Origin of the sequence: Rhodoferax sp. (assembly GCF_030653815.1) — a bacterium.
Lineage (GTDB): Bacteria > Pseudomonadota > Gammaproteobacteria > Burkholderiales > Burkholderiaceae_C > Rhodoferax.
Genome location: NZ_JAURYQ010000006.1, coordinates 1 through 54,492 on the forward strand (window position 1 = coordinate 1; position 54,492 = coordinate 54,492).

61 protein-coding genes, 1 tRNA gene and 1 riboswitch are annotated in these 54,492 nt (G+C 61.1%); of the genes, 21 read left to right on the forward strand and 41 right to left on the reverse strand.

Translation table 11 applies throughout. The features are described 5' to 3' along the window. From Q7U49_RS01065 to Q7U49_RS01075, 3 genes are all read right to left on the reverse strand, one after another. A partial coding sequence (locus Q7U49_RS01065; RefSeq protein WP_304761895.1) for an SDR family oxidoreductase occupies positions 1–360 on the reverse strand: 360 nt, incomplete at its 3' end. Between the two features lies 1 nt (position 361). Beyond that, positions 362–1,375 (reverse strand): fatty acid desaturase, encoded by a 1,014-nt coding sequence (locus Q7U49_RS01070; protein ID WP_304761897.1) that lies wholly within the window; start codon positions 1,373–1,375, stop codon positions 362–364. Between the two features lie 83 nt (positions 1,376–1,458). Further along, the gene (locus Q7U49_RS01075) at positions 1,459–2,496 is read right to left on the reverse strand and encodes an ABC transporter substrate-binding protein (RefSeq protein ID WP_304761899.1); all 1,038 of its coding nucleotides are present in this window, start codon (positions 2,494–2,496) and stop codon (positions 1,459–1,461) included. Between the two features lie 53 nt (positions 2,497–2,549). After that, positions 2,550–2,660, reverse strand: a riboswitch (guanidine-I (ykkC/yxkD leader). 340 nt (positions 2,661–3,000) lie between these two features. Between Q7U49_RS01075 and Q7U49_RS01080 the strand changes: the two genes are divergently transcribed. From Q7U49_RS01080 to Q7U49_RS01100, 5 genes are all read left to right on the forward strand, one after another. Continuing rightward, positions 3,001–4,500, forward strand: coding sequence for a methylmalonyl-CoA carboxytransferase subunit 5S (locus Q7U49_RS01080; RefSeq protein ID WP_304761900.1), 1,500 nt, complete (start codon positions 3,001–3,003; stop codon positions 4,498–4,500). Positions 4,501–4,521: 21 nt separating this feature from the next. Beyond that, positions 4,522–6,060, forward strand: coding sequence for an acyl-CoA carboxylase subunit beta (locus tag Q7U49_RS01085; RefSeq protein ID WP_304762167.1), 1,539 nt, complete (start codon positions 4,522–4,524; stop codon positions 6,058–6,060). Positions 6,061–6,070: 10 nt separating this feature from the next. After that, positions 6,071–6,340, forward strand: coding sequence for a hypothetical protein (locus tag Q7U49_RS01090; protein ID WP_304761902.1), 270 nt, complete (start codon positions 6,071–6,073; stop codon positions 6,338–6,340). An 11-nt stretch (positions 6,341–6,351) separates the two neighbouring features. After that, positions 6,352–6,756: a biotin/lipoyl-containing protein gene (locus Q7U49_RS01095; protein WP_304761904.1), complete on the forward strand. Its 405-nt coding sequence runs from the start codon at positions 6,352–6,354 to the stop codon at positions 6,754–6,756. 95 nt (positions 6,757–6,851) lie between these two features. Further along, positions 6,852–7,877 carry a GGDEF domain-containing protein gene (locus Q7U49_RS01100; RefSeq protein WP_304761906.1) on the forward strand — a complete coding sequence of 342 codons (1,026 nt, stop codon included), beginning with the start codon at positions 6,852–6,854 and terminating at the stop codon, positions 7,875–7,877. Positions 7,878–7,985: 108 nt separating this feature from the next. On the opposite strand, the gene Q7U49_RS01105 is transcribed toward Q7U49_RS01100, so the two are convergent. The 5 genes from Q7U49_RS01105 to Q7U49_RS01125 are packed head-to-tail and all read right to left on the reverse strand — an operon-like array spanning position 7,986 to position 11,805. After that, entirely contained in the window at positions 7,986–9,293 is a 1,308-nt protein-coding gene (locus Q7U49_RS01105) for a dihydroorotase (protein ID WP_304761907.1), read from the reverse strand. 19 nt (positions 9,294–9,312) lie between these two features. Then, positions 9,313–10,275 carry an aspartate carbamoyltransferase catalytic subunit gene (locus Q7U49_RS01110; protein ID WP_304761908.1) on the reverse strand — a complete coding sequence of 321 codons (963 nt, stop codon included), beginning with the start codon at positions 10,273–10,275 and terminating at the stop codon, positions 9,313–9,315. 2 nt (positions 10,276–10,277) lie between these two features. After that, positions 10,278–10,775, reverse strand: a complete 498-nt coding sequence (pyrR, locus tag Q7U49_RS01115) for a bifunctional pyr operon transcriptional regulator/uracil phosphoribosyltransferase PyrR (RefSeq protein WP_304761910.1) — start codon at positions 10,773–10,775, stop codon at positions 10,278–10,280. Further along, positions 10,772–11,209, reverse strand: coding sequence for a Holliday junction resolvase RuvX (gene ruvX / locus Q7U49_RS01120; RefSeq protein WP_304761911.1), 438 nt, complete (start codon positions 11,207–11,209; stop codon positions 10,772–10,774). The genes pyrR and ruvX overlap by 4 nt, the downstream gene beginning before the upstream one ends. Then, positions 11,206–11,805 (reverse strand): YqgE/AlgH family protein, encoded by a 600-nt coding sequence (locus Q7U49_RS01125; RefSeq protein ID WP_304761912.1) that lies wholly within the window; start codon positions 11,803–11,805, stop codon positions 11,206–11,208. Before Q7U49_RS01125 ends, ruvX begins: the two co-directional genes overlap by 4 nt. Before the next feature lie 21 nt (positions 11,806–11,826). On the opposite strand from Q7U49_RS01125, the gene Q7U49_RS01130 reads away from it, so the two are divergent. Next, a complete protein-coding gene (locus tag Q7U49_RS01130; protein WP_304762168.1) occupies positions 11,827–13,308 on the forward strand; it encodes a deoxyribodipyrimidine photo-lyase in 1,482 nt (493 codons plus the stop codon). Here Q7U49_RS01130 and Q7U49_RS01135 read toward each other — a convergent pair. Then, positions 13,305–13,457 carry a rubredoxin gene (locus Q7U49_RS01135; RefSeq protein WP_296494667.1) on the reverse strand — a complete coding sequence of 51 codons (153 nt, stop codon included), beginning with the start codon at positions 13,455–13,457 and terminating at the stop codon, positions 13,305–13,307. The two genes, Q7U49_RS01130 and Q7U49_RS01135, sit on opposite strands and share 4 nt — an antisense overlap. Before the next feature lie 123 nt (positions 13,458–13,580). On the opposite strand from Q7U49_RS01135, the gene hemL reads away from it, so the two are divergent. Then, a complete protein-coding gene (hemL, locus tag Q7U49_RS01140; protein ID WP_304761913.1) occupies positions 13,581–14,891 on the forward strand; it encodes a glutamate-1-semialdehyde 2,1-aminomutase in 1,311 nt (436 codons plus the stop codon). A gap of 65 nt (positions 14,892–14,956) precedes the next feature. Here hemL and Q7U49_RS01145 read toward each other — a convergent pair whose 3' ends face one another. Next, positions 14,957–15,271 carry an addiction module antidote protein gene (locus tag Q7U49_RS01145; RefSeq protein WP_304761914.1) on the reverse strand — a complete coding sequence of 105 codons (315 nt, stop codon included), beginning with the start codon at positions 15,269–15,271 and terminating at the stop codon, positions 14,957–14,959. A 425-nt stretch (positions 15,272–15,696) separates the two neighbouring features. On the opposite strand from Q7U49_RS01145, the gene rsgA reads away from it, so the two are divergent. From rsgA to Q7U49_RS01160, 3 genes are all read left to right on the forward strand, one after another. After that, positions 15,697–16,785: a ribosome small subunit-dependent GTPase A gene (rsgA, locus tag Q7U49_RS01150; RefSeq protein ID WP_304761915.1), complete on the forward strand. Its 1,089-nt coding sequence runs from the start codon at positions 15,697–15,699 to the stop codon at positions 16,783–16,785. 475 nt (positions 16,786–17,260) lie between these two features. Next, positions 17,261–17,797, forward strand: coding sequence for a hypothetical protein (locus tag Q7U49_RS01155; protein ID WP_304761916.1), 537 nt, complete (start codon positions 17,261–17,263; stop codon positions 17,795–17,797). A gap of 169 nt (positions 17,798–17,966) precedes the next feature. After that, positions 17,967–18,155, forward strand: coding sequence for a hypothetical protein (locus Q7U49_RS01160; protein WP_304761917.1), 189 nt, complete (start codon positions 17,967–17,969; stop codon positions 18,153–18,155). 214 nt (positions 18,156–18,369) lie between these two features. Here Q7U49_RS01160 and purH read toward each other — a convergent pair whose 3' ends face one another. From purH to dusB, 3 genes are all read right to left on the reverse strand, one after another. Beyond that, complete coding sequence (gene purH / locus Q7U49_RS01165) at positions 18,370–19,953, reverse strand: bifunctional phosphoribosylaminoimidazolecarboxamide formyltransferase/IMP cyclohydrolase (protein ID WP_304761918.1); 1,584 nt, start codon at positions 19,951–19,953, stop codon at positions 18,370–18,372. Positions 19,954–20,014: 61 nt separating this feature from the next. Next, positions 20,015–20,251, reverse strand: a complete 237-nt coding sequence (locus Q7U49_RS01170) for a helix-turn-helix domain-containing protein (protein WP_296492347.1) — start codon at positions 20,249–20,251, stop codon at positions 20,015–20,017. After that, complete coding sequence (gene dusB / locus Q7U49_RS01175; protein WP_304761919.1) at positions 20,248–21,306, reverse strand: tRNA dihydrouridine synthase DusB; 1,059 nt, start codon at positions 21,304–21,306, stop codon at positions 20,248–20,250. The genes Q7U49_RS01170 and dusB overlap by 4 nt, the downstream gene beginning before the upstream one ends. A gap of 148 nt (positions 21,307–21,454) precedes the next feature. On the opposite strand from dusB, the gene Q7U49_RS01180 reads away from it, so the two are divergent. Beyond that, positions 21,455–21,925: a YqaA family protein gene (locus Q7U49_RS01180; RefSeq protein WP_304761920.1), complete on the forward strand. Its 471-nt coding sequence runs from the start codon at positions 21,455–21,457 to the stop codon at positions 21,923–21,925. Between the two features lie 9 nt (positions 21,926–21,934). On the opposite strand, the gene ychF is transcribed toward Q7U49_RS01180, so the two are convergent. Both ychF and Q7U49_RS01190 read right to left on the reverse strand, forming a co-directional pair. Then, the gene (gene ychF / locus Q7U49_RS01185; protein WP_304761921.1) at positions 21,935–23,023 is read right to left on the reverse strand and encodes a redox-regulated ATPase YchF; all 1,089 of its coding nucleotides are present in this window, start codon (positions 23,021–23,023) and stop codon (positions 21,935–21,937) included. 31 nt (positions 23,024–23,054) lie between these two features. Continuing rightward, a complete protein-coding gene (locus Q7U49_RS01190) occupies positions 23,055–23,528 on the reverse strand; it encodes a rhodanese-like domain-containing protein (RefSeq protein WP_304761922.1) in 474 nt (157 codons plus the stop codon). Here Q7U49_RS01190 and Q7U49_RS01195 point away from each other — a divergent pair. The 5 genes from Q7U49_RS01195 (at position 23,527) to Q7U49_RS01215 (ending at position 28,126) form a co-directional block, all read left to right on the forward strand. Then, positions 23,527–24,639, forward strand: coding sequence for an FAD-dependent monooxygenase (locus Q7U49_RS01195; protein ID WP_304761923.1), 1,113 nt, complete (start codon positions 23,527–23,529; stop codon positions 24,637–24,639). The two genes, Q7U49_RS01190 and Q7U49_RS01195, sit on opposite strands and share 2 nt — an antisense overlap. A 53-nt stretch (positions 24,640–24,692) precedes the next feature. Beyond that, complete coding sequence (locus Q7U49_RS01200; protein WP_304761924.1) at positions 24,693–25,394, forward strand: DsbC family protein; 702 nt, start codon at positions 24,693–24,695, stop codon at positions 25,392–25,394. Then, positions 25,394–27,187, forward strand: coding sequence for a M61 family metallopeptidase (locus tag Q7U49_RS01205; RefSeq protein WP_304761925.1), 1,794 nt, complete (start codon positions 25,394–25,396; stop codon positions 27,185–27,187). Before Q7U49_RS01200 ends, Q7U49_RS01205 begins: the two co-directional genes overlap by 1 nt. A 30-nt stretch (positions 27,188–27,217) precedes the next feature. Then, positions 27,218–27,997, forward strand: coding sequence for an enoyl-CoA hydratase (locus Q7U49_RS01210; RefSeq protein ID WP_304761926.1), 780 nt, complete (start codon positions 27,218–27,220; stop codon positions 27,995–27,997). Positions 27,998–28,049: 52 nt separating this feature from the next. After that, positions 28,050–28,126: transfer RNA gene (locus Q7U49_RS01215), tRNA-Met, on the forward strand. A 46-nt stretch (positions 28,127–28,172) separates the two neighbouring features. Here Q7U49_RS01215 and Q7U49_RS01220 read toward each other — a convergent pair. After that, positions 28,173–28,490 carry a DUF6172 family protein gene (locus Q7U49_RS01220; protein WP_304761927.1) on the reverse strand — a complete coding sequence of 106 codons (318 nt, stop codon included), beginning with the start codon at positions 28,488–28,490 and terminating at the stop codon, positions 28,173–28,175. Between the two features lie 175 nt (positions 28,491–28,665). Between Q7U49_RS01220 and Q7U49_RS01225 the strand changes: the two genes are divergently transcribed. The 3 genes from Q7U49_RS01225 to miaB all read left to right on the forward strand — a co-directional run bounded on the left by Q7U49_RS01225 (position 28,666) and on the right by miaB (position 31,905). After that, positions 28,666–29,919: a DEAD/DEAH box helicase gene (locus Q7U49_RS01225; RefSeq protein WP_304761928.1), complete on the forward strand. Its 1,254-nt coding sequence runs from the start codon at positions 28,666–28,668 to the stop codon at positions 29,917–29,919. 36 nt (positions 29,920–29,955) lie between these two features. Then, positions 29,956–30,417 (forward strand): hypothetical protein, encoded by a 462-nt coding sequence (locus Q7U49_RS01230; RefSeq protein ID WP_304761929.1) that lies wholly within the window; start codon positions 29,956–29,958, stop codon positions 30,415–30,417. Positions 30,418–30,564: 147 nt separating this feature from the next. Beyond that, positions 30,565–31,905, forward strand: coding sequence for a tRNA (N6-isopentenyl adenosine(37)-C2)-methylthiotransferase MiaB (miaB, locus tag Q7U49_RS01235; protein WP_304761930.1), 1,341 nt, complete (start codon positions 30,565–30,567; stop codon positions 31,903–31,905). A gap of 67 nt (positions 31,906–31,972) precedes the next feature. Here miaB and Q7U49_RS01240 read toward each other — a convergent pair whose 3' ends face one another. The 3 genes from Q7U49_RS01240 to Q7U49_RS01250 are packed head-to-tail and all read right to left on the reverse strand — an operon-like array spanning position 31,973 to position 34,860. Further along, positions 31,973–33,001, reverse strand: coding sequence for a DctP family TRAP transporter solute-binding subunit (locus Q7U49_RS01240; RefSeq protein ID WP_304761931.1), 1,029 nt, complete (start codon positions 32,999–33,001; stop codon positions 31,973–31,975). 36 nt (positions 33,002–33,037) lie between these two features. After that, a complete protein-coding gene (locus Q7U49_RS01245; protein ID WP_304761932.1) occupies positions 33,038–34,336 on the reverse strand; it encodes a TRAP transporter large permease in 1,299 nt (432 codons plus the stop codon). Then, positions 34,333–34,860, reverse strand: a complete 528-nt coding sequence (locus Q7U49_RS01250) for a TRAP transporter small permease (RefSeq protein ID WP_304761933.1) — start codon at positions 34,858–34,860, stop codon at positions 34,333–34,335. Before Q7U49_RS01250 ends, Q7U49_RS01245 begins: the two co-directional genes overlap by 4 nt. Before the next feature lie 88 nt (positions 34,861–34,948). On the opposite strand from Q7U49_RS01250, the gene Q7U49_RS01255 reads away from it, so the two are divergent. Then, positions 34,949–35,506 carry a YgjP-like metallopeptidase domain-containing protein gene (locus Q7U49_RS01255; protein ID WP_304761934.1) on the forward strand — a complete coding sequence of 186 codons (558 nt, stop codon included), beginning with the start codon at positions 34,949–34,951 and terminating at the stop codon, positions 35,504–35,506. On the opposite strand, the gene Q7U49_RS01260 is transcribed toward Q7U49_RS01255, so the two are convergent. Next, on the reverse strand, positions 35,487–35,696 hold the full coding sequence (locus Q7U49_RS01260) for a DUF3820 family protein (protein WP_304761935.1): 210 nt from the start codon (positions 35,694–35,696) through the stop codon (positions 35,487–35,489). The two genes, Q7U49_RS01255 and Q7U49_RS01260, sit on opposite strands and share 20 nt — an antisense overlap. A 1-nt stretch (position 35,697) precedes the next feature. After that, positions 35,698–36,060: a translation initiation factor Sui1 gene (locus Q7U49_RS01265; protein WP_304761936.1), complete on the reverse strand. Its 363-nt coding sequence runs from the start codon at positions 36,058–36,060 to the stop codon at positions 35,698–35,700. Between the two features lie 112 nt (positions 36,061–36,172). Between Q7U49_RS01265 and Q7U49_RS01270 the strand changes: the two genes are divergently transcribed. Next, the gene (locus tag Q7U49_RS01270) at positions 36,173–36,400 is read left to right on the forward strand and encodes a hypothetical protein (RefSeq protein WP_304761937.1); all 228 of its coding nucleotides are present in this window, start codon (positions 36,173–36,175) and stop codon (positions 36,398–36,400) included. Between the two features lie 2 nt (positions 36,401–36,402). Here the strand turns inward: Q7U49_RS01270 and nagZ are convergent, their stop codons facing one another. The 20 genes from nagZ to acpP all read right to left on the reverse strand — a co-directional run bounded on the left by nagZ (position 36,403) and on the right by acpP (position 54,407). Then, the gene (gene nagZ, locus Q7U49_RS01275; RefSeq protein WP_304761938.1) at positions 36,403–37,485 is read right to left on the reverse strand and encodes a beta-N-acetylhexosaminidase; all 1,083 of its coding nucleotides are present in this window, start codon (positions 37,483–37,485) and stop codon (positions 36,403–36,405) included. Positions 37,486–37,539: 54 nt separating this feature from the next. Next, on the reverse strand, positions 37,540–37,947 hold the full coding sequence (gene acpS / locus Q7U49_RS01280; RefSeq protein ID WP_304761939.1) for a holo-ACP synthase: 408 nt from the start codon (positions 37,945–37,947) through the stop codon (positions 37,540–37,542). Then, the gene (locus Q7U49_RS01285; RefSeq protein ID WP_304761940.1) at positions 37,944–38,702 is read right to left on the reverse strand and encodes a pyridoxine 5'-phosphate synthase; all 759 of its coding nucleotides are present in this window, start codon (positions 38,700–38,702) and stop codon (positions 37,944–37,946) included. The genes acpS and Q7U49_RS01285 overlap by 4 nt, the downstream gene beginning before the upstream one ends. After that, positions 38,699–39,448, reverse strand: a complete 750-nt coding sequence (recO, locus tag Q7U49_RS01290; RefSeq protein ID WP_304761941.1) for a DNA repair protein RecO — start codon at positions 39,446–39,448, stop codon at positions 38,699–38,701. Before recO ends, Q7U49_RS01285 begins: the two co-directional genes overlap by 4 nt. 27 nt (positions 39,449–39,475) lie before the next feature. Beyond that, the gene (locus Q7U49_RS01295; RefSeq protein WP_304761942.1) at positions 39,476–39,721 is read right to left on the reverse strand and encodes a hypothetical protein; all 246 of its coding nucleotides are present in this window, start codon (positions 39,719–39,721) and stop codon (positions 39,476–39,478) included. After that, positions 39,718–40,752, reverse strand: coding sequence for a hypothetical protein (locus Q7U49_RS01300; RefSeq protein ID WP_304761943.1), 1,035 nt, complete (start codon positions 40,750–40,752; stop codon positions 39,718–39,720). The genes Q7U49_RS01295 and Q7U49_RS01300 overlap by 4 nt, the downstream gene beginning before the upstream one ends. A gap of 23 nt (positions 40,753–40,775) precedes the next feature. Then, positions 40,776–42,167 (reverse strand): VWA-like domain-containing protein, encoded by a 1,392-nt coding sequence (locus Q7U49_RS01305; protein WP_304761944.1) that lies wholly within the window; start codon positions 42,165–42,167, stop codon positions 40,776–40,778. Next, on the reverse strand, positions 42,136–43,188 hold the full coding sequence (locus Q7U49_RS01310) for an AAA family ATPase (RefSeq protein WP_304761945.1): 1,053 nt from the start codon (positions 43,186–43,188) through the stop codon (positions 42,136–42,138). The genes Q7U49_RS01305 and Q7U49_RS01310 overlap by 32 nt, the downstream gene beginning before the upstream one ends. Positions 43,189–43,297: 109 nt before the next feature. Continuing rightward, positions 43,298–44,245 carry a GTPase Era gene (gene era, locus Q7U49_RS01315; RefSeq protein ID WP_304762169.1) on the reverse strand — a complete coding sequence of 316 codons (948 nt, stop codon included), beginning with the start codon at positions 44,243–44,245 and terminating at the stop codon, positions 43,298–43,300. Positions 44,246–44,325: 80 nt separating this feature from the next. After that, entirely contained in the window at positions 44,326–45,012 is a 687-nt protein-coding gene (rnc, locus tag Q7U49_RS01320; RefSeq protein ID WP_304761946.1) for a ribonuclease III, read from the reverse strand. A gap of 16 nt (positions 45,013–45,028) precedes the next feature. Further along, a complete protein-coding gene (locus Q7U49_RS01325) occupies positions 45,029–45,382 on the reverse strand; it encodes a DUF4845 domain-containing protein (RefSeq protein ID WP_304761947.1) in 354 nt (117 codons plus the stop codon). Between the two features lie 13 nt (positions 45,383–45,395). Next, complete coding sequence (lepB, locus tag Q7U49_RS01330) at positions 45,396–46,361, reverse strand: signal peptidase I (RefSeq protein WP_304761948.1); 966 nt, start codon at positions 46,359–46,361, stop codon at positions 45,396–45,398. After that, complete coding sequence (lepA, locus tag Q7U49_RS01335) at positions 46,361–48,172, reverse strand: translation elongation factor 4 (protein ID WP_304761949.1); 1,812 nt, start codon at positions 48,170–48,172, stop codon at positions 46,361–46,363. The genes lepB and lepA overlap by 1 nt, the downstream gene beginning before the upstream one ends. Before the next feature lie 245 nt (positions 48,173–48,417). After that, complete coding sequence (locus Q7U49_RS01340) at positions 48,418–49,896, reverse strand: DegQ family serine endoprotease (protein WP_304761950.1); 1,479 nt, start codon at positions 49,894–49,896, stop codon at positions 48,418–48,420. Positions 49,897–49,935: 39 nt separating this feature from the next. Continuing rightward, positions 49,936–50,967 carry a MucB/RseB C-terminal domain-containing protein gene (locus Q7U49_RS01345; protein ID WP_304761951.1) on the reverse strand — a complete coding sequence of 344 codons (1,032 nt, stop codon included), beginning with the start codon at positions 50,965–50,967 and terminating at the stop codon, positions 49,936–49,938. Next, positions 50,964–51,587: a sigma-E factor negative regulatory protein gene (locus tag Q7U49_RS01350; protein WP_304761952.1), complete on the reverse strand. Its 624-nt coding sequence runs from the start codon at positions 51,585–51,587 to the stop codon at positions 50,964–50,966. The genes Q7U49_RS01345 and Q7U49_RS01350 overlap by 4 nt, the downstream gene beginning before the upstream one ends. 51 nt (positions 51,588–51,638) lie before the next feature. Next, positions 51,639–52,283 carry an RNA polymerase sigma factor RpoE gene (gene rpoE / locus Q7U49_RS01355; protein ID WP_304761953.1) on the reverse strand — a complete coding sequence of 215 codons (645 nt, stop codon included), beginning with the start codon at positions 52,281–52,283 and terminating at the stop codon, positions 51,639–51,641. Next, positions 52,284–52,742, reverse strand: coding sequence for a hypothetical protein (locus Q7U49_RS01360; RefSeq protein ID WP_304761954.1), 459 nt, complete (start codon positions 52,740–52,742; stop codon positions 52,284–52,286). Between the two features lie 25 nt (positions 52,743–52,767). Further along, the gene (fabF, locus tag Q7U49_RS01365) at positions 52,768–54,015 is read right to left on the reverse strand and encodes a beta-ketoacyl-ACP synthase II (protein ID WP_304761955.1); all 1,248 of its coding nucleotides are present in this window, start codon (positions 54,013–54,015) and stop codon (positions 52,768–52,770) included. 152 nt (positions 54,016–54,167) lie between these two features. Then, positions 54,168–54,407, reverse strand: coding sequence for an acyl carrier protein (acpP, locus tag Q7U49_RS01370; protein WP_296160201.1), 240 nt, complete (start codon positions 54,405–54,407; stop codon positions 54,168–54,170). Between the last annotated feature and the right edge of the window lie 85 nt (positions 54,408–54,492).

A 54,492-nucleotide genomic window follows, 5' to 3' on the forward strand; every position in this document is an offset into this window, starting at 1 on the left:
CACATTGTTGTCGAGCAGGCTCGCCCAGCGCGCCATGGCGTCCGGCGCCGGGCTGTCGATCGGGGTGGGGTATTCCACCCCCGCGTTGTTGACCAGCACATCCACCCTGCCCCATTGGCTTTGCAGGCGGGTGGCCAGCGCGGCCACCTGCGCGTCGTCGCCCAGGTCACATACGGCCGTCGTCACCTCGGCGTGGCCAGCCAGCGAATCGGCGAGCGCTTGCAGTGGTGCCGCAACCCGGTCCAGCAGCAGCAGGCGCACACCCTGCGCGGCAAAGGCCTGGGCCAGTCCCTGGCCAATGCCGCCCGCGGCTCCGGTGAGCACCACCGTTTTGCCTTGCAAGGCGTAGCTGGATTTCAACTCACACCGCCGTCAGAAAAGACACACCGACCGCACCCAGAAAACCATCGGCACGCCCGGGGGTACCGGGCGCCTGCACCTGGCCGTAGTCGCTGGCCAGCACGCGCTTGACGCGGTTGATGTGAAAGCTGCGCAGCAACTCACGCACCGGCGTCACCTGGGCGTAGTCGTCTGCATACAACTCGCGGTGGAACGCCGGCAAGCGGTGCCAGGGCGCCGTGGGACGCTCATGGTGCGCGTTGTGGTAACCAAAGTTCAACCACAGCAGGTTGAGCCAGGGGTGGTTCAGGCCCACCACATTGCTGAAGGTATTGGCTTGCTCGTAGGCGCGGTCACGCAGTTTGTCGTCCGGAATCGGTTTGTCGTCCAGGATCGGATAGGCGTCGTAGGTGTGTTGAAAACAATCGGCAAAACGCAGCACCGTGACAAACACCAGATAGGCCAGAAAGTAAAGCAGCAGAGCCTTGGGTGACCACCAGCCCAGCAAGGCAAAGGCACTCAGTCGGACGACAGCCACACCCAGAATACGGCCTCTGGCGGCGTGCTTGCGCTCATCCCGAAACGGCAGCGCCAGCACAAAGGCGCGCATTAAAAATTCAACTGCCGGAAAGTAGGCCCACTCCAGCGCCAGCACCGTGTTGCGAAACCAGCTTGGCGCGCGCAACAAAAATCCACGGACATCGAACGTCATGACGTCGGCGCGCTCCACATGGTGGCGCATGTGCTTGCGCCGCATGTCGGCAAAACTGGCGTAACAGCTGCCGTTGACCCAGCTCATCAAGTTACCCCAGCGCTCGTTGGCCGCTGCGCTCTTGAAGATGGCGTTGTGGGCGAACTCATGAATGAAATAGGCTGACCAGACCAGGGTTTGCGCCACCAGCGCCAGGCCCAGCGCATTGAGTGCCCAGGAGGCAGACCCCAGCAGGGCCACGCCGGCCCCGTAGCCCAACAAAGTAAATGCCAGTGCCGCCACGTTGGGCCACACACCATCTGGGTAACGAAAAATTTGCGCCATCACACACCTCTTGAACAAAACATCAGGGGCTGCAGAACGCCATGGGGCCTGCCCAATGGCTCTGCAACACGTCAAACCAAAGCTTATTTCTTGGTCAATGCGGTGACAAATTGCGCGTCAAAGGTGGACTCCGCCGCCGGAATGGCCTTGATCTGACCCTTGGCCTTGAGCAGTTCGCCAATGATCTCGCCGCTGGCGTAGTAAGAGGTGGTTTCCTTGGCCTTCATGAAGGCTTTGGGCATCTCGGCCAAGGGAATGTTGTACACCCCCGAGAGCTGCTCCTTGACTTCCTTGGCAGACACACCCATGAACTTGCCAATGATCTTGGCGGCGTCATCCGGCTTGGCTTTCATGTAGGCCACGCCATCCAGGTAGGCCTTGATGATGCCGGTGATCTCGGTGGGTTTGGCCTTGATGACCTTTTCGTCAAACACCATCACGTCGGCGATCAGACCCGGCGCGTTTTTGGACGAAAACACCACCTTGAATTTGTTGCCGCCGCCCTGGCCCAGAATCTGCGACAGGCTGGGCTCATAGGTCACGCCAATCGGCAACTGGCCGGAGGCCATGGCAGCCGGCACAGCCTCAGGCGTCATGCTCACGGGAACAATATCCTTGTCGGTCATGCCATTGGTTTTGAGTGCGTACGACAACAAGAAGTCAGACGGCGAGAGCGGATTGAAGCCGACTTTTTTGCCCTTGAAATCTTTCACGGTCTTGATGCTGGCGTCGGCCACGATGGCATCACCGCCGTTGGAGTAGTCGATGGGCATGACCACCTTTTGCGCGTTGCCAGAAGCCACCTGCCCCACCACCTGGTCATAAGTCAAATGGCCGCCATCAACGGCACCCGAGGCAATGGCTGAGGGGATCAGTGCCGGGTCGTTGAACACCTGCAGTGAAACTTTCAGGTTGTATTTTTTGTACAGGTCGAGTGCTTCCGCCACGTAAAACGGGCCGTAGCCGATCCAGACCACGGTGCCGAGTTTCATGGTGGTGGGGCCGGCGGCAAAACTTGACGCAGCAGCCAGGGACACAGCCAAACCCAGGGCGGGTTTGAACAGGCGGCTCAACAAAGACGATGTGCCGACGGCAGGGGTGGAAAAACTTGGTGAACGCATGACAAAGCTCCTGGAGTGAAAAAAAGGCGCAGGAAGAGACGATCTGTACATCGTTCTCCCGGGCTTTTATCCCTCCGTGGAGCCTCTTGCGAGGCCGGAGCACTCTCGGACCAGACATCGTGCGAACGCAATATTCGCCAACCGGAACCCTAGTGCCCCTACGCTAAAGCGTTTGTGCATCCGTGCACAAATCACCCTTCTTGCCTTCAGTATTTAGCAAAACACGTGCCATCTTTTTTGGTTCGAATATCTGAAAGTTTGCGACATCACGCGCCACGCCGTACCTTGCTGCCTTTATTTTGGGATGAAATGGTGCAGCCCTGCGTGTATTTGGTGCACTGCCATGGCGGCCGGCAGCACGCTTGACCAAAGAACACAAAGCAGACCGGAAAGAGCAAACTTCCTTCGCTAGAATGAATAAGGGTTTACCCTAGGTATTAAAGGCAATGCGTTGAAGCCCGGGTCATTTCCGAGCAACAGAATTTTTCAAGAAATGAGTTTCAATTGACCAAGACCATCGACATCACCGAGTTGTGCCTGCGCGATGCGCACCAGAGCCTGCTGGCCACCCGCATGGCGCTGGAAGACATGGTGCCGGCTTGCGCCGACATCGACCAGGCGGGCTACTGGTCGGTGGAGTGCTGGGGCGGCGCCACCTTTGACGCCTGCATCCGTTTTCTGAACGAAGACCCGTGGGAGCGGCTGCGCACCTTTCGCGCCCTGCTGCCCAATTCGCGCCTGCAAATGTTGTTGCGCGGCCAGAACCTGCTGGGTTACCGCCATTACGAAGACGGTGTGGTGGACCGCTTTGTCGACAAGGCCGCCGAGAACGGCATGGATGTCTTTCGTGTCTTTGATGCGCTCAACGACATCCGCAACATCCGCCACTCGGTGCTGGCCGTGCGCCGCAACGGCAAACACGCCCAGGGCACCATCTGTTACACCGTCAGCCCACTGCACACCACAGAAACCTTTGTCGAGATGGCCGAGCGCCTGGTCGAACTGGGCTGCGACTCGATCTGCCTGAAAGACATGGCGGCCCTGCTCAAGCCACAGGCCGCCTACGACATCGTCAAGGGCATCAAGACCCGTTGCGGCGAGGGCGTGCGTGTGCATGTGCATACCCATGCCACCACCGGCGTCACGCTGGTGTCCTTGATGAAGGCCATCGAGGCCGGTGCCGACGGTGTCGATACCGCCATCAGTTCCCTGAGCCTGGGCCCCGGCCATAACCCGACCGAAAGCCTGGTCGCCATGCTGGACGGCACCGGCTACCAGACCCAGCTCAACAAGGACTGCCTGCACCGCATCAAGGATCATTTCGCCGCCGTGCGGCCGCGTTACCAAGCCTTCATGTCCAACATCTACGGGGTCGAGACCGACATCTTTGACAGCCAGATTCCGGGTGGCATGATTTCCAACATGGAAAGCCAGCTCAAGCAGCAAAACGCCGGCGACCGCATCAACGAGGTGTTCATCGAGGTGCCGCGGGTGCGCGAAGACGCCGGCTTTCCGCCGCTGGTCACGCCGTCGAGCCAGATTGTGGGCACCCAGGCGGTGTTCAATGTGCTGATGGGGCGCTACAAGGTGATGTCGAGCGAGTTTGCCGACCTGATGCTGGGCTTCTACGGCAAGACCCCGGGCGAGCGTGACCCTGACGTACTGGCCATGGCCGCAGCACAAGCGCACAAACCCGCCATCGAGGTCCGCCCCGCCGACCTGCTGCAACCCGAGTGGGAGAGTCTGCAAACGGCGGCCAGCACCCTGTCCGGCGCCAATGGCAGCGAAGAAGACGTGTTGACCTACGCCATGTTTCCGCAGGTGGCGGCGGCTTTTTTTGAGAAACGCGCGCAAGGGCCGCTCAAGCTCGGACGCGAGCCAAAGGCGATTGACCCAGCCGCAGCCCCGGGTTCAGCACCCACCTCCATCCAGGCGCCGGTCACCTACGACGTCAAGCTCAACGGCCGCTCACACCGGGTCTCTGTGACCCCCATCGCGCCATAAACAGGACACACCATGACGGTCATGCAGCAAAAAATTGACGAACTTCATCGTCGCCAGCAAGCCGCTTACCTCGGTGGCGGCGCCGACAAACAGGACAAACAGCGCCAGGGCGGCCGCCTCACGGCCCGCGAACGCGTCGCAGCCTTGGTCGACGAAGGCAGCTTTGACGAGGTGGGACTGTTTGTCACCCACCATGCTTCATCCTTTGGCATGCAGGGCAAAAACCTGCCGGCCGATGGCGTGGTCACCGGGGCCGCGTCGGTGCACGGGCGCCTGGTGCACCTGGCCAGCCAGGACTTCACGGTAGCCGGCGGCTCGGCGGGTGAAATGCATTCAATCAAGGTCGCCGACATCATGAAAGAGTCGCTGCGGACCGGCTCGCCCTTTGTGTTCATCAATGACTCGGGTGGCGCGCGGGTGCAGGAAGGCATTGGTTCGCTGTCGGGTTATGGCAGGGTGTTTCATGCCAATGTGCTGCTGTCGGGTGCGGTGCCACAAATCTCATTGATTTGCGGTCCCTGTGCCGGTGGTGCCGCCTACAGCCCGGCGCTGACCGACTTCATCATCCAGACGCGCCAGGCGCAGATGTTCATCACCGGGCCGCAAGTCATCAAGCAGGTCACCGGCGAAGACGTCACGGCTGAAGAACTTGGCGGTGCCGAGGCCCACATGGTGCACTCGGGCGTGATCCATTTCATTGCCGACGATGACTTGCACGCCATTGCGCTGTGCCACAAACTGCTCAGCTTCCTGCCGGCCAACAACCTGGAAGATCCACCGCAGACCGAGGGCGACCGCTCAGTGGAAGCCAACCCGGCGCTGGAAAACATCCTGCCCGACGAATCCAAAAAGGGCTACGACATGCGCGCCGTGATCGAGTCGATTGTCGACTTTGGCGATTTCTTTGAAGTTCAGGCCGGCCACGCCATGAACATCGTGGTGGGTTTTGCGCGCATTTGTGGCGGCTCGGTCGGCATCATTGCCAACCAACCCTCGGTGCTGGCTGGCGCACTCGACATCAATGCGTCCAGCAAGGCGGCGCGTTTCATCCGTTTCTGCAACGCTTTCAACATCCCGCTCGTCACGCTGGTCGATGTGCCCGGCTTCATGCCCGGCGTGCAGCAGGAATACGGCGGCATCATTCGCCATGGTGCCAAGCTGCTGTTTGCCTACGCGGCAGCCACCGTGCCCAAGATCACCGTGATCCTGCGCAAAAGTTATGACGGCGCCTACCTCGCCATGTGTGGCAAGGACCTCGACGCCGACCGGGTCTTTGCCTGGCCCACGGCCGAGATTGCGGTGATGGGGGCCGAGGGTGCCGCAGAAATCGTTTTCCGCAAGGAAATCGCCGAAGCAGCCGACCCGGCCCAGCGCCGCGCGGAACTGATCCAGAACTACCGCGACACCTTCTCCAACCCCTATGTGGCGGCCGAACAGCGGCTGGTGGACTCGGTGATCGAGCCCAAGGACACGCGGCGCCACATCGCCCAGGCGCTGGAATACCTGAAGATCAAGCGGGTGCCACGGCCGCACAAAAAACACGGGCTTTCGCCCCTCTAGAAAGCCCGCCATGCAAGCGCAAGACAAGGAAACACTGGCCATGATCGCGCAACTGCGCGAGGAATTGACCGCACTCAAAGACCGCGTCAACGTGCTGGAGCGCCAGGCGGCCAAAGCAGCGACGGCCGCGCCAAGCGAAGAAGACATGCTGGCCATTTCCGCTGCCGTGGCGGCCTTTTTAGGAGTCCGTGCCCGTATCCGCCAGGTGCGCCTGGTGCATTCCAGCGCCTGGGCCCAAGTTGGCCGCATGGGCACCCACGCATCGCACCATACCCATTGAACGGAACTACTGTGAAACTACGCATCACCCTGGACGACAAGACCTTCGAAGTGGAGGTCGAAGTGGCCGAAGCCGACCATGCCAGCCTGCCCCCGGCTTACCCGGTGGGCTCGGCGCGGCTGACCGGCAGTGCCGCTGCCGGTGCCGGTGCCCCCGCAGGCGCTTCATCGAGCGCTGGCCATCCGCCGGCCGTGGCGGATGAGGGCAAAGCCTGCCGCAGCCCGGTGTCCGGCGTGGTGGTCAAGGTGGTGGCAGCAGCCGGTGCCAGCATCAACGCCGGCGACTCCATCCTGATTCTGGAAGCCATGAAGATGGAAACCAACATCACCGCCCCGGTCTCGGGCGTGATCGCCGAGATCAAGGTGGCCCAGGGTGACCGGGTGCAGACCGGAGACGTGCTGGTTGAGTTTATTTGAGCTGGTCCGGGGGGCAGACGGAATGTTAGTGCAACATCCTTGCTTTTGAAGAATGCATGGGTTGGTGATGACTTGACAAACAGGAAAAGTGGCGTGTGATTGACTACTTTTGGCAGGCTGAATGTGCGTTGCCATACAGACCATTTTTTTTGAGTAAGTCAGAATCAGGCGAGCGCAAGGCAGTCTCGGCGACGTGTTGGACTGCGAAAAAGAACCTCTCCATGAAAACAAAACATACGTCCAGATTGCCTGAACGCAACCAAGCAGCCAAGTCTTTGTCCCAAGCGCTGAAAGAAAGCGAAATTGTCAAGGAGATGGTCAAAGAGTCAGCAGCTGAACTGGCGTTGGTCAACGTGACTCTCAATGAGGAGTTTTCGAACCGGAATCGATTGCACGAGGTAGCGACGGCACTTGAAAAAAGTGAAGCGATTGAAATCAAAGTGCAAGTGGCGTCGGAAAAACTGTCCCAGGTGAATCTTTTTCTGGAAAGTGAAGTCAAGGAGAGACACCTCCTGGAACAGAAACTGAATGCGGTCATTGAGCAGCAGGAGAACGCTCTGCTTGCCTCTCTTCATGACGCTCTGACCGGATTGCCAAATCGCGTGCTTTTTAATGACCGGCTGGAGCACGGGATTGCCCAAGCCAAACGGAATGGCTGGACCTTGGCCGTGATGTTCATGGACCTTGACAAGTTCAAAATCATCAATGACACCCATGGTCACGACGTTGGCGACGCAGTCCTCCAGTCGATCGCCAGACGACTTATTGAAAACACACGCAGCGACGACACGGTCAGCCGCCATGGCGGCGATGAATTTTTGTACCTGCTCATGGAAATGAGACAAAACCAGGACGCCGCCATTGTGGCGAAAAAAATCATCAAGGCGGCTCAGTTGCCGTGTGACGTCAGCGTCGGACAACTCACGGTCAGCGCCAGTATTGGCATCTCGATTTTCCCGAAAGATGGCACCACCGCAGAGGCCTTGATCAAGTGCGCCGATGCAGCCATGTACCGGGCCAAGCAAAACAAGTCTGGCTATGCCTTCGCGAGTGACGCTCCTGCGCAGCGGCCTGAACGCACGGGACGGATGGGCTCGACTCAGTCATCGCCAAATTGCTGACAGAAAGACCGTATCGGGGGGTGCCAAGCGTTGGCACAACACAGCGCAGCCTCGGAGAACCCGCCGCCCAAGCTCCGTCCTTACCGCAGGCAAGTTCTTTCCCCCGGATCAGCTCGCCTGGTACGCCACGCGCCCGCCCACCAGCGTGCAGCGCACACGACCGGGCAACTCGTAGCCCGAGAACGGCGTGTGTTTGCCCTGGCTGACCAGGGTGTCGGCCTGCACCGTCCAGGCGGCCTGCGGGTCGAACACACAGACATCGGCCAGACCGCCCACCTGCAGGCGTCCGGTGCGCCCCAGCCGGGGGCCGAGCGCCGTGCCCAGCACCTTGGCCGGGCCATCCGTGACGACCTGCAGCGCCCGCAGCAGGGGCACACCGCTGTCCTGGTGCCACTTGAAGGCCAGACTCAGCAGCAGTTCCAGCCCGGTGGCGCCGGGCTCGCTTTCGGCGAATGGCAAGTTCTTGGCATCTTCGTCCACCGGTGTGTGGTCTGACACCAGCGCGTCGATGCTGCCATCGAGCAAACCGGCGCGCAGCGCGTCGCGGTCGCGCTGCTGGCGCAAGGGCGGATTCAGGCGCGCGCGACTGTCGAAGTAGCCGATGTCGGCGTCGGTCAGATGAAGGGAGTTGATGCTGACGTCGCAGCTCACTTTCAGGCCGTCCAACTTGGCCTGGCGCACCAGCGCCACACCGGCGGCGCTGCTGATGCGGCACAGGTGCACACGCGCCCCGGTGGCGCGCATCAGTTCGAAAATCGTGTACAGGGCAATGGTTTCGGCCATCACCGGCACGCCGCTCAAACCCATGCGCGTGGCCAGCGGGCCGCTGGCCGCCACACCCTGACCCAGAAAATAGTCTTGCGGGCGCAACCACACCGCGTAGCCGAAGGTGCTGGCGTACTGAAAAGCGCGCTGCAGCACCTGGATATTGCCCAGCATCACCTCGGCCTGGCTGAAGGCCACGCAGCCGGCGTCGGTCAACATCACCATTTCGGTCAGGGTTTCACCCTTGAGGTTGCGCGTCAGCGCGCCCAGCGGGTAGACCCGCGCCTGCTCCAGCTTTTCAGCCCGAAAGCGCAACATCTCGACCAGCCCGGGCTCGTCGAGCACCGGGTCGGTGTCGGGCTGACAGACCAGGCTGGTCACACCCCCAGCCATGGCTGCCGCCATCTCGGATTCGAGCATGCGGGCGTGCTCGTTGCCCGGCTCGCGCAGGCGCACGGCCAGGTCCACCAGGCCCGGCAAGACCAGACAGCCCTTGGCCTGGATCGTCACCTCCGGCTGAAAATCTGCGGGAATGTTCTGGATGCCAAGAACGGACCCGTTGGCCAGCGCGACGTCCGCTGGCGCGTCCAGACCACTGGCGGGGTCGATGACCCGGCCACCCTGAATCAGCACACGTGTTTGCTTGTTCATCTGTTTGTCTCAAAAAAGTTCAGGCTTCGTTGCCGGCCACGATGCTCATCACCGCCATGCGCACCGCAATGCCAAAGGTCACCTGCGGCAGGATCACGCTCTGGCGGCCATCCACCACTGCCGAGTCGATCTCTACGCCGCGGTTGATCGGGCCCGGGTGCATCACGATGGCGTCCGGCTTGGCCAGTTGCAGCTTGGTCGGGGTCAGGCCAAAGCTCTTGAAAAACTCCTGGCTCGACGGCAGCAGCGCACCGCTCATGCGCTCGTTTTGCAGGCGTAGCATGATCACCACGTCGGCGTCCTTGATGCCTTCTTCGAGGGTGTGGCAGACGCGCACACCCATCTGCGCCATGTCCGAGGGCACCAGGGTCTTGGGGCCGACCACGCGCACCTCGGCACAGCCCAGTGTGGTGAGGGCGTGGATGTCGGAGCGCGCCACGCGCGAGTGCAGCACGTCGCCCACGATGGCCACCGTCAGGTTGGCAAAGTCGCCCTTGTAGTGGCGAATGGTGTACATGTCGAGCAGGCCCTGGGTGGGGTGGGCGTGGCGGCCGTCGCCGGCGTTGACCACATGCACATGCGGCGCCACATGCTGGGCGATCAGGTAGGGCGCGCCCGACTCGCTGTGGCGCACGACAAAAATGTCGGCGGCCATGGCGCTCAGGTTGGCAATGGTGTCGAGCAGCGACTCCCCCTTGGCGGCCGACGACTTGGCAATATCAAGGTTGATCACGTCGGCGCTCAGGCGCTTGGCGGCAATTTCGAAGGTGGTGCGGGTGCGCGTAGAGTTTTCAAAAAACAAGTTGAAGACACTTTTACCGCGCAGCAATGGCAACTTTTTAACCTCGCGGTTGCCCACCGAGACAAAGTTGGCGGCGGTGTCAAGCACCTGGGTCAGGATGCTTTTGGGCAAGCCCTCGGTGGACAGCAGATGGATCAGCTCACCGTTTTTATTGAGCTGCGGGTTGTGCTTGTACAGCATGGCTAGATTTCTTTCAGGTTAAAGCTGAAACGACCGTCCTCTTGACGCACCAGCGCCAGCGACTGGCTGGCGGGTAGGTGGATGCGCGCGCTGCACAGGTCGGCCTGGATCGGCAGTTCGCGGCCGCCGCGGTCCACCAGCACCGCCAGTTTGACGCTGGCCGGACGGCCAAAGTCAAACAGTTCGTTGAGCACCGCGCGCACCGTGCGCCCGGTGAACAGCACATCGTCGAGCAGCAGCACATGGGCGCCATTGACGTCAAACGGGATTTGCGTCTGCGCGCTGCTGGTCATGCCGCGGCGCGCATAGTCGTCACGGTGCATGGCCGACGAGATCACGCCAAACGGCTGCGCCAGGCCCAGGTCCTGGCGCAGGCGCTCGGCCAGCCAGACGCCGCCCGAGGCAATGCCCAGCAATTGCGTGTCGGGCTGCAGCAGGGGATCCAGCTTGTGCGCCAGATCGGCATACAGCGCCTCGGCATCGAGTGCCAGTGTGCTCATGGAAGACTCCTTAAAAACTGTTCCAGAATGATGCAGGCGGCGGCCGCATCGGCATCAACCGCGCCCATGGAATGGGCCTCGGTGGTGGTGTAGCGCTCGTCCACCTCAAAGACCGGCAAGTTGAAGCGGCCATGCAATTGGCGGGCAAATTTGCGCGCGCGCACGGTGTTGTCGTGGGCTGCGCCATCGGGGTGAAACGGCACACCGACCACCAGCGCATCAGGCTGCCAGATCTTGAGCTGCTGCGCCACTTTCTCGAAGCGCGCCTTGCCCTCGGCGGCAATCGTGCCCTGCGGCTGGGCCGTTCGCAGGATGCGGTTGCCGACCGCAAAACCGGTGCGCTTGAGGCCGAAATCGAGTGCCATGAAGGTCTGCAGATGGGGCGGCACCACCGGCTGTGGGTCGACGCTTGAACTGTCGGCCGGGGTGTTCATGCGTGCCCGGCGTCAGGCGCCAGCATCCAGGGCTCCAGGCCCAGCAACCTGAGCGCCTGGGCATAACGTTCGGACACCGGGGTCTCGAAAATCAGCCGGGCGTCGGCTTCCACCGTGAGCCAGCTGTTGTCACCCAGTTCGGACTCCAGTTGGCCCTCACCCCAGGATGAATATCCCAAGGAAATCAGCAGCTTGCGCGGCCCGCTGCCGGTCGAGATGGCCTCCAGCACATCGCGCGAGGTGGTCATCTCCAAACCGCCAGGAATGACCATGGTGCTGGCATAAACCGGGTGTTCAGGCTGATCGTCACCGGCAAAGGTGGCCTCGTGCAGCACAAAGCCGCGCTCGGTTTGCACCGGGCCACCAAAGAAAACGGGGGCGGACTGCAGGTCGGGGCGGCTCAAAGGCAGCGCCACCTTTTCAAACAGACCCTTGAGGTCGATGTCGCAGGGTTTGTTGATGACCAGCCCCAAGGCACCACGGGGGCTGTGCTCGCACAGATAAACGACACTTTGGCCGAAGAGCGGATCCTGCAGACCGGGCATGGCGATCAAAAAATGATTCGCCAGGTTGATGGGGGCAGGCTCAGAAGACATGGAACAATTCTAGCGATGAACATGACCCAAAACTTTGAAACCGGCCTGATGTGGTTCCGGCGCGATTTGCGCTTGGTGGACAACGCCGCGCTGCATCTGGCGCTGCGTCAATGTGCGCGTGTGCACTGCGTTTTTGTCTTCGACCGGGACATTCTGGCGCCGCTGCCGCGCGCGGACCGACGCGTGGAATTTATCCGCGAATCCCTGGTGGAACTGGACGCGGGCCTGCGCCAGCTTAAGCGCAAGGCCGGTGTTGGCCTGATCGTGGTCCATGCTGTCGCCCGTGACGAGATCCCGCGGCTGGCTGCAGCCCTCCGGGTCCAAGCGGTATTTGCCGCGCGCGACTACGAGCCACAAGCGCAGGCGCGGGACGAGGCTGTGCGCCAGGCGTTGACACAAGTGGGCTGCGCCTTTTTCACCTGCAAGGACCAGGTCATTTTTGAAGGCCGCGATATCCTCACCCAGTCCGGCACGCCTTACGGCGTCTTCACGCCCTACAAGAACAACTGGCTCAAACGCGTGGCGCCCGAAGACCTGGCGCAGCACGACAGCGCGCCGCTGGCCCCGCGCCTGCTTGAGCGCCCGCCCGAATTCCAGCGCCCGGTGCCCAGCCTGAGCGACCTGGGTTTTGAGCCGACCAACCTGGACAGCCTGAAGATCCCCACCGGCGAAAGTGGTGGCCAGACCTTGTTCGAAGCCTTTTTTGAGCGCATGGACGACTACCACGCCACGCGTGACTTGCCGGCGGTCAAGGGGCCGAGTTACCTGGGCGTGCACCTGCGTTTTGGCACCGTGTCGATCCGTCAACTGGTACGCATTGCGCTGCAGCGCCAGGCCGCAGGCAGCGCGGGCGCGACGGTGTGGCTGAGCGAACTGGTGTGGCGCGACTTTTACTTTGCCATTCTGGCCAATTTCCCGCACGTGGCGCGGCAGGCCTTCAAGCCCGAATACGACGCGATTGCCTGGGAAAGCGGCCGGCAGGCCAACGAACTGTTTGCAGCTTGGTGCGAGGGTCGCACCGGTTACCCGCTGGTCGACGCCGCCATGGCGCAGATCAACCAGACCGGCTACATGCACAACCGCCTGCGCATGGTGGCGGGCAGCTTTCTGGTGAAAGATCTGGGGCTTGACTGGCGCTGGGGCGAGCACTACTTTGCCGAAAAGCTCAACGACTTCGACCTGTCGGCCAACAATGGCGGCTGGCAATGGGTGGCCTCCAGCGGTTGTGATGCCCAACCCTACTTCCGTATCTTCAACCCGGTGAGCCAGAGCGAAAGGTTCGACCCGCAAGGCAAGTTCATCCGCCGCTACCTGCCGCAACTGGCCAAGCTGTCAGACAAAGCCATCCATGCGCCCTGGGCAGCCAAACCATTGGAGCTGCAAATGGCCGGCGTGGTGCTGGGCCAGACCTACCCGCACCCCGTCGTAGCCCACGACGAGGCCCGCGCCAAGACCTTGCAGCGTTATGCGGTGGTCAAGAAGTCAAGCGCACAGCCACTTTAAATTTGAACCATCTCGAAATCTTCCTTGCGGGCACCGCACTCGGGGCAGGTCCAGTTGAGGGGCACGTCGCGCCAGGCGGTGCCCGGTGCAATACCGTGCTCCGGATCGCCCGCTTGCTCGTCATAAATCCAGCCACAAATCAGGCACATCCAGGTTGTTGATTGCGTCACAGTGTCCAAAGCCTTCCAATAGAATGTCTCATCACTCGCATCCAGGCTTGATTCCAACAAACAAGCCCGGTACCCATCGCCTTATTCTGCCCTATACCAGCCATGACCCATTCCCCTGATCGCAATGCCACTTTGTTTGCCCGCGCCGCCCAGGTGATCCCGGGCGGCGTCAACTCCCCGGTGCGCGCTTTTCGCGCGGTCGGCGGAACGCCGCGTTTCATCAGCCGCGCGCAAGGCGCCTACATGTGGGACGCCAACGGCCAGCGTTACACCGACTACATCGGTTCCTGGGGACCGATGATTCTGGGCCACGGCCACCCGGCGGTGGTGGAAGCCGTGCAAAAAGCCCTGCTGGAAGGTTTCTCCTTCGGCGCACCGACCGAGCGTGAGGTGGAACTGGCCGAAGCCATTCTGAAACTGATGCCAAGCATGGACATGGTGCGCCTGGTGAGTTCCGGCACCGAAGCGAGCATGAGCACCATCCGCCTGGCGCGCGGTGCCACCGGACGCAGCAAGTTCATCAAATTTGAGGGTTGTTACCACGGCCATGCTGACGCGTTGCTGGTGAAAGCCGGCTCGGGCCTGGCCACCTTTGGCAACCCGACCAGCGCCGGCGTGCCGCCCGAGGTGGTGCAGCACACGCTGGTGCTGGAGTACAACAACATCGAGCAGCTCGAAGCCGCGTTTGCCGAGCAGGGCAAGGAAATCGCCTGCCTGATGATGGAGCCGATCTGCGGCAACATGAACTTTGTGCGCGCCACCGTCCCGTTTATGAAACGCTGCCGCGAACTCTGCACCCAGTACGGCGCGCTGTTGGTGCTGGACGAGGTGATGACAGGCTTCAGGGTGGCGCTGGGTGGCGCCCAAAGCGTTTACGCCAAGGACATCCCCGGCTTCGAGCCCGACATGACGGTGATGGGCAAGGTGATCGGTGGCGGCATGCCGCTGGCCGCCTTTGGTGCCAAGCGCGCGGTGATGGAACACCTGGCACCGCTGGGCACGGTGTATCAGGCCGGCACCTTGAGCGGCAACCCGGTGGCCACGGCCTGCGGCCTGGCGACACTGGCCGAGATCAGCAAGCCCGGTTTTTATGACGAACTGGGCCGCAAGACCCGCGCCCTGATCAGCGGCCTGAGCGAAGCCGCCAAGGCTGAAGGCGTGGCGTTTTGTGGCGACTCAGAGGGCGGCATGATGGGCTTTTATCTGCTCGACACCTTGCCCTGCACCTACAGCCAGGTCATGAAAACCGATGGCGCCAAATTCAACCAGTTGTTCCACGGCCTGCTGGACCGTGGCGTCTACATTGCGCCAGCGCTGTACGAAGCCGGTTTTGTCAGCGCCGCGCACACCGACGCCGACATTGCCGAAACCGTGGCGGCGGCACGTGAAATCTTTAAACTACTTCCAAAGTAATAGATTTCAGGCAGGAAGCGTGGTTTGCTTTATCTTGCCCGCCAGAGGGTGAAGGGCCAACCTCCTCAAACCCCCTGTGCATGGCTTGCTTGCGCCACCAGACGCACGCCCAGCGCAATGCACACGCGAGAGATCGTGTCAAAGCGTGGCTGCGAATTGGGCCGCAACGCTTTGTACAAAGCTTCTCGGGTCAGCCCCGAAATTTTGGCCACCTCGGTCATGCCACGAGCCCGGGCAATCATGCCCAGCGCATGTGTCAACTCGGATGGGTCGTCATCTTGCAGCGCCAGCGTCAAGTAATTGGCGATGTCTTCGTCGGTCTTGAGGTGCTCAGCCATATCGAACACTGGCAAGTCGGCAAGCTTGATTTTTTGGGTCATGGTGGTCACTCCTGAATAGTTTTTGACAGCGCAATCCACGCTGTGCCTTGTCCAACCTTTTGGCGAGACGAATGCGCGTCATGCTGTCCTTGCGGCTGTCTAGCCAATCAGTGAATTCTGTCAGTTGTTTGACGATAAACATGAATAAATTGTAATCATTTGTTCACAAATTGGCAAGCGGGATGCCCGAACCCGATTCCAAGCTTCTTGATTTTCGTTCTCCTCGTAGCTAGAATCGACCCGCGTAGCCAGATTCGGCTCGCGTTACTTTTCGAGGTTTGGATGTTGGAGATTGCAGTAATCCGATAACCCGATCCCTGCACTTGCGGGGCATCTTGGTTATCGCGATCACAAACGGTTGGCAGACCGCTACATGGCGGCCTGCTGTGTCTGTTCGTCTGGATTACTGCTAATTGATTTCCAACATGAATACTTCCAAGCCGAAGCAACAGCTTCTTGATGCGCATGCCAGTCTTGGCAGCACCTCTACCCCTGACGCCGGCGATGATTCTGGCGAGTCGATTGCCAGAGTAACTGCCGTTGATCGCGGCCAATACATCATCAGAAATGCGGAGGGTGAAGTGCCCGCCAAGCTGACGGGCCGGACCATCTACTCCAGCGAATCGCCCGTTGATCTACCCTGCGTCGGTGATTGGGTCCGCGTCAGTTATCACGACTTTGGTGCTCATGCGAGCATTCTTGATGTTCTGCCGCGAAAGTCGTTTCTGAGACGAAAAAAACCTGGCAGCAATATCGAGTTCCAGATGATCGCCGCCAATATCGATGTGGCCTTCATTGTCCAGTCCTGCCACTTTGATTTCAATGTGCGAAGACTGGAGCGCTATCTCGTGATGACCAGCGAAGGGCATATTCAGCCAGTCGTGCTACTCACCAAGACTGACCTGATCAGTCCAGCGGCGCTGGAACAACTGGTCTCGAAGATTCGCGATGCCGGCATCGGCGCCAGAATCATCACTCTAAGCAATGTCAGCGGAAACGGCATTGATCAACTCCGCGAGCTGATTCAACCCGGCAAAACCTACTGCCTGCTGGGATCATCCGGCGTAGGCAAAACGACGCTCGTCAATCGCCTGGTCGGTGATTCCACTCTGGCAACAAGAACAGTCAGCAATTCTGGAGAAGGCAGGCATACAACCACCCGGCGTCAACTCATCGTGCTTGAGAACGGTGGGTTTTTGATTGACATGCCTGGCATGCGCGAATTGGGAATGCTCGGTGTCAGCGAGGGGATCGATGACAGTTTTTTCGATATACAAGCGCGTTCACTGAACTGCCGCTTCAGCAACTGCACGCATACCAGCGAGCCTGGCTGCGCCATCCGGGATTCCATCGCCAAGGGTGAAATGGATGCGGCGCATTTTCAAAGCTACCAGAAGCTGAAGAAAGAATCTGAGTTTCTCGAAATGTCTTATCACGAGAAGCGCCAGAAGGACCGTGATTTCGGCAAGCTTGTGCGCTCCGTCATGAAATCCAAGGGGAGGCGGGATGAGTGAGCCTTAGACCTGAGGTCTACTCGTTGAATTGGCGTTTCCCGGCTGGCCGGGAAACGTCTCTTCTCTCAAGTGAGGATGAAATGTCTGATTTTCGTTTTGACGAATGTTCTCTTTGGATCGGCAACGCCTGTACGGCCCGCACCTGACCGATCGTTCATGGCCGGTTTGCACGCACCTCACATCGAGTGTCCGGATGTTGGACAGCGGCCGTACGCCCAACTGCCTGTCTGATATCAGGTAATGATCGGCACCGCCACGCCGGTCGCCGACCGCGAGTGACTCAATTCCGCCAGATCCGGCTAAAGATCTTTCTTCAATCGGTTCAGTTTGCGTTCATGTACGCTCACGCAGAATGGGACCCATGCAATTGGTCCTGACCGACTTTGCGGATAAATCGACAGCGTTGGCACCGTTAGTCGCTGGTGCCACGATCACGACCAATTACACCTTCCCTTAACTCATCAAGAGGTCCAATATGAAAACAACTCAAATCAAGACCAGCCGGACATTGGCGCTGCTGCTGGCGGGCCTGCTCGCCACGGCAGGCGCGATCGCTGAAAAGCCGGATTTTGCCGGTGGCGGCAAGAATGGCCAGGGCGGCAAGCACGTCGAGGAAAAGAAGACGCAAGCGCCAGAGCGCAAGGTGAAGGAGCATCGCAGTAGCGAGTCGACGCAGCAGCGCGACAACGTCAAGGTGGGCGGCTATTTCCGTGAGGAGCAGCGCACCGCGGCCCACAACTATTACAGCGAGCAATACCGGGTTGGTAAATGCCCGCCGGGGCTGGCCAAGAAGAACAACGGCTGCATGCCGCCGGGGCAGGCCCGCAAGTGGGCAATGGGCCAACCGTTGCCGCGCGAGGTCGTGTATTACCCCGTGCCGCCGGCTGTGGTGGTGCAACTTGGTGTGCCACCGGCTGGTCAGCGCTATGTGCGGGTGGCCTCTGACATCCTGCTCATCAGCACCGGCACGCGGATGGTGATCGACGGGATTCAGGATCTTGGTCGCCAGTAAACGGTTCTTCGGTCCTCCTCGCCGTGCGCTGCGGAACCTTTCTGAAGATGGTGAAACTGCTCAAGGTTCTGGAGCGTCATCTCGAACTGCTCAAGGAGGTTAGAGCCGCTTGAAACAAGCGTGAGGGAAGTAAGTTTCCGCACCAGCACCCCTTTCGACGCGAGACGACATGAAGTCAACACCGGCTGATGAAATCGGCGTTGTTGCGCCACATTGTCAAAACTCGATAAACGGGGTTGGTGGCGCGCACGATTCTTTCAACTTTAATGTGCCGGATGTGAACAAGGCCAACCAGTTGCGGGGCTTGGCGATCAAAGGTTGGCGCAGCATGCACCCCAAAACTGGCGGGATGGGCTGAGAAAACGGAAATTTGATCGGTGCCGGGTGTCCAGCAACATAGAGACGCTGGACTGCTGCACTTCCCGACAGCGGGTATTCGTGGTGGTTTGCAAACGCTGCAAACCTATCCTCCGCAAGCATCAAGACTTTCGTCATTCACCTCATAGGTCGCCCGCACAGATTGAGGCATGGGCCAGAAATCAAAGCCTGGCTAAAAGCGTCTTTTAACCAGCTCAATGCCTGAAATGGCGCACGCCTGAATACACCATGGCGACGCCGCGCTCATTGGCGGCATCGATCACTTCCTGGTCGCGCATCGAGCCACCCGGCTGAATCACGCAGGTAGCGCCGGCATCCACCACCACATCAAGGCCGTCGCGGAACGGGAAGAAGGCATCGCTGGCAACTGCGGTACCCTTCAGGCTCAGGCCCGCATGCTCGGCCTTGATGCTGGCAATGCGCGCCGAATCGAGTCGGCTCATCTGGCCCGCGCCCACACCCATGGTCATGCCGCCCTTGCAGAAGACGATGGCGTTGCTCTTGACGAACTTGGCGATGTTCCAGGCAAACAGCAGGTCTTGCAATTGCTCGGGCGTGGGTTGCAGCTTGGTGACCACCTTGAGGTCGGCCAGCGTGAGGAGGTGGTTGTCGGCGGTTTGCATCAGCAGGCCCGAGCCCACGCGCTTGATGTCCATGGCATTGCGACCGTTGTCCCAGTCGCTGGCGCCACCGGGTGGCAATGCAATTTGCAAAATACGCACATTGACCTTGCTCTTGAACACGGCCAGTGCCTCGGGCGTGAAGCTGGGCGCCATCAGCACCTCGATGAACTGCTTGGACATTTGCAGCGCAGCGCGCTCATCGAGCGGGCAGTTGAGGGCAATGATGCCGCCAAAGGCTGAGGTCGGGTCGGTCTGGAAGGCCTTGCTGTAGGCTTCCAGCGAATCGGCACCCACGGCCACGCCGCAGGGGTTGGCGTGTTTGACGATGACACAGGCGGGGGTGTCAAAGCTCTTGACGCATTCCCAGGCGGCATCAGCGTCGGCGATGTTGTTGTAGCTGAGTTCCTTGCCCTGCAATTGCACGGCGCTCACCAGCGAGCCTGGTGCCGGGTACAGGTCGCGGTAAAAAGCGGCGCTCTGGTGCGGATTTTCACCGTAGCGCAGGTCTTGCAGCTTGATGAAGTTGGTGTTGCTTTGCCCCGGGAACAGGCTGCGCGCCGGTGTGCTGGCGCCCTCCTCGAATGTGATCGATGACAAATAATTGCTGATGGCGCCGTCGTACTGGCTGATGCGGTTGAATGCCGCCACACTAAGGGCAAACTTGGTCTTGAGCGTCAAGCCACCGTCTTTCAGCTCGGCCAGCACTTGGGCGTACTGCGAGGCGTCGGTCAATACCGCCACATCTTTCCAGTTTTTGGCGGCGCTGCGCACCATGGCCGGGCCGCCAATGTCGATGTTCTCAATGGCGTCTTCGAGCGTGCAACCGGCCTTGGCCACGGTGGCTTCGAACGGGTACAAATTGACCACCAGCAGGTCGATGGTGTCGATGGCGTGGGCCTTGAGGGCGGTCATGTGCTCGGGCACATCGCGCCGGGCCAGCAGGCCACCATGGACCTTGGGATGCAGGGTTTTGACACGGCCGTCGAGCATTTCCGGGAAACCCGTGACTTCGGCCACCTCGGTCACGGGCAGGCCCTGGTCGGCCAGCAGTTTGGCCGTGCCGCCGGTGGACAGCAGTTTGATGCCGAGCGCGTGCAGGGCCTGGGCAAATTCAACAATGCCGGTTTTGTCGGAGACAGAAATTAAAGCGTTCATGGTTCTTCGTTTTTAAGTTTGAAATCGGTGCGGCGGCGTTGGGCAAACACCTTGCCGAGGCTTAATCGATGAGCTTGTGCTCGAGCAGTTTCTTGCGCAGGGTGTTGCGGTTCAGCCCGAGGTATTGGGCCGCTTTGGACTGGTTGTTGTCAGCGCGCTGCATCACCACTTCGAGCAGGGGTTTCTCCACCACGGCCAGCAGCATGTCGTACATGCCATTGGGCTCGCTATGCCCTAAATCGGTCAGGTAGCTTTCTAAATTGCTGCGCACACAGTCTGCGATATGCAGGGGTTTCATTGAAGGGTCTCCATGTTTTTATTGAGGTCACGTTCAAAATGATTCGGCGGGCTGGATGGCTGGGGCAGGCGATCCATGCGTGCATTGAGTTCATCAAAAAATTCTGCCACCGACGCCCATTGCGTCTGGCAATCCGGCAAAGTGTTCATGTGGGTCCGAAAGGCCTCGCCACCGGGAAGATCCCGCACGTACCAGCCAATATGCTTGCGCGCGCTGAGCACGCCCATGAATTCACCGTACAGGCTGTAATGGTCTTGCAAGTGGGCCAGCAGCAGGTGTTTGACCTCGGCCACCAGCGGCGGCGCCAGGGGCTCACCCGTGGCCAAAAAATGTACGATTTCCCGAAAGATCCAGGGCCGCCCTTGTGCCGCGCGGCCAATCATCACGGCGTCGGCACCGGTGGCAGCGAGCACCGCGCGCGCTTTTTCCGGACCGTCGATGTCGCCATTGGCCACCACCGGAATACGCAGCGCAGCCTTCACGGCCGCAATGGTGTCGTACTCGGCCTGCCCGCGATAACCCTGCTCGCGGGTGCGGCCATGCACGGTCACCATCTGCACGCCGGCCGACTCGGCCGCCCGGGCCAGTTGCACCGCGTTTTTGGCGGTGTTGCACCAGCCGGTGCGCATCTTGAGGGTGACCGGCACACCCAGCGGCGCACAGGCCTGCACCACCGCCGACACAATGCTGATGGCCAGTGTCTCGTCCTGCATCAGGGCGGAACCAGCCCATTTGTTGCACACTTTTTTGGCCGGGCAGCCCATGTTGATGTCGATGATCTGGGCGCCCCGGTCGATGTTGTAGCGCGCCGCATCGGCCATCATGGGTGCATCGGTGCCGGCAATCTGCACGGCGATGGGGCCAGGCTCACCCTCGTGGTTGGCGCGCTGCGAGGTCTTGAGCGAACGCATCAGGTCGGGTCGGCTGGTCACCATTTCGCTCACCGCGTAACCCGCACCAAGCCGTTTGCACAGCTGGCGAAACGGCCGGTCCGTCACCCCCGCCATGGGGGCGACAAAACAGGTGTTGGGCAAAAAGTAGGGGCCGATGTTCATGCGAACGTGTTCAAAGCAAAGGGAAATGCCAGCGGGAAAGAGGTAACAAAAAATTTGGGGAATAAGGATTCTAGCTGCCCAAAATTTCAGCAAATGAAATAAACGCCAATCCTTGCGCTTACCCTGCAAAACCTATACTGCGGCACTCATGGAACTCTGGATAGATCACCTTCTCACCCTGCTGGCGTTGCCCAAATATGGCCTCAGCAGCGTTTTTGTGGTGTCCTTCGTCTCGGCCACCCTGCTGCCCATGGGTTCTGAGCCCGTGGTGTACGGCCTGGTGGAACTCAATCCGTCGCTGTTCTGGCCGGCGATTGCCGTCGCCACGGTGGGCAACACACTGGGCGGCGCGGTCAGCTGGTGGATGGGGCTGGCGTCGCACAAGGTGGTGGACAAATACCAGCACTCAAAACACCACCTGCGTGCGCTCGCCTGGCTGGAGCACCTCGGCCCCAAGGCCTGCTTGCTGGCCTGGCTGCCCGTGGTGGGCGACCCGCTGTGCGCGGTGGCGGGTTGGCTGAAACTGCCATTCTGGCCCTGCCTGGGCTACATGGCCATCGGCAAATGCGCCCGCTACATCACCATGACAGCTGCGTTGCTGGGGATTTTTAACGGCTAGATCGCGAATTTACGAACTGAACAAAAAGTTCATCACGTCGCCATCCTTGACCACGTAGTCCTTGCCTTCAGCGCGCATCTTGCCGGCATCCTTGGCGCCCTGCTCGCCCTTGTAGCTGATGTAGTCGTCATAGGCAATGGTCTGGGCGCGGATGTAGCCCTTCTCGAAATCGGTGTGGATCACGCCCGCCGCCTGCGGCCCGGTGTCGCCCTTGTGGATGGTCCAGGCGCGCACCTCCTTGACCCCGGCGGTGAAATAAGTCTGCAGGCCCAGCAAATCGTAGGCCGCGCGAATCAGACGGTTCAGGCCCGGCTCGTGCAGGCCCATTTCTTCCAGGAACATCAGGCGGTCTTCGTCGCTCATGTCGGCCATTTCGGCCTCCAGCTTGGCAGAAATAGCCACCACCGGCGCGTTCTGGGCCGCGGCATAGGCCGTCAGGCGGTCCAGCAAGGGGTTGTTCTCGAACCCGTCTTCAGACACGTTGGCGACAAACATGGCGGGCTTGGCCGTGATCAAGAAAAACTGTTTCAACAAGGGCTGCTCTTCCTTGCTGAAGTCCAGTGCGCGCACCGGCTTGGCTTCATTGAGGGCAGCCTGGCAGCGCTCCAGGATGCTGACCAGTTTGGCTGCTTCCTTGTCGCCGCCCGATTTGGCGGCTTTCTGGTAACGCGACAGCGCCTTGTCCACCGTGCTCAGATCAGCCAGGCAGAGTTCGGTCTGGATCACTTCGATGTCAGAAATCGGGTCGACCCGGCCGGACACATGGATCACGTTGTCGTCTTCAAAGCAGCGCACCACATTGATGATGGCGTCGGTCTCGCGGATGTGCGCCAAAAACTTGTTGCCCAAGCCCTCACCCGTGCTGGCACCGGCGACCAGACCGGCAATGTCGACAAACTCGACAATGGCGCGTTGCACGCGCTCGGGGTGCACGATGGCCGACAGTGCGTCGAGTCGGGAGTCGGGCACCTCGACAATGCCCACATTGGGCTCGATGGTGCAAAAGGGGTAGTTCTCCGCCGCAATGCCCGCCTTGGTCAGCGCGTTGAACAGGGTCGATTTACCGACGTTGGGCAAGCCCACGATGCCACACTTCATGAAATATCCTTATGAGTCAAAAAACGAATGGTCAGGCCAAAAACTTGCGCCAGGCCCCGATGTTGTACACCTCCGGGTAGCCATTCTTTTTAAGCAACAGCTTGGCCATGCCACTGCGTGATCCGCTGGCGCAGCAAAGAACCACCGGGGCAGATTTAGGGATCTCACCGAGCCGGCTACCCAACTCCTGCAAGGGGATATTGATGGTTCCGGGAGCGTTCGCGCTGGCAAACTCAGCAGCTGATCTCACGTCGACAAAGGTGGCGCCATTCTTTTTGAGCGTTGGCAGCATGGCAACGACTTTTTTCGAATTCCACCACTTGTAGCCAAACCAGCCACACAAGGCCAGGATGGGCCAATACTTTTGAAAAAGATCCGATAAATCCAAAAAACACTCCTTGTCACGGCATTGATCACCGCAAAAAACAAGCTGGTGAGTGTATGCGATGCGGTTTTTAAGGGGCTGAGCGACGCGCCAGGTGCGCCCTCCTACAATCCCTTCCATGACACATCATCTTGATATTTGCATTCGTGGTGGCGGCATTGTGGGGCATGCCCTGGCGCTATTGCTGGCGCGCGACCGGCTGCGTATTGGCCTGGTCGCACCCCAGTCCGCCGCCCAGGGCGAGCCTGACGTGCGGGCTTATGCGCTCAACGCGAAGTCCAAGGCCTTGCTTGAATCGGTGCGCTGCTGGCCGGATGCCCTGCACGCCACGCCGGTGATGGACATGCAGGTCAAGGGCGACGACGGTGGCTGCGTCAATTTTTCGGCCACCGAGCTGGTTGTGCCCGCGCTGACCTGGATTGTCGATGTGCCCACGCTGGAAGCCCAGTTGCGCGAGGCAGTGCGCTTTCAACCGCATATCGAATTGCTGGAGTCCCCACGGCCGGCCACCCTCACCGTGGTGTGTGAAGGCAAGGCCAGCCGCACGCGGGAAGAATTCGGCGTCGACTTTGCCGCCACGCGCTACCCGCAACACGCCATTGCCGCACGACTCAAATGCGAAAAACCGCATGGCCAAGTGGCACGCCAATGGTTTACCCAGGGGGAGATCCTGGCCTTTTTGCCGCTCGACGGCGCGCAGGGCGACACTGTGGCCATGGTCTGGTCGGCGCGCGATGCCCGCACACCCGAGCTGCTGGATGACAGCGAAGACTGCTTTTGCGAGCAGCTTGAGCAACTGAGCGAAGGCGTTTTGGGCAAGCTCAGCCTGATCAGCCCGCGCAAAGCCTGGCCACTGCAGTCGGCACAGGCCAGCCGCTGGATGGGCGTGACCAACGGCCAGGCCTGGGCGCTGGCCGGTGATGCGGCGCACACCGTGCACCCGCTGGCCGGTCAGGGACTGAACCTGGGGCTGGCCGATGTGGCCGAGCTCACACACATCCTGCACAAGCGCGCCTACTGGCGCCCGGTGAGTGATGCCAAACTGCTGCGCCAGTACGAGCGCGCCCGAAAAACCGAGGTCAGCGCCACGGATGCCGCCATGACGGCTTTGCAACAGTTGTTTGACAAGCCGGGCAATGGCTGGCAAAAGTTGCGCAACTGGGGCTTGTCGGGCTTTGAGCATGTGGGCTTTTCCAAACATTGGGCGGCACGGCGTGCCATGGGCCTATAGAACTTATTTCACGCAGGCCGGTCTGACCCAGCTTGATTCATCACAGGATACCCATGAAACGACTCCTTATTCCCTTGATCGCTGGCACCGTCCTGCTGGCCAGCACCGCCTGGTCGCAGGAAGCCACCATCCGCAAGAACCTGGCTGAGCGCATTCCGCAACTGCCTCAAATTGACGAAGTCATCAAATCGCCCATGCCCGGGCTCTACGAGATTCGCGTCAATGGCAACGAGATCTACTACACCGATGCTGACGCCAATTACCTGGTACAGGGCAACCTGATCGACACCCGGCAAAAACGCAACCTGACCGAGGAACGTGTCGAAAAACTCTCGGCGATCGACTTTGGCGCCCTGCCCCTCAAGGATGCCTTCACCATGGTGCGCGGCAACGGCAAGCGCAAGCTGGCGGTGTTTGAAGATCCCAACTGCGGTTACTGCAAGCGTTTCGAGAAAGACCTGCAAAAAGTCGACAACGTCACGGTCTACCTCTTTCTTTACCCGATCCTGGGCAAGGACTCGGTTGAAAAGTCCAAAAACATCTGGTGCGCCAAGGACAAGGTCAAGGCCTGGCAGGACTGGATGGTGCGCGATGTCACGCCAGCCGCCGCCAGCTGCGACAGCGCGGCCATTGCACGCAATGTGGAACTGGGCCGCAAGTTCAAAATCACCGGCACCCCCACACTGGTGTTTGCGGACGGCAGCCGCGTGCCCGGTGCCGTGAGTGCCGACCAGGTTGAAAAACGCCTGAACTGATGGGGTCGCTGCCTGCTTCCTCTACCCAGGTGGGCTATGCGGTGCGGGCGCTGGACCTGCAGGCGCATTTGTTCGAAGTCACCCTCACCATTGACCAGCCCGCTGCCAATCAGGTGGTGAGTTTGCCAGTCTGGATTCCGGGCAGCTACCTGCTGCGCGAATTCGCCAAACACCTGCAGTGCCTGCAAGCGCGACAAGGCCACAAGCCGGTGACCATCACCCAGCGCGACAAGTGCAGCTGGCAGATCCACGCCAAAGCCGGCAAGACGCTGGTACTCACCTACCAGGTCTATGCCTTTGACAGCTCGGTGCGCACCGCCTGGCTCGACAGCCAGCGCGGTTTTTTCAACGGCACCAGCCTGTGCCTGCGCGTGCATGGACAGGAGGACACGCCGCACCGGTTGACGCTGATTGACGAGGGTCTGCCCAAAGAATGGCAAGCCGCCACGGCTTTGCGCGCCCAACGCGTCTCAAAACGCGGCTTTGGTGACTACTTGGCGGCCAACTATGACGAACTGGTCGACAGCCCGGTTGAACTGGGCCAGTTCTGGCGTGGCGAATTTGTCGCTGCCGGCATCAAACACCACTTCATCGTTTCGGGTGCGCCCGCCAGCTTTGATGGCGCGCGCCTGCTGGCCGACACCCAGGCCATTTGCGAGGCTGAAATCAGGTTCTGGCATGGCCGTCAAGCACAACAGGCGCCGCAACGCCACTACCTGTTCATGCTCAATGCCATGCATGACGGCTACGGCGGGCTGGAGCACTGCAATTCGACCGCGCTGATCTGCAAACGCGCCGATTTGCCGCGCCACGGCCAAGCCAAGGTCGGCGCGCCGCCCGACGGCTACACCACCCTGCTGGGTCTCATCAGCCACGAGTACTTTCACACCTGGAACGTCAAGCGGCTGCGCCCGGCTGAATTTTCCCGCTACGACTACGCCCAGGAAAACTACACCGAGCTGCTGTGGTTTTTTGAAGGCTTTACCAGCTACTTCGACGACCTGCTGCTGCGCCGCGCCACGCTGATCGACAACGCGCATTACCTCAAGTTGCTGGCCCGAACCATCAACCAGGTGCTGCAAACCCCCGGGCGCCAAGTGCAAAGCGTGGCCCAGTCCAGCCGTGACGCCTGGGTCAAGTACTACCGGCAGGATGAAAACACCGTCAATGCCACGGTCAGTTATTACACCAAGGGTTCGCTGGTGGCCCTGTGCCTGGATTTGAGCCTGCGCCACAGCGGCAAGACCAGTCTGGACGCGGTGATGCGCGCGCTGTGGCTGCGCTGCCAGGGCGGCCCCATGACACAGGACGACCTGCTGGCGGTGCTGGCCGACTTGTCGGGTAAATCCTATGCGAATGAGCTGCAGCAGTGGGTGCACGGTACAGCTGACCTGCCCCTCAAGAAACTTCTCAAGCAGCACGGCATTCGCGTTGAGGAAACGCCGGCACCACTGGCCGACCAGTTGGGCCTGAAACTCAACGAGCAGCAAGGCATCCGCGTCAAAAACGTGCTGCGTGGCAGCGCTGCCGAACTGGCGGGATTTGCCGCCGGTGACGAGTGGCTGGGCGTGGCCACGGGCGAGGGCAAAACCAGCCAGCGCTGGCGCCTGAACAAACTCGACGACCTGGCCACGTACCTTGGCAGCGACACCCGTTGCCGGGCACTGGTTGCCCGTGACCAACGCCTGCTGACGCTGTCCCTGAACTGGATGGACACGGTACGCCCGGTCATACTCGCGGTGTCCGACACCCAAGCCCTCAACGCCTGGCTGGATGGCAAGAGTTCTGCCTGATTCCCTATTTTTTACCTAACAGGAGACCCCATGACTTACGAACTGATCACCGTGCGCACCGAAGCCGACAAGGTTGGCATCATCACCCTGAACCGGCCCAAGCAACTCAACGCCCTCAATGACCAGCTCATGACCGAGCTCGGCGATGCGTTGCACGCCTTCGATGCCGACGCCGGCATCCACTGCATGGTCATCACCGGCAGCGAAAAGGCTTTTGCCGCCGGCGCCGACATCGGCGCCATGGCCAGCTACAGCTTTGCCGATGTCTACAAAGGCGACTACATCACCCGCAACTGGGAAAAAATCCGCGCCGTGCGCAAGCCCGTGATCGCCGCAGTGAGCGGTTTTGCCCTGGGTGGCGGCTGCGAACTGGCCATGATGTGTGACTTCATCATTGCCGCCGACAACGCCCGTTTTGGTCAACCCGAGATCAAGCTCGGCATCATCCCCGGTGCCGGTGGCACCCAGCGTCTGCCGCGTGCCGTGGGCAAGGCCAAGGCCATGGACCTGGCACTGACCGGGCGCATGATGGATGCCGTTGAAGCAGAGCGCTCCGGGCTGGTGAGCCGTGTGGTGCCGCTGGACAAACTGATGGACGAGGCGCTGGGCGCCGCCCTGATGATCAGCGAGTTCTCGCAACTGGCCGTGATGGCGGCCAAGGAATCGGTCAACCGGGCGTTCGAGGGCTCCTTGAACGACGGCATCATGTTCGAGCGCCGTATGTTCCACGCCTTGTTTGCCACAGCCGACCAAAAAGAAGGCATGGACGCGTTTGTCAACAAACGCAAAGCCGTTTTTACCCACCAATGAAACACCGAGCCGCCAAAAAGCGGCTCACAACCCGCTATAATCTCGCCCTGTTGGTGATATAGCTCAGCTGGTTAGAGCGCAGCATTCATAATGCTGATGTCGGTGGTTCAAATCCACCTATCACCACCAAGATACCCTGAACCCGCATCGGCCAACGCCGTTGCGGGTTTTTTATTTACACCAGATCATCGTCGCTTGGCTCGGCGCCGGCGCGGGCACCGCGAAGGCCCGGTTTGGCCAGCAACTCCAGGTAAAACGCATCGCCGCCGGCCAGCGCCACGGCGTCGATCAAGGCGGTCAGCGTGGCCGGGTGCACCCCTTGCGCGTTGTCCGGATGGGTGCCAAAACGGCAATCGAAGTCCCAGAAGTCCACGCCTTCGGGCAGGGTTTTGCGGCGTTCGCGCTTGATGTACTGGCGAATTTCGTGCTTGGTAGCCTCCAGCACGCGGTCGCGGTTTTTGCCTTCAATAGTGAGTTGGAATGTTTTTTTCATGAGGTCCTTTGAATCCGTTGTCAGCAGCCTGCCGTGGCCGCCATGAGTGGGGGTGATTATGCGTCGAGCCCTGCCACCGCCTTCTGTCAACGCCCCCCTGATGCGAAACACGTAAACTGCCCCATCACATCACTACTTCTCGTTGCCGCTTCTGACTTCACCCCACACCACCAATATGTCCTTTTCCAAACTTGGCTTGTCCAGCCCGCTGCTTGCAGCCGTTCAGAAGCTGGGTTTTGACACCCCCACGCCCATTCAATTGGGCGCCATTGGACCGGCGCTGCAGGGCCATGACGTGCTGGGCTGCGCCCACACCGGTTCTGGCAAAACGCTGGCTTTTGCGCTGCCCTTGCTACAAAGCCTGTCAGGCGCACCAAGCCGTCTGGCCCAAGCGCTGGTGCTGGTACCGACGCGGGAGCTGGCGACCCAGGTGGGCGACACGATTCGTGCCCTGGCGCAGCACCTGCCCCAACAGGCCAGGGTCAACGTGGTGTTTGGCGGGGTCTCGATCAACCCGCAAATGATGGGTTTGCGCGGTGGTGCCGAGGTGCTGGTAGCGACACCAGGGCGGCTGCTCGACCTGGTGGCACACAACGCGGTGAAGCTCTCCGGGGTGAATCTGCTGGTGCTCGACGAGGCCGACCGCCTGCTCGACCTGGGTTTTGCCGAAGAACTCAATCAGCTGCTGGCGCTGCTGCCCGCCAAGCGCCAAAGCCTGTTTTTCTCGGCTACGTTTGCGCCAGCGGTGCAGGTGCTGGCCAACACCCTGTTGCGCGAACCGGTGCGCGTCGATGTGCGGCCCGACGCCGCGCCACCCACCGAGATCGTGCAGCGCGCGATCTCGGTGGACACGCCCAAACGCACCCAGTTGCTGCGCCATTTGATCCAGCAGAACGCCTGGTCGCGGGTGCTGGTGTTTGTGGCCACCAAATTTGCCGCCGAGATCGTGGCCGACAAGCTGCGCAAGGCGGGCTTGACGGCCGAGCCCTTTCACGGCGAGCTGAGCCAGGGTAAGCGCACCCAGGTTCTGACCGACTTCAAGGCCTCTCGCCTGGGTGTGGTGGTGGCCACCGATGTGGCGGCGCGCGGGCTGGACATCGCCGGCTTGCCCGTGGTGGTGAACTTTGACTTGCCGCGCTCGGCAAGCGATTACACCCACCGCGTGGGTCGCACCGGCCGTGCTGGCGAACCTGGCCTGGCGATGAGCTTTGTCAGTGCAGCCACGCAAGCACACTGGCGCCTGATTGCCAAACGCCAAGGGCTCGACCTGACGCTGGAAAGCATTCCGGGTTTCGAGGCGCTGGAGGCTGCTGCGCCCGCCTCCAGCGCCCTTGATGCCGCCGGCAACGGCGGCATCAAGGGCCTGCGCCCGAGCAAGAAAGACAAGCTGCGCGCACTGGCAGCCCAAGCAAAAACACCCGTGCCTTAAAATCGCACTCTCTTCAACAGCCTCTGGATGAACACCATGAACCGCTGCCTCCCCGCCCGCAAGGGCTTTTTCCTGGGACTGATGTCCCTGCTGGTGAGCATTGTCACGCTGGCCCCCGAGCCCCTGGCTGCGCAAGACCTGGTGCGGCAATTCCCGGCTGCCGCCAAGCGCGGCACCCTGGTAGTCACCCAGCCGCCCAACATCCTGATCAACGGCCACGCCGAGCGGCTATCGCCTGGTGCCCGCATCAAGAACCCCAATAACATGATCGTGTTGTCCGGCAGCTTGGTTGGCCAAGCGCTGCTGGCCAATTACCTGCGCGACCCGCAGGGCCTGATCCACGAAGTGTGGTTGCTGAGCCCGGCCGAGGCGCAGCAAAAGCGCACGGGCATGGAAGCGGTGACCAATTTTGTCTTCGGCTCGGATGCCGACAAACCCAAGACCGACGACGGCAAGACACCGTTCGACCAGTTGCCGAAATTCCAGCAGAGTCAGTGACATGCCAGGGCTTTACCCGCTATGGGACCTGTGCCCTGTGGGAGCGGCGCCCTGTAGGAGCGGCGCCCTCGCCGCGATGGACCCCATACAGCCATTGGCCCGAGGCGGGCCTCAAACAAAGATCAACACACAACACCATTTTTTACCATGAGCAAAAAAGTCTTCATCAAAACCTACGGCTGCCAGATGAACGAGTACGACTCGGGCAAGATGAGCGACGTGCTCGGCGCGGCCCAGGGCTACACCCCGACCGACAACGTCGAAGAGGCCGACCTGATCCTGTTCAACACCTGCTCGGTGCGCGAAAAGGCGCAGGAAAAAGTATTCTCGGACCTGGGACGCGTCAAGCACCTCAAAAAACGGGGCGCCCTGATCGGCGTCGGCGGTTGTGTGGCCAGCCAGGAAGGCGAAGCCATCATTGCCCGCGCGCCCTATGTGGACGTGGTGTTTGGCCCGCAAACCCTGCACCGTCTGCCGCAAATGCTCGATGAGCGCGCGCGTCTGAACCGTTCGCAGGTCGACATCAGCTTTCCCGAGATCGAAAAATTCGACCACCTGCCGCCCGCGCGTGTCGAAGGCGCCAGCGCCTTCGTGTCGATCATGGAAGGTTGCTCCAAGTACTGCAGCTACTGCGTGGTGCCCTACACCCGCGGCGAAGAGGTGAGCCGCCCGTTCGAAGACGTGCTTGTGGAGGTGGCGGGCCTGGCCGACCAGGGCGTAAAGGAAATCACCCTGCTGGGGCAAAACGTCAACGCCTGGCGCGCGCCGATGGGAGAGACGTCGGAGCTGGCCGACTTTGCCACGCTGCTCGAATACGTGTCAGACATTCCCGGCATCGAGCGCATCCGTTATGTCACCAGCCACCCCAACGAGTTCACGCCTTCGCTGATTGCCGCCTATGACAAACTGCCCAAGCTGGTCAGCCACCTGCATCTGCCGGTGCAACACGGCAGTGACCGCATCTTGATGGCCATGAAGCGCGGCTACACCGCCATGGAATACAAGAGCACGGTGCGCAAGCTGCGCGCCATCCGCCCTGACATGGCGCTGAGCAGCGACTTCATTGTGGGGTTTCCGGGTGAAACCGAAGACGACTTTGGCAAGATGATGAAGCTCATTGACGACGTTGGTTTTGACAACAGTTTCAGCTTTATCTTCAGCCCGCGCCCGGGCACACCGGCCGCCAACCTGGCGGATGACACGCCGCACGAGGTCAAGCTGCGTCGCCTGCAACACCTGCAGACGGTCATCAACGACAGCATCAAGCGCATCAGTGAAAGCCGCATGGGCACGGTGCAGCGCATTTTGGTGGAAGGCGCCTCCAAGCGCGACACCACCGAGCTGATGGGTCGTACCGAGTGCAACCGGGTGGTCAATTTTGTCGGCCAGCCGCGCCTGGTGGGGCAGATGGTGGATGTGACCATCACAGACACCCGCACCTTCACGCTGCGCGGCGAGGTGCTCACCCAGGACCTGGCGCTGGCCTGAAACGATTCAGGCGCTCAAAAAAATGGCCTCCCGATCAGGGAGGCCAGTGCGTCGGGAAAGATGTGACTTACTTCTTGCGTGCCGCAATGGAAGCTTCAGCCGTCTTGACCAAATCCACACCCACGGTGGCTTTCCACTTGTCATAGACCGGGCGCGTGGCCTTGACAAATGCGTCGCGCTCGGCCGGGCTCAATTGCGTGACGGTGACACCCAGGCCGGCAATGTCTTTCAGCAGCGGCTGGTCAGCCTCCACCAGGCCCTTGCGCGCCAAAGCAATTTCCTGCTTGCCCGCGTCCAGCGCAGCCTGGCGCACGATGGCTTGATCAGCCGGCGTCCAGGAAGCCCATATCTCTTTGTTGACGACAAAAATCAGCGGGTCCGCCACGTAGCCCCACAAGGTCACATGTTTCTGGCTGACGTTGTGCAGCTTGGCAGCAGTAAAGATCGACAGCGGGTTTTCCTGGCCGTCCACGGCGCCGCTGGCAAACGCGGGTTGCGCGTCCGCCCAGCTCATTTGCGTCGGGTTGGCACCCAGCGCGGTGAAGGTGTCAAGGAACAACGGCGAGCCGACGACACGGATTTTCAGACCCTTGAGGTCGGCCGGCGTGCGCACCGCGCGCTTGGAGTTGGAGAGTTCACGGTAGCCGTTTTCGCCCCAGGCCAGCGGCACCACACCCGCCTTGTCCAGCGTGGTAAAAATTTGCTTGCCGACCGGGCCTTGGGTCAGCGCGTCAATGGCGGCGTAGTCGGGCATCAGGAAGGGCATCGAGAACAGGTTGAGCTGTTTGACTTGCGGTGACCAGTTGATGGTGGAGCCCACCGCCATGTCGATCACGCCCTGGCGCAGCGCCGAGAATTCACGCGTCTGGTCGCCCTGGATCAGCGACACACCGGGGTACAGCTTGATGTTGATGCGGCCCTGCGTGCGTTCCTTCACCAGCTCGGCCCAGATCTGGCCGCCCTTGCCCCAAGGGAAGGCCGGGCCCAGCACCAGCGACATGCGGTATTCCGATTTGTAGCTTTGCGCTGAAGCCAGCGTGGCCACGCTCAGTGCGCCTGCGGCCAGCGCTAATTTGAGTAAGGTACGAACTTTCATGACATCTGTCTCCTTGTTTGAAAAATATTTCAGGTTTCAATAGCCCAGGCGCGTGGGCAGCCACAGCGCCAGAGAGGGGAAGATGATAACCAGCAGCAACACGCACAGCAACGCGGCCATCAACCACAGCACCCAGCGCACGCTTTCTTCCATGCGCACCCCGGCAATCCGGCACGACACCATCAGGTTCACTGCGATGGGCGGCGTGAACTGGCCCAAGGCCACCATCAAGGTCAGCAGCACACCAAACCAGACCGGGTCCCAATGGTAGAAGTTGACGATGGGCAGGAGCAAGGGCACAAAGATCAGGAAGATCGAGATGCCATCCAGAAACATGCCCACGGCCACCAGCATCAAAATCAGCAGCGCCAACACCCCGTATTCACCCAAGCCCGAATTGACAATGGCCTGCGTCACCGGATCAACGATGCCCAGGGTGGACAGCGAATAAGCAAAAATGCCGGCCAAGGCCACCACCAGCAAAATAATGGCCGACAACTCGCCTGATTCGCGCAGGATGTGGAACAGGTCGCGCACCTTGATGGTGCGGTAGATCACCATGCCGACAAACAGGCCGTAAAACACCGCCACCACAGCGGCCTCGGTCGGCGTGAACCAGCCGGCCCGCATGCCGCCCAAAATCAATACCGGCGCCGCCAGGCCCCAGGAGGCTTCACGCAAGCTGGCCCAAAACGGCGGCCTGGGCAGTTGCGCCTCTTGCTGTCCCAAATGGTGCCTGCGCGACAACCAGACACTGGGCACCATCAAGGCCAGGCCCACCAGCAAACCCGGCAGCATGCCCGCGGCGAACATGGCGGGCACCGAGGCGCCCGGCACCAGCACCGAATAAATGATGAAGGCAATCGAGGGCGGAATCAGGATGTCGATCGACGCTGCAGCGCCCACCACACTGGCGGAAAACGCCGGCGGATAGCCCGAGCGGGTCATGGTGGCGATCATCACGCCGCCCACAGCCGCGGCGGTGGCCGGCCCGGAGCCGGAGATACCACCCATCAGCATGGCCACCGCAATCACCACCACGGGCAACATGCCGGGGCCACGCCCGATGATGGCAATCGCAAAGTTCACCAGGCGCAGCGCCACACCGGAGCGGTCAAAAATGGAGCCCACCAACACAAACATCGGGATCGCCAGCAAGGGGTATTTGCCCAGACCGGCATAAAAGTTTTGCGGTACCGCCAGCAGGCCAAACCATTGCGCGTCCAGGTTGGCCAGCGCAATGGCGGTCGCGCCCGCCAGTCCCAAGGCCGCGCCAATCGGCACGCCGACCAGCATCATGACCAGAAACACCACAAACAGCAGCGTGGCGATCATGCGCGCCGCCCCCGCCGAATGAACAGGCCCAGCGCCCGCAGGGCAATGGCACAGGCCAGAATGGGCAGCCACATGCTGTACCACCACTGTGGCACGCCAATGCCGGGCGAGGTTTCACCGTACTGAAAGTCGTCAACCACCATGCGCGCGCTCAGCACGGCCAGCAAGGCAAACAGCACGGCCACCATCAGGGCGCCAAACCGCGCCAGCGCGCGCTGGCGCTCTGGGGAGCCGGCATCGGCAAAAAATTCGATCCGGATGTGACGGTTGCGCGCCACTGAGGCCGAGCCGGCCACCAGCGCCAGCACAATCATCAAGAAGACAGAAAACTCTTCGGTCCAGGCAAAGGACTGGTTGGTGAAGTAGCGCACCAGCACGTTGGCAAAGGTGATGAGGGCCAGCAAGCCCATCACGATCACGGTCAGCCAGTCCTCGATCTTGAGAGGGACGACGGTGACCTCGTCCTGCGCGGCAGGGTCTGGCACCTCGACGGGCAAATCGGTGGGTTCGTGAAGTGAGGGCATGAAAAGTGGAAAATGGTCGCAGCTACCACCAAGAGGCAGGTGGGCATTGTAGAAGCAGCCTCCGCCCATTCAGACACCACTCAAGACCATGAACCAAGCTCCCGCCGAGGCACCTGTTGCCGCGTTGAAATACCTGCAGGGCTACCCCGCCAGCACACTGGCGCAAGTGGCACAGATGCTGCAGCACGACAAGGTGGCCGACTGGCTGCTGCAGAAATACCCGCAAGCCCACACGGTGCGCACCGACCGCGCCCTGTTTGACTATGTGCAGGCGCTTAAAACCGATTACCTGCGCGGCGCCGAGCCGGTCAACAAGGTGCTGTTTGACAGCAAACTGCATGTGGTGAAAAACGCCCTGGGCACACACACCAGCGTGTCACGCGTGCAGGGCAACAAGCTCAAGGCCAAACGCGAGATCCGTATTGCCACGCTGTTCAAAACCGTGCCCGATGAATTTTTGCGCATGATCACCGTGCACGAGCTGGCGCACCTCAAGGAAAAAGCCCACGACAAGGCCTTTTACCAGCTCTGCAAACACATGGAACCCGGCTACCACCAGCTTGAATTCGAGGTGCGGGTATATCTGACCCATCTGGAGACCTCGGGTGCCCGGCTTTGGGAAGCCGCTAATTGCGCAGCGGCTTGAGCAAGTCCGACAGCCCGTTGTGATCGATCTCGTGCATCAGCGCCAGCAGGCGGCCGATCTCGCCCTTGGGCACGCCTTCGCGCACAAACCAGCGCAGGTAGTCGCCGGGCAAATCGGCGATCAGGCGGCCCTTGTACTTGCCAAAGGGCATCTCGCGTGTCACCAGCAACAACAGGTCTTCGGGGTTCATGTCAGCCCCCGGCGCGTTTGACGCTGTGACCCTGCGCCTTGAGCAGCTCCATGACGCGCTCGACATGGTCGCCCTGCACCTCGATCACGCCGTCTTTCACCGTGCCGCCCGAGCCACAAGCGGTTTTGAGCTGCTTGCCCAGGGCGATCAAGGCCGCGTCATCCAGGTCCAGGCCTTTCACCAGCGTCACGCCCTTGCCAGCGCGCCCCTTGGTCTGGCGCGACACCCGCACAATGCCGTCGCCTGCGGGGCGAGTTGCGGCAGAACGGCAGCTGCACTGCGCCTGTGGTTGACGACACTTCGGGCACATGCGGCCGCTGTCGGTGCTGTAGACCAGGCCGCTGCTGAGGAGTTTGTTTTTCATGCGAATCAGCCGGTATGAATCAAAGGGCTTGACGTTAAAACGGCTGATTGTCCCGCACAGGGCCCCAAGATCAGCCAAAATGGCCAACCACGCCATTCAAAGGAAATCGCACATGTCACGTCCCAGCGTTTGGGCACCCAAAATAGTCGCCTTGATCAAGGGCGGCAACAGCTCGGCAGCCCTTGCCCAGATCAAGGTGGCCCCCACCGTGAAAGACCTGCAGGACCTGCGCAAGCTGCTCATGGCGGCCAACCTGATCAAGTCCAACCCCAATGTGGACGCAGCCACCAACGACATGATCGCCGAGTTGTCAGCGCCCCGGTTGCACCGCTCGCCTTGAATTCACGGCAGCAGGTCGAGCGCCTGCATGTAGGCCGGCTGCACCATCAGCTCGTCCCAGGGCGTGGCGTGACCGACAGGCAACAGCGCCAGACGGCGTTCTTCGCTGGCGTCGCTGGGTTGCCACAGGCCCTTGAGCTGTGCTTCAGTCAGGCCGTTGATCAGGGCATCCAGCTCGGCGCCCTCGCCCGCTGACTGGTTGCACAGCAGCACCATGTCACAGCCGGCATTCAGCGCTGCCACCGCCGCCTGGGTCGGGCTGACCGACTGGCCGTCCAGCACGCGGGCCCCGGCCATCGACAGGTCGTCGCTGAACACCGCACCGTTGAAGCGAAGCTGGCCGCGCAGGATGTCACCCAGCCACTTGCTCGAGAAACCAGCCGGCCGGGCATCGACCTTGGGGTAGATCACATGGGCTGGCATGACGCTGGTGAGCGCCGTGCCGAGCCAGTCATAGGGCTGGACATCGTCGGCCAGAAAGGCCTTGAGGCTGCGCTTGTCGACCGGAATGTCGGTGTGCGAGTCGGCCTTGACAAAGCCGTGGCCGGGAAAATGCTTGCCACAGTTGGCCATGCCGCTTTGCAGCAAGCCGTGCATCAGGCTTTTGGCCAGCAGACTCACCACGCGCGGATCACGCGCAAAAGCCCGGTTGCCAATGACACTGCTCTCGCCGTAATCCAGGTCCAGCACCGGGGTAAAGCTCAGATCCACGCCGCAAGCGCGCAGCTCGGCGCCCAGCACATAACCACAGGCGGTGGCGGCGCGGGTGGCACGCATGGCACCGCTGCCCTCGCCCGCCTTGCCGTCCTGCAACCAAAGCTCGCCCAGGGCGCGCATGGGCGGCAAATGGGTGAAGCCATCGGTCTTGAAACGCTGCACATGTCCACCCTCGTGGTCGACACAAATCAGCAAGTCCTTGCGCACCTTCTTGATGCTATGGCACAGGGCCATGAGTTGCTCACGGCTTTGCCAGTTGCGGGCAAACAAAATCATGCCGCCGACCAGCGGGTGTTTCAGGCGTTGCTTGTCCTGTTTGCTCAAGCTCAAACCAGCAATGTCGATGATCAGGGGAGCGTGCAGAGTCATGGTGTTTTCCCGGGTAAATGGCGTGATGTGGTGTGCTGACTGACTGACTAACGATTAAAGACCATTTTTACCGATGAGTTCCACCACACAAAAGCTCGCGGCGTAGTCGGTCTCGTCGGTCACGCTGATGTGGGCGCTCAAGGATTTGGCCTCGAACCAGGTTTTAAGTTCGCCGTGCAACACGATGGTCGGCTGGCCGCTGGGCAGTTTGCCGACCTCGCACAGGCGCCAGGTCATGGGCATGCGCAGCCCCAAGCCAATGGCCTTGCTGAAGGCTTCCTTGGCGCTGAAACGGGTGGCCAAATAACGCACGCCGCGCTCGGGCCAGCGCTCGCTGCGTTCGCGCCACGTGGCCAGTTCGGCCTCGCTGAGGATTTTTTGCGCAAAACGCTCACCGTGGCGCGCCAGGCTGGCCTGGATGCGACGCACGTCGCAGATGTCGGTGCCAATGCCGTAGATCATGCGGCGTCACGAATGCAGCGCAGGTAGTCCTGGATGGTGGCGCTGTAGCCCAGCTCCAGCGCATCGGCGATCAGCGCGTGACCAATGGACACCTCGCTCACCCCAGGCACCCGGGCGATGAAGGCGGTCAGGTTGTCACGGTTGAGGTCATGGCCGGCGTTCACTTCCAGGCCCGCGTCCAGCGCCGCCTGGGCGGCCTGGGAAAAACGCGCCAGTTGCGCCGCCTGACCGGGCGTGCCCCAGGCGGCGGCATAGGGTTCGGTATACAACTCGACGCGGTCCGCACCGACGGCTTTGGCCGCGGCCATGGCGCCCGGGTCGGCATCCATGAACAGGCTCACGCGCAGGCCCCAGGCGTGGGCCTGGTCGATCAGGGGCTTCAGCACTGGCGCATCGGCCGGGAAAATCCAGCCATGGTCGCTGGTGAACTGGCCCTCGGTGTCGGGCACAAACGTCACCTGGTGCACCGGCAGTTGCTGCGCCACCAGCGCACCCACCACGTCCATCAGGTTGTGCAGGGGATTGCCTTCGATGTTGAATTCACGGTCCGGCCAGTCCTTGAGCAGCCTGGCCAACTCGGGCACATCGCTGGCCCGAATGTGGCGCTCATCGGGACGCGGGTGCACGGTGATGCCGTTGGCACCGGCTTGCAGGCACAGCGTGGCCGCGCGCGTGACGCTCGGAATCCCCAGGTGCCGGGTGTTGCGCACCAGCGCGACCTTGTTGAGGTTGACGGACAAAGAAGTAGTTTTCATAAGCTTTGCAGATCGATCATCATTTGCCGGGTGCGAAGACTGGGCACCCCGCAATGGTAATTGAGCAGGGTGCGCAATTGCGGCTTGAGCGCGCTGGCCACCTCGGCGCAGGCACGCAACAGGGTGGTTAGCGGCACGCGCTCACCCAGAGCCTGTTGCAGCGCTGTCCACTGCCCACCGCTCAGGCTGGTGCGGTCGTTGCTGTTGGCCTGGCGCAAACCGCCTTCAGGCACCAGGCTGTAGCGCGCCTCGGGGTGCAGCGCCAGCAGCGTCATGGTCTGGGCATCGAGCAAGGGCAGCAGGCCAATTTCACGCAGCAGCAAGAGCTCAAAGGCCCGCAGGGCGGCTTCGAGCACCTCGCCGTGCTCGCTGGCAATGATCTGCACCACGCCAGCATAAACATCAAACAACACCGGGTGCGGGTCTTCACGTGCCAGCAGCAGCAGCAACAACTCATTGAGGTAATAGCCCGACATCAGCGCGTCACCGGTGGGCATGACGTGGCCGCCCTGCCATTCGGCGGCTTTGAGGGTCTTGATTTCGGCCTCGCCACCAAAAGCCAGATGCAGCGGCTGCAATGGCAGCAAAATGGGCCGAAAACTGGAACTGGGCCGCTTGACACCCTTGGCCACCAGCGCCATACGGCCGTGGTGGCGCGTGAAAACCTCCAGAATCAGGCTGGTCTCGCTCCAGTCGTAGCGGTGCAGCACATAGGCGGGTTCGTCAGAAATGCGTTTGGTGGCCATGGGTCATGTCAAGTCTTTGCGCGCGGGTCAATCCAGCCAGCGCACCAGGTAATAGAGTCGCAAACCTTCGGAGGAGCGCGACGGCCCCATCACCTCCACCGCATGCTGGTTGAGTTCGGGCCTGGCTTGGGCGCGGGCAGCGGACTCATCATCGAGCACTTCCACACAACTTTCTGGGAAGCGTTTGCGTGCGCCGCGCGTGACATGCGCGATGGCAAAACACGCCTGCATCATGTGAGGCACATCGGGGTCAAGGCTGATACCGGTGTTCATCTCTGTCCCCTGAGTTGTTGAAGCTTGATCAAAATGTGCCCAAACAGCGGCGCCAGATGCCTGCGCATCAGTGGCCCCACCGCGGTGGTTTTGTTCAGGATGGGCCGGGCATCAAGATGGCTCAGGCGCCCCAAGGCCACCATGGCCCGCGCCTCACGCTGCAGATCGTCGGGCCAGTCTACCCGAATGGTGCGCTCCTCTGCCCCAGAAAAATACCGCCCCAGAATATCCAGCAAAAGGTAGACCGCCTCGGGGGCCGGTGGTTTTTCAAGCAGCATCGCGCAGGCACGCAGAAAGCTCTGGCCACTGGGGCTGTAACAACGCACAAAGTTCTGGCCCCAAGCGTCACCCGAGGCGGCGCTCTGCGCCAGGTGGGGCGGCACCAGGCGCTCAGGGTCCGGCGGCAAGTCATCGGGGCAAAGCTCCAGAAAACCCACGAAATAATGCGGCCGGTGTTTCGCCTTGGCCCACAACTGGGCACTCTTCATTGGATCCAGCAAGCCGGCCCCCAGCACCGCACGCACCGAGTTCATGGCCTGGATCGGGTCTTCTTCAAACGGCAGGTGCTCAATCAGGAAGTCGGCCAACACCTGGCCCATGGTGCCGGCTCGCACCGAGGCGTGGTTCAGCAGGTAACGCGCCACATCCATGCCGGGCAGCGCCCACCAGGCCCGCCGCGCCAGCTCATGCGTCAGGGTGGACGCCTGCGCCATGGCCTTGACCGCCTCGGGCTCACCCAAGAGCAGCAAAGCCTGCAAATTTTTGGCGCTGGACTGACCCATACTGGTCCAGCGCATCAAATGCACCGGGTAGCCGCCAGGCGAGCCCATGGCATGACCGCCGAGCAACTCACGCACACGCTGCACGTACAGGTCGGGGCGGCAATTGCGGTGCAGCACCACCCGGGCCTCGCCCAGAGAGGTCAGCGCGTGCAGCGTCATGGTGCTCTCGTCGATGCGCACCGCGTGCACCTCACCAGCCAGCAACACGTTCAGGCGCAGCTCATCTTCGGGGGAGAGTTCGGTTGACATGGCGCGATGATCTGGAAATGAAATCAATTCAACTGTATGCGCAGGCCCCAGGGCACGCTGGCACCGCCCTTGACCAGCCACAACATCGGGTAATCGGGCGGCACCCGGGGCATGTCGCCTTGCGCATCGGTGAAATACACCAGGGCGTCGGGGCGCGCGCCCGCGCGCTCGATCCAGTCGAACACCGGCGCAAAGGCGGTGCCCCCGCCGCCCTCGAACTTGCGCGGAAGGCACAACGCTTCCCAGGGTTCTGTCACCCAGGGTGCGTCTGCCGCCAGCGCCGCATCACAGGCGAACAGCGTCAGGCGCACGGGCAGCGTGCCCTTGATGGCATTGAGTTCGCCCACAAATTGGGCCAGGTCGGCATCGTCGATGGAGCCCGAGGTATCCAGTGCCACAAAAATGTCGCCAGCGTGGCTGTGCAAGCTGGGAAAAATGGCACCCCCACCCGTTTCACCGGTGCGCCGGGACGGGCGCAGCCAGGTGTAGTCGTCACGCGCGGCTTGCGACAAATAGTGCGCCAGTGCGGCGCGCCATGACACCTGGGGCGCCAGCGCCTCCTCAGTGAACCGCGCCAGAAGGCCCGAGAGTTTGCCGGCTTCGCGGGCGCGCTGGGCTGCGGCGGCGAGGTGGCGCTGCCACTGTTGCTGCAGGGTTTCTTTTTGCTGCGCGGTCAAGGGTGGCGGCGGGCTGTCTTGTGTTGCTGTGTCACTTGGCGCATCAGCCGCACCCACCATCTCAGGTTTGGTACCGCCTGCGTCGCGGTCAGTGTCCTGCGCCGCGCTGGCGCCCTGGTTGCCGTCTTTGGGCGCGGTGTCATCACCGCCACCCTGGCCCTGGGCATCGCTGTCGCCGCTGCCACCCTGCCCGCCTTCATCTCCGTCCCACAGATGCTCGTCCAGGGTGTCGTTGTCGAGGTCGTCGTCCAGGCAAGGGTAAATTTCTTCGGCTGCCATGCCACGGTACAGGTCGAGCACTTGCGCACCCAGCGGGGCTTGCAGGCCCTCGTCGATCAGCAGCGGGTTGATGGCAAAGTCACAGGCCAGGTCCCACCTGCGCTGCACCCGGCTACCGCGCCGGGCGAAATGACCCAGCGCGCAATGCAGCGCCTCGTGGGCCAGGGCGAACTGCGCTTGTGCCGTGCTCAGCCCATCAATCCACCGGGGGTTGTAGTACAGCTTGCGGGCATCGGTACCGGCGCTGCGGCACCAGGCACCGGCTTCCACCAGGGGCAGGCGCAACACCAGCGCGCCGATAAAGGGTTTATCAAGAATCAGCCGGGTGCGCGCAGCAGCCAGCTTGGCCGCCGCAGCCTGCCGCATCGCAGCAGTCAGCGGGCGTTCGGGCTCGGCTGGCGCACCGGCCACAAAACCCAGGCCGTGATTACTCGTAGAGGATGACGTCGGCAACGGCATGGGCCCAACCGGAAAATTGCGGCACGGCAAACAGGGCGGAGCCAATGCCGCGGTGCATGTCAGACACCAGCATGACACCCATTTCCTTGAGCGGCAGGCGCCGCGCGTAGTCAAGGATGTGGCCCCACACCTGACGCGCTTCAGGCTTGCCCTTGACCCGCAGGGCGCGCCCGGCCAGCGCGGCGGCCACGGCGTATTGCAGGTCGATTTCAGTCGGCACATCGGCCTCGCGTCCCTCGGTGATGGCATCGAGATCAGGCAATCGGTCCAGGCTGTCGATGAAGGCGGCACATTCCACACCCGCCGCCTGGCCGACACAGGCGCTCAGGGCGCCGACCAGCAACTGCGGGCTGTCACCAAACTTTTGCAGGGCACGGTGGGCGAATTCCCACGAGCGCGGGCTCGGGAACGCCATCTCCCCGGCCAGGGAGCGTGCCGCATCAAAGGCAAACAGCAGCTCGGGCTTGAAGCGCAAAAACGCAATCAAACGCTCGTCAATACCCTGGACATAAGCCCAGGCGGCCCAGTCGTCGAGGTTGACGGTGACTTCAAAATGCGAAAAGCGGTTGGCCAGCGGTGCCGGCATGGCGTAGGTCACGCCACGGTCGCCCTGGCGGTTGCCTGCGGCAAAAATGACCCAGCCGTCGGGCACGCGGTAGTCACCCAAACGACGGTCCAGAATCAATTGATAGGCGGCGGCCGACACCGCCGGTGGTGCCGAGGTGATCTCGTCAAGAAACAGCACACCACGCTGGCCGTGGCGCTGCGCATCAGGCAACAGGGCTGGCACCGCCCATTGCACCAGGTCACCGACCCGAAACGGGATGCCGCGCAGGTCAGAAGGCTCCATCTGCGACAGGCGGATATCAATCACCGGCGCCTGGTGGCGCTCACCCACCTGGGCGACGATTTGCGATTTGCCCACACCGGGCGGCCCCCACAGCATCACCGGGGTATGGTGCCCCTGGGCGGTGCTGAGAAATTCGCGTTCAAGAACCAAAGTAAGCTGGGCGGGGCGCATTGGCAGGCGGTGAAGTTATATCGGCGGTTTGGAATAGGCCGAAATATAACCCGAGATGGAATTATTGAAACGGCGCCCGGACTGGCGCCAGCCCCCACGCGCTGCTGACTTACTCGTAGCCAAACGAGCGCACACGCGCTTCGTCGTCGGCCCAGCCCGAGCGCACCTTGACCCACATCTCGATGAAGACCTTGCAATCGAACAGCTTTTCAAGCTCGACACGGGTCTCCATGCCGATGCGCTTGATGCGTTCGCCCTTGTCGCCGATCACCATGGCCTTGTGGCCGTCGCGCTCGACCACGATGGTGGCGGCAATGCGCAGCAGGCGTTTCTGGCCCTTCTTCTGCGGTGGCTCTTCCTCAAACTTGTCAATGATGACGGTCGAGGTGTAGGGCAGCTCGTCGCCGGTCAGACGAAACAGCTTTTCGCGCACCATCTCGGCCGCCATGAAGCGTTCACTGCGATCGGTAAGCTCGTCGGCGGCGTACCACCAAGCCTGCTCAGGCAGGAATTTTTCGCAAATCCCCAACAAGCGCTCGACATCCTTGGCGCTCTTGGCCGACATCGGCACAAACTCGGCAAAGGCGTGACGCTCCTGCATGGTCTGCAGCCAGGGCGCGATGTCACCGCGTCGATGCACGTTGTCAAGCTTGTTGGCAATCAAGAGCGTCGGGATTTTTTTGTCCAGCAGCGCCAGCACACGGGCATCGGCCGGGGTGAAGCTGCCGGCTTCCACCACAAACAAAATCAGGTCCACATCGGCCACCGCGCCCACCACGGTCTTGTTGAGCGACTTGTTCAGCGCGTTGCCGTGCAGGGTCTGGAAACCGGGTGTGTCGACAAAGACAAACTGGGTCGCGCCCTGGGTGTGCATGCCGGTGATGCGGTGACGCGTGGTTTGCGCCTTGCGCGAGGTGATGCTGATCTTTTGCCCCACCAGCGCATTGAGCAGGGTGGATTTGCCCACATTGGGCTTGCCCACGATGGCAATCAGGCCGCACCGCTGGCCCGCCACGGGCGCCTCGGTAGCACCGGCGGGGCGCATGTCGCGACGCATGCCGGCCAACAAGTCTTCCAGGTTGTCCTGCACCTCAGGCACGGGGGTGTCGGCATCGGAAGTTGGTTTTTTAGGGGTTGTCATGGGTTCACCGTTGCTTTCAAAATTTCCAGCATCGCCGTCGCGGCGGCCTGCTCGGCTGCACGACGCGAGCCGCCAATACCGCGCTCAGCGCGGTTGAGTTCGGGAATTTCACATTCCACATCGAAGCTTTGCTTGTGCGCCGCGCCCAGCGTGGCCACCACCCGGTAACTGGGCAGCTTCATGCGACGTCCCTGCAGCCACTCCTGCAGCTCGGTTTTGGGGTCCTTGCCAATGGCGTCCATCTCCGGGTTGATTTGCACCGCCTGGTAGAGCCGCTGCACCAGCGCTTGGGCGGCAGAAAAACCGGCATCCAGGTAGACCGCGCCAATAAGCGCCTCCAGCGCGTCAGCCAGAATGGAGGGCCGCTTCTGGCCGCCCGAACGCATCTCGCCCTCGCCCAGCAGCATCACATCCGGCAAGCCCAGCGACAGTGCCAACTGGTGCAAGGTGTCCTGTTTGACCAGGTTGGCCCGCACCCTGGACAAATCACCTTCGGGCAGTTTCTGCAAGCGCTGGTACAGCATGTCGGCTACCACCACGCCCAAGACCGAGTCACCCAAAAACTCCAGGCGCTCATTGTGATCCGATGAAAAACTGCGGTGCGTGACCGCCCGCTTCAGCAGGCTGGTGTCCGCAAAGGGGTGCTGCAAACGCTGTTGCAGCGCGACTAAGTCTGCATTCAAACCGTCACCTGTGGCTTCAATTCGATTTCCCGCTGTACTTGAGGGTCAGGAAAGCCGGACCCGTCAGATGGATTTCGCGCTCGTAGGCAAAGCTCACCACCACTTTGTCATTCTCTTTGGTGACTTCCAGGTCTTTGCCGCTGATGGACTTGATGTCGTCAATGCTCGCGGTCTTGTCAAAGATCATGCGCACTTCAGGCACGGTATTACCTTCTTTGGCCTTGTTCACGGCTTTCTGAATGGTCTGGAATTCCATCACGGTGGGCACCACCTGGGCGGTCAGCACACCGGCGCCGGCCAGCACCACGCCGACAAAAAGAACACCGATCAGGGTGATCCCTCGCTGGCCGGATTTGAAAGAAGAAGTCATGTCTGTCTCCTGGTCAATTGAAAGAGCCGATGCGCTTGAGGTTACCGAAATTCAACCAGACAAAAAATGCCTTGCCCACGATGTTCTTGTCGGGCACAAAACCCCAGTAGCGCGAATCCAGTGAATTGTCGCGGTTGTCGCCCATCATGAAGTAATGCCCTGCGGGCACCTTGCACACCACACCTTCAATACTGTAGCGGCAATTGTTTTTGAATTCAAATTCATCCGTACCCGGAATGAACGCGGGCCGTGCCGGGTCGTTGAGCAGGCGGTGTGGCTGCGCTCCCAGGGTTTCCTCAAACTGCGGAAAGTAGCGCATGGTGTCTTCGTCAAAAAACTCGGGCAGCGCGTTGGTGGGCAGCGGCTTGCCATTGATGCTCAGACGCTTGTTGAGGTAGGCCACCTCATCGCCAGGCACGCCCACCACCCGCTTGATGTAGTCCAGGCTGGGCTTGGGTGGGTAGCGAAACACCATGACGTCACCGCGCTGTGGCGGGGTGCCTTCGGTGATCTTGGTGTTGAGCACGGGCAAACGCAGCCCGTAATGGAATTTGTTCACCAGAATCAGGTCACCGATCCACAGCGTCGGGATCATCGAGCCCGACGGGATCTTGAACGGTTCGAACAGGAAGGAACGCAGGATGAACACACCAATGATCACCGGGAACAATCCGGCGGTCCAATCCAGCCACCAGGGCTGCGCCAGAATGCGTTGCTTTCCCTCGGCCACATCCCCATCGACCTTGCTGATGCCCATCTTGCTGAGCTCGGCCTGGCGGGCCATGGTCTGCGCCTCCAGGGCCGCAGCGGCTTTCTGGCGGTTCGGCAAAAAATAAAACCTTTCGGCCAACCAGTAAATGCCGGTGACCACCGTGGCCAGAAACAGCAACAGGGCAAAGTTGCCTTCGAGAGCGCCAAAATACCAGGCGCCCACGTAACCGGCAAAGGCCGCCAGAATCGCGGCGGTGAGGGTCGACATCATGCGTCCACCTTCAAAATGGCCAGGAATGCCTCTTGGGGTACCTCGACCGAACCAATTTGCTTCATGCGTTTTTTGCCTTCTTTTTGCTTTTCCAGCAGCTTGCGCTTGCGCGAAATGTCGCCGCCATAACATTTGGCGATCACGTTCTTGCGCAGCGCCTTGATGGTTTCGCGCGCAATGATGTTGGCACCAATGGCGGCCTGAATCGCCACGTCGTACATCTGGCGCGAAATGACTTCGCGCATCTTGGCCACCACCGCGCGGCCGCGGTACTGCGACTGGGAGCGGTGCACGATGATCGACAGCGCGTCGACCTTTTCCCCGTTGAGCAAGATGTCGACCTTGACCACGTCGGCCGGGCGGTATTCCTTGAACTCGTAATCCATGGAGGCATAACCGCGCGAGACACTTTTAAGCTTGTCAAAGAAGTCCATCACGATTTCACCCAACGGCATGTCATAGGTGAGCACCACCTGACGGCCTTTGTAAGCCATGTTGAGCTGCACGCCGCGCTTCTGGTTGCACAGCGTCATGACCGGGCCGACATACTCCTGCGGCATGTACAGGTGCACGGTGACGATGGGCTCACGGATCTCGTCGAGGCGGCCCTGGTCGGGCATTTTGGACGGGTTTTCCACCATCTTGACCTCGCCGTCGACCGACACCACCTGGTAGACCACGCTCGGAGCGGTGGTGATCAGGTCCTGGTCAAACTCGCGCTCCAGGCGTTCCTGCACAATTTCCATGTGCAACAGGCCCAAAAAGCCGCACCTGAAGCCAAAACCCAGGGCTTGCGAGACTTCCGGTTCGTAGTGCAATGAGGCATCGTTGAGCTTGAGCTTTTCCAGGCTGTCGCGCAGGCCTTCGTACTGGTTGGCCTCGGTCGGGTACAGGCCGGCGAACACCTGCGGCTGGATTTCCTTGAAACCTGGCAAGGCTTCGGTGGCGGTGGCTGCTGCGCCACCACTGCCTGGCCGAATCAAGGTGATGGTGTCACCCACTTTGGCGGCCTGCAGTTCACGGATACCGGCAATGATGTAGCCCACCTCGCCGGCCTCGAGGGCCTGGCGCGGCTCATTGGCCGGCGTGAAGACACCCAGACTGTCGGCGTTGTAGGTGGTACCGGTGGCCATCATCTTGATGCGCTCACCCTTGGCCAAACGGCCGTCGACCACGCGCACCAACATGACCACGCCCACATAGGAATCAAACCAGCTGTCGATGATCATGGCGCGCAAAGGGCCCTTCGGGTTGCCCTTGGGCGGCGGAATGCGGGCCACCACGGCTTCCAGAATGTCGTCGATGCCCATGCCGCTTTTGGCCGAGCAGGCGATTGCCGCCGAAGCGTCAATGCCGATCACGTCCTCGATCTCCGAGCGGGCGTTGTCGGGGTCGGCGTTGGGCAGGTCCATCTTGTTCAACACCGGCACCACCTCCACGCCCAGGTCGAGTGCGGTATAGCAGTTGGCCACGGTTTGGGCCTCGACACCCTGGCTGGAATCCACCACCAGCAAGGCGCCCTCGCAGGCCGACAGGGAACGGCTGACCTCGTAGGAAAAGTCGACGTGACCGGGGGTGTCGATCAGGTTCAGGTTGTAGACCTGGCCATCGAGCGCCTTGTAGTGCAGCGCCGCTGTTTGGGCCTTGATGGTGATGCCGCGCTCTTTCTCGATGTCCATCGAGTCCAGCACCTGCGCTTCCATTTCACGCTCCTGCAAACCACCACAGCGCTGGATCAGGCGGTCGGCCAGCGTGGACTTGCCGTGGTCAATGTGGGCGATGATGGAGAAATTTCTGATGTGTTGCATCCAGGAAAACCGATTTAAGTGAGTAAGAGAACAACAGAAAAAAGGGCGCGTTCCAGAGAGACGCGCCCCGAACCAGGGAATTGGCTGCACCAAAGTAAAGTGCCCGATTGTAATTAAATCGGGCCCCACCCGATTAGATGCCTTGCGGGTCAGACCACTCGCGCAGCGACGTGCTCTGACCCCAACTAACTTGAGACCTTGCGGGTCAGACCACTCGCGCAGCGACGTGCTCTGACCCCAACTGATTAAGGATTGAATCGGAGCATGGTGTACTGGGCCCACTCGCCGCGACGGAAAAGAATGTTGACGGGTTTGGACTTGTCCTGCTCGGCGACCACCTTTTCAAAAGTGGCCACATTGGTCACCGGCACATTGGCCACGGCGACGATGACATCACCTTCGCGCAAACCACCGCGCGCGGCCGCCCCGCTGCTGGCCTTGACCTGAACGCCCCCGCTGATCTTCAATTCTTTTTTGGCCTTGTCCGTCAACTCGCTCAAGTCCAGGCCGAGCGCCTGGGCCATTTTGGATTCCGTGGCTTTGGGCGCTTTTTCAGGCGTTTTGGCAGCTGTCTTTTCGGGTTCGATCTCGGCAATGGTGACTGTCAAGTCCTTGCTGGCGCCACGGCGAAACACCGTCAGCGCACTCTTGACGCCCGGCTTGGTGCTGCCCACCATGCGTGGCAAATCACTGGATTTTTCCACCTTCTTGCCATCAAACTTGATGATGATGTCACCGGCCTCGACGCCCGCCTTGTCCGCTGGCCCGCCGGTTTCAACGCCGCGCACCAGGGCGCCATAGGGCTGCCCCAGGCCAATGGACTCGGCCACCTCCTTGGTCACCTGTTCGATTTGTACCCCGATGCGACCCCGCGTGACACGGCCGGTAGCGCGCAGTTGCTCGCTCACCCGCACCGCTTCGTCCATCGGAATGGAGAAGGAAATCCCCATGGAGCCGCCCGAGCGCGAGTAGATCTGGCTGTTGATGCCCACCACCTCGCCACGCATGTTGATCAACGGGCCGCCCGAGTTGCCCGGGTTGATCGCCACGTCGGTCTGAATGAAGGGCAGGTAGTCACCCGTGTCACGCTGCTTGGCGCTGACAATGCCGGCCGTCACCGAGTTCTCCAGACCAAAGGGCGAGCCGATTGCCATCACCCACTCGCCGACCCTGAGACGGCTCACGTCGCCCACCTTGACTGCGGGCAAGCCGGTGGCCTCGATCTTGACCACCGCCACGTCGCTGCGCTTGTCGGTGCCGATGATCTTGGCCTTGAATTCGCGCTTGTCGGTCAGGGTCACGAGCACTTCGTCCGCCCCGTCGACCACATGGGCATTGGTCATGATCATGCCATCCGACGTCAAGATGAAACCCGAACCGACACCGCGCGGCTGGTCTTCCTGGTTGGGACCTTGTCCATGTCCGGGTGGCGGCGCTTGCCGCGGACCGTTGGGCATGTTGGGAATGGGCAAACCAAAGCGGCGGAAGAATTCCAGCATGTCGGGGTCGATCTGACCCGGCTGGTTCTGCCGCGGCGTCACCTTCTCAAGGGTGCGAATGTTGACCACGGAAGGCCCCACCTGCTCCACCAGATCGGTAAAGTCAGGCAGCGCACGCGCCTGGGCAAACGCCGGGGACATTGGCAACATCGTGGTTGAGGCCGTGGCCACCACGGTGGCGCTCAAAACGCATGCGAACACGCTTTTTAAATTCAGTTGAATCATCTTCAGCCTTTTTGATAAAACACACATGGAAATGGAGACTTAACGAGTTCTTTCAAGACCCTTGGCAAGAAATGCCAGCGTCTGCGCAGGCACTTCGCCCACTGCGGTGACCCACCAATCATCAAGACGCCGCGTCAGCATGCGCGTGGCGCCCCGGGCCAGAGACTCATGGGACGTCAGGTGACCGTGTCGTTCAACATCGAATTTTTCAATAAATAAGGACACCGAGGCCAAGCCATCCGAAAAAACCCATTGCAAGGTGTTGGCATGGGGCCTGGACTGACTGGCACTGACACTGACACGTTGGTGGCAGGCCATGGATTCAAACCCTGCCAAATGGCCCTTGAATGACCAGCCCTCCTGCGCCGCCGAGGTCTTGCGCAGTTCAGGTTTAAGAACCTTGAAACCTTCGGTCTTGTTCATCAGGGCCACCAGGCTGGCCATGCTGACCGGCTCACCCAGCTGCAATTCCGAAAAGGCGGCCTGCTCCAACACGCCTTGGCCGGCGTCAAGGGTTTGCAGCTTGAGCACCACGCCGGTCTCACGATGGGTCCAGACCTTGTAGCCGTAGCGCAAGGCATCAACCGGCACCAACTGCACCACGTCAGACACCAGGCCGGCCACACGGTCCTGCCCCAGCGGCTTCAGTCCGTAATACCGCGCAATGGACGAATCGGCCCGGTTCAGCAAATTGGGAAAGAGGCCGAACGACTCACGGGTTTCAGCAATCACCAGTCGGCGTTCCGGCAAGAAGGTCGCGACCTGGTCGTTGCGACGAAACGTGGTGCGCGACTCCCCGGTCAGGGCATCGATGCGCTCCATTTGCTGCTGGCCATCGCACACATGCCAGATGCGGGATGAAGACAGGGTGTCGCCCGCGGTGACCACAAAGGTGCCCACATAGGATCTTTGCCTGGCTGCCTCGTGCAAGCGCACCAGCCAGCGGCTGATGGGCGCCTCTTCGGCCTTGCGCGGCTGAATTTTGACGGACAACGGGCCGGGGTCACCCTGCGCCCAAGTCAGGCCGGCACTGAACACCAGACCCAAAAAAACTACGGCGAGCCGGCTCAACGCGCGCCCTCTTCAAACGTGGCATTGCGCAGAAAACCGGTGGGCGCCTGCAAAGCAGAAGTGCCACCAAACTGGCGATGCGCCGCCAGCAGCGCGTCAATGTGCGGATCACGAATCATGACCGGCGCCGCTCCCCCGGCACCGGCCGCTGCCCCGGACTGCGCCAGGGTCACGGTCGCCGGGCTCGTGCGCGGTGCAGCGGCCAGTTGCTGGTCGGGGGCCACCAGCCCCTGAAAGCCCTGCCACGCCACCACGGTCACCATGGCGACCGATGCCAGGCCGACCACCAGGGGCCACCAGCGGTCGTTGGCGCTGGGCTTGGCGGTACTGGTGAGCGTGCCATGAATTTTTACCGGGTCAGGCGCATCCTGCAAGGCAGGGAGCGCAGGTTCCTGTTGCAGCCTGGCGCGCAGCCGCAACACAAAATCGGCATCATGGGGGCGCACGTCGGCTTGCCCGGTGCGCATGGCATCGCCCACGACGTGGTAGCTGTGCCAACGTTGGCGCGCCTCGGCGCTTTCGTCCAGCAGCGCCATGGCCTGGGCAAATTCGGTGCCGCGCAATTGACCGTCGACCAAGGCCGAAACCAACGCATTGTTTTCAATCAAGCTGTCTGTCATGCTCGTCCATGCCTCTGTCGTGATGCCCTGCCTGGGCCCAAAAATCCTTGATTACCACCGCTTGCCCGTCTGCTTTTCCAGCATGGGTTTCACCTTGCTGGAAACCGCCTCGCGCGCTCTGAAAATGCGCGAACGCACGGTGCCCAGGGGGCAATTCATGACCTCGGAAATTTCCTCGTAACTCAATCCATCGATCTCGCGCAGCGTCAAGGCCTGCTTCAAATCGTCAGGCAAAGCCTCCAGTGCCGCATTCACCGCCTGGCCAATTTCCTTGGCCGCCAATACCGATTCGGGTGTCTCGTCTGTGCTTGGTTCACTTCTGCGTTGAAAAGTTTCATCGTCCTCGTCATTGCCTTGCAAAGCGCACTGAAATACCGCAGGATCGTTCTTGAGCTTGAGCAAGAAGCGTTTGGCAGTGTTGACGGCAATGCGGTACAGCCAGGTGTAAAACTGCGCATCGCCGCGAAACTGGTGCAGTGCCCGGTAGGCGCGAATGAAGGTTTCCTGGGCAATGTCCTCGACCAGATCAACGTCGCGCACCATGCGCCCGATCAGGCGCTCGATGCGACGTTGGTACTTGATGACCAGCAGTTCAAAGGCGCGCTGATCGCCGGCCACCGCCCGCTCGACCAGCATGGCATCACTGTCGCCGGGCTGCGGCGTGACGTCTGAGCCTGGATCTTGGTCGGCAGCCATTCAGACCTCTGGCAACGCGGCCAAACGGGAAGGGTCGGCGTGTGCCGCAGGACTGAACAAGGCGCGGCGCAAGGCCAGCCAGCGCGCAGGCTGCGCCTGTTGCGCCGGCCAGACCCACCGCGCCAGCCCGGTTTCAGGCCGCAAACAGAGCAGCAGGCTGTGCTGCACGTCCAGAATCACCTGCGGCGTCACAAGCAGGTTCAAGGCGCCCGCCTGCAAGCGCCATTCCTGGCCATCCCAAACCACCTGCGCCCGGGGTGTGTGCAGTTTGCTCCAAAGCGCCCAGCCACAAAAACCCAACCAAAGCAGCCAAGCCAGTCCCTGAACCGGCCCATGTGCGTCAGACAGCAGCCACCAGGCGCCTTCCGCCAAGGCGCCTGCCAGGCCGACCGCCAAGGTCAGGCCCGCCTGAAAATGCGAACGCCCCACCGGATAAGTCACCGCTGGGGCGTTGTACATGGGCGGGTGCGCTCAGACTGGAACGTCAGGGCGCCCGCTTGAAAACCAGCGACCCGTTGGTACCGCCAAAGCCGAAGTTGTTCTTGACCGCCACCTCGATCTTCATGTCACGCGCCGTGTTGGCGCAGTAGTCCAGGTCACATTCAGGGTCCTGGTTGAAGATATTGATCGTGGGGGGGCTTTTCTGGTGGTGCAAAGCCAGCACCGTGACCACAGACTCCAGCCCGCCGGCGCCACCGAGCAGGTGACCCGTCATGGACTTGGTGGAATTGACCACGACGTTTTTGGCGTGATCACCCAAAGCTGCCTTGATGGCGTTGGATTCATTGACGTCACCCAGCGGTGTGGAAGTGCCGTGCGCATTGACGTAGTCGACCTGATCGGCATTGAGGCCGGCATTGTTGAGGGCGCTGACCATGGCGCGGCGTGGGCCGTCCATGTTGGGCGCAGTCATGTGACCCGCATCGGCACTCATGCCAAAACCAGCCAGTTCTGCATAAATTTTGGCGCCGCGTGCCTTGGCGTGTTCGTATTCTTCGAGCACCATGACACCGGCACCTTCGCCCAACACAAAACCATCGCGGTCTTTGTCCCAGGGGCGCGAAGCGGTGGCAGGGTCGTCGTTGCGGGTGCTGAGGGCGCGCATGGCGGCAAAACCACCCACACCCAAGGCCGAAACCGTGGCCTCGGAACCGCCCGCCACGACCACATCAGCGTCGCCGTACTCAATCATACGGCCAGCCTGACCTATGCAATGCAGGCCGGTGGTGCAGGCGGTCACAATGGCCAGGTTCGGGCCCTTGAAGCCAAAACGGATGGACACGTGGCCGGCAATCATGTTGACGATGGTGGACGGCACAAAAAATGGCGAAATGCGGCGTGCGCCGCGCTGCACAAATTCGGTGTGCACGTTTTCGATCATGGGCAGGCCACCAATGCCGGAGCCGATCACGCAGCCAATGCGCGTGGCCAGTTCGTCACTCAAGGCCTCGCCCGTGGGCAGGCCGGCGTCCGCCACAGCCTGCGCCGCTGCGGCAATGCCAAAGTGAATGAAGGTGTCCATGGTGCGCGCCTCTTTGGCGCTCATGTAGGACTCGATGTCAAAGCCCTTGACCTCGGCTGCGATTTTGCAGTTGAAAGTGGAGGCGTCGAAGTGGGTGATCAAGCCCACACCGGACTGACCCGCCAGCAAATTGGCCCAGGTCGTGTCCACCGTGTTGCCAACGGGACTGACACAACCCAAACCGGTAACGACAACGCGACGACGAGGCATGTTCATAAGCAGTCAGTGGTTCGTCCGAATGGAACCCCACCCCAGGACGGGACGGGATGAAAATTAGGTACTGCCAGCATCCAGACACCTGTCAATGACCGGCATGTGATGCTGACCATGGCGCCACCCCTGCAGGGCGCACGCCCTCAGGATTACGCTTTTTTGTGGTTGGTCGCGTAGTCGACGGCGTTTTGCACCGTGGTGATCTTTTCAGCATCTTCGTCCGGAATTTCAATGCCGAATTCGTCTTCCAGTGCCATCACGAGTTCAACGGTGTCCAGGGAGTCTGCGCCCAGATCAGCCACGAAGGCTTTCTCGTTGGTCACTTGGGATTCTTCAACACCGAGTTGTTCGGCAATGATTTTTTTAACGCGTGCTTCAATATCGCTCATGGGTTCCCTCAAAGGGTTGTGAAAAGATCCGTGATTTTAGCCGGGCTTGGAGAGCACTCCTGAACCCGGCGGCCGTACGGATAAC

Bases quoted from the DNA above. Each gene is read 5' to 3' on its own strand.
- Q7U49_RS01070 (WP_304761897.1), bottom strand. From the start codon at position 1,375: ATGGCGCAAATTTTTCGTTACCCAGATGGTGTGTGGCCCAACGTGGCG.
- Q7U49_RS01075 (WP_304761899.1), bottom strand. From the start codon at position 2,496: ATGCGTTCACCAAGTTTTTCCACCCCTGCCGTCGGCACATCGTCTTTG.
- Q7U49_RS01085 (WP_304762167.1), top strand. From the start codon at position 4,522: ATGCAGCAAAAAATTGACGAACTTCATCGTCGCCAGCAAGCCGCTTAC.
- Q7U49_RS01090 (WP_304761902.1), top strand. From the start codon at position 6,071: ATGCAAGCGCAAGACAAGGAAACACTGGCCATGATCGCGCAACTGCGC.
- Q7U49_RS01105 (WP_304761907.1), bottom strand. From the start codon at position 9,293: ATGAACAAGCAAACACGTGTGCTGATTCAGGGTGGCCGGGTCATCGAC.
- Q7U49_RS01110 (WP_304761908.1), bottom strand. From the start codon at position 10,275: ATGCTGTACAAGCACAACCCGCAGCTCAATAAAAACGGTGAGCTGATC.
- pyrR (WP_304761910.1), bottom strand. From the start codon at position 10,775: ATGAGCACACTGGCACTCGATGCCGAGGCGCTGTATGCCGATCTGGCG.
- ruvX (WP_304761911.1), bottom strand. From the start codon at position 11,209: ATGAACACCCCGGCCGACAGTTCAAGCGTCGACCCACAGCCGGTGGTG.
- Q7U49_RS01125 (WP_304761912.1), bottom strand. From the start codon at position 11,805: ATGTCTTCTGAGCCTGCCCCCATCAACCTGGCGAATCATTTTTTGATC.
- Q7U49_RS01130 (WP_304762168.1), top strand. From the start codon at position 11,827: ATGACCCAAAACTTTGAAACCGGCCTGATGTGGTTCCGGCGCGATTTG.
- Q7U49_RS01135 (WP_296494667.1), bottom strand. From the start codon at position 13,457: ATGTGCCTGATTTGTGGCTGGATTTATGACGAGCAAGCGGGCGATCCG.
- hemL (WP_304761913.1), top strand. From the start codon at position 13,581: ATGACCCATTCCCCTGATCGCAATGCCACTTTGTTTGCCCGCGCCGCC.
- Q7U49_RS01145 (WP_304761914.1), bottom strand. From the start codon at position 15,271: ATGACCCAAAAAATCAAGCTTGCCGACTTGCCAGTGTTCGATATGGCT.
- rsgA (WP_304761915.1), top strand. From the start codon at position 15,697: ATGAATACTTCCAAGCCGAAGCAACAGCTTCTTGATGCGCATGCCAGT.
- Q7U49_RS01155 (WP_304761916.1), top strand. From the start codon at position 17,261: ATGAAAACAACTCAAATCAAGACCAGCCGGACATTGGCGCTGCTGCTG.
- Q7U49_RS01160 (WP_304761917.1), top strand. From the start codon at position 17,967: ATGAAGTCAACACCGGCTGATGAAATCGGCGTTGTTGCGCCACATTGT.
- purH (WP_304761918.1), bottom strand. From the start codon at position 19,953: ATGAACGCTTTAATTTCTGTCTCCGACAAAACCGGCATTGTTGAATTT.
- Q7U49_RS01170 (WP_296492347.1), bottom strand. From the start codon at position 20,251: ATGAAACCCCTGCATATCGCAGACTGTGTGCGCAGCAATTTAGAAAGC.
- dusB (WP_304761919.1), bottom strand. From the start codon at position 21,306: ATGAACATCGGCCCCTACTTTTTGCCCAACACCTGTTTTGTCGCCCCC.
- Q7U49_RS01180 (WP_304761920.1), top strand. From the start codon at position 21,455: ATGGAACTCTGGATAGATCACCTTCTCACCCTGCTGGCGTTGCCCAAA.
- ychF (WP_304761921.1), bottom strand. From the start codon at position 23,023: ATGAAGTGTGGCATCGTGGGCTTGCCCAACGTCGGTAAATCGACCCTG.
- Q7U49_RS01195 (WP_304761923.1), top strand. From the start codon at position 23,527: ATGACACATCATCTTGATATTTGCATTCGTGGTGGCGGCATTGTGGGG.
- Q7U49_RS01190 (WP_304761922.1), bottom strand. From the start codon at position 23,528: ATGGAAGGGATTGTAGGAGGGCGCACCTGGCGCGTCGCTCAGCCCCTT.
- Q7U49_RS01200 (WP_304761924.1), top strand. From the start codon at position 24,693: ATGAAACGACTCCTTATTCCCTTGATCGCTGGCACCGTCCTGCTGGCC.
- Q7U49_RS01205 (WP_304761925.1), top strand. From the start codon at position 25,394: ATGGGGTCGCTGCCTGCTTCCTCTACCCAGGTGGGCTATGCGGTGCGG.
- Q7U49_RS01210 (WP_304761926.1), top strand. From the start codon at position 27,218: ATGACTTACGAACTGATCACCGTGCGCACCGAAGCCGACAAGGTTGGC.
- Q7U49_RS01220 (WP_304761927.1), bottom strand. From the start codon at position 28,490: ATGAAAAAAACATTCCAACTCACTATTGAAGGCAAAAACCGCGACCGC.
- Q7U49_RS01225 (WP_304761928.1), top strand. From the start codon at position 28,666: ATGTCCTTTTCCAAACTTGGCTTGTCCAGCCCGCTGCTTGCAGCCGTT.
- Q7U49_RS01230 (WP_304761929.1), top strand. From the start codon at position 29,956: ATGAACCGCTGCCTCCCCGCCCGCAAGGGCTTTTTCCTGGGACTGATG.
- miaB (WP_304761930.1), top strand. From the start codon at position 30,565: ATGAGCAAAAAAGTCTTCATCAAAACCTACGGCTGCCAGATGAACGAG.
- Q7U49_RS01240 (WP_304761931.1), bottom strand. From the start codon at position 33,001: ATGAAAGTTCGTACCTTACTCAAATTAGCGCTGGCCGCAGGCGCACTG.
- Q7U49_RS01245 (WP_304761932.1), bottom strand. From the start codon at position 34,336: ATGATCGCCACGCTGCTGTTTGTGGTGTTTCTGGTCATGATGCTGGTC.
- Q7U49_RS01250 (WP_304761933.1), bottom strand. From the start codon at position 34,860: ATGCCCTCACTTCACGAACCCACCGATTTGCCCGTCGAGGTGCCAGAC.
- Q7U49_RS01255 (WP_304761934.1), top strand. From the start codon at position 34,949: ATGAACCAAGCTCCCGCCGAGGCACCTGTTGCCGCGTTGAAATACCTG.
- Q7U49_RS01260 (WP_304761935.1), bottom strand. From the start codon at position 35,696: ATGAACCCCGAAGACCTGTTGTTGCTGGTGACACGCGAGATGCCCTTT.
- Q7U49_RS01265 (WP_304761936.1), bottom strand. From the start codon at position 36,060: ATGAAAAACAAACTCCTCAGCAGCGGCCTGGTCTACAGCACCGACAGC.
- Q7U49_RS01270 (WP_304761937.1), top strand. From the start codon at position 36,173: ATGTCACGTCCCAGCGTTTGGGCACCCAAAATAGTCGCCTTGATCAAG.
- nagZ (WP_304761938.1), bottom strand. From the start codon at position 37,485: ATGACTCTGCACGCTCCCCTGATCATCGACATTGCTGGTTTGAGCTTG.
- acpS (WP_304761939.1), bottom strand. From the start codon at position 37,947: ATGATCTACGGCATTGGCACCGACATCTGCGACGTGCGTCGCATCCAG.
- Q7U49_RS01285 (WP_304761940.1), bottom strand. From the start codon at position 38,702: ATGAAAACTACTTCTTTGTCCGTCAACCTCAACAAGGTCGCGCTGGTG.
- recO (WP_304761941.1), bottom strand. From the start codon at position 39,448: ATGGCCACCAAACGCATTTCTGACGAACCCGCCTATGTGCTGCACCGC.
- Q7U49_RS01295 (WP_304761942.1), bottom strand. From the start codon at position 39,721: ATGAACACCGGTATCAGCCTTGACCCCGATGTGCCTCACATGATGCAG.
- Q7U49_RS01300 (WP_304761943.1), bottom strand. From the start codon at position 40,752: ATGTCAACCGAACTCTCCCCCGAAGATGAGCTGCGCCTGAACGTGTTG.
- Q7U49_RS01305 (WP_304761944.1), bottom strand. From the start codon at position 42,167: ATGCCGTTGCCGACGTCATCCTCTACGAGTAATCACGGCCTGGGTTTT.
- Q7U49_RS01310 (WP_304761945.1), bottom strand. From the start codon at position 43,188: ATGCGCCCCGCCCAGCTTACTTTGGTTCTTGAACGCGAATTTCTCAGC.
- era (WP_304762169.1), bottom strand. From the start codon at position 44,245: ATGCGTCGCGACATGCGCCCCGCCGGTGCTACCGAGGCGCCCGTGGCG.
- Q7U49_RS01325 (WP_304761947.1), bottom strand. From the start codon at position 45,382: ATGACTTCTTCTTTCAAATCCGGCCAGCGAGGGATCACCCTGATCGGT.
- lepB (WP_304761948.1), bottom strand. From the start codon at position 46,361: ATGTCGACCCTCACCGCCGCGATTCTGGCGGCCTTTGCCGGTTACGTG.
- lepA (WP_304761949.1), bottom strand. From the start codon at position 48,172: ATGCAACACATCAGAAATTTCTCCATCATCGCCCACATTGACCACGGC.
- Q7U49_RS01340 (WP_304761950.1), bottom strand. From the start codon at position 49,896: ATGATTCAACTGAATTTAAAAAGCGTGTTCGCATGCGTTTTGAGCGCC.
- Q7U49_RS01350 (WP_304761952.1), bottom strand. From the start codon at position 51,587: ATGACAGACAGCTTGATTGAAAACAATGCGTTGGTTTCGGCCTTGGTC.
- rpoE (WP_304761953.1), bottom strand. From the start codon at position 52,283: ATGGCTGCCGACCAAGATCCAGGCTCAGACGTCACGCCGCAGCCCGGC.
- Q7U49_RS01360 (WP_304761954.1), bottom strand. From the start codon at position 52,742: ATGTACAACGCCCCAGCGGTGACTTATCCGGTGGGGCGTTCGCATTTT.
- fabF (WP_304761955.1), bottom strand. From the start codon at position 54,015: ATGCCTCGTCGTCGCGTTGTCGTTACCGGTTTGGGTTGTGTCAGTCCC.
- acpP (WP_296160201.1), bottom strand. From the start codon at position 54,407: ATGAGCGATATTGAAGCACGCGTTAAAAAAATCATTGCCGAACAACTC.